This is a genomic window from Haloarcula montana, assembly GCF_035666295.1.
Classification (GTDB): domain Archaea; phylum Halobacteriota; class Halobacteria; order Halobacteriales; family Haloarculaceae; genus Haloarcula; species Haloarcula montana.
On record NZ_CP142029.1, the window covers coordinates 280254 to 336614 of the forward strand.

At 58.2% G+C, this 56361-nt stretch carries 61 protein-coding genes (1 of these 61 cut by a window edge); 24 read left to right on the forward strand and 37 right to left on the reverse strand.

Annotated elements, in window-relative coordinates; all coding sequences use genetic code 11:
• The 7 genes from VJ109_RS18860 to VJ109_RS18885 all read left to right on the forward strand — a co-directional run.
• On the forward strand, positions 1–1114 hold the 3' portion of the coding sequence (locus VJ109_RS18860; RefSeq protein WP_324760918.1) for an inorganic phosphate transporter. The gene continues 131 nt to the left of window position 1, outside the view; the window shows 1114 of its 1245 coding nt (coding positions 132–1245); its start codon lies beyond the left edge, outside the window; its stop codon occupies positions 1112–1114.
• Between the two features lie 195 nt (positions 1115–1309).
• Entirely contained in the window at positions 1310–1960 is a 651-nt protein-coding gene (locus tag VJ109_RS18865) for a helix-turn-helix domain-containing protein (protein ID WP_324760919.1), read from the forward strand.
• Positions 1961–2078: 118 nt separating this feature from the next.
• The gene (locus VJ109_RS19580; protein ID WP_434737310.1) at positions 2079–2330 is read left to right on the forward strand and encodes a HalOD1 output domain-containing protein; all 252 of its coding nucleotides are present in this window, start codon (positions 2079–2081) and stop codon (positions 2328–2330) included.
• Positions 2331–2339: 9 nt separating this feature from the next.
• A complete protein-coding gene (locus VJ109_RS18870; protein ID WP_324760920.1) occupies positions 2340–2486 on the forward strand; it encodes a hypothetical protein in 147 nt (48 codons plus the stop codon).
• Positions 2486–3268: a response regulator gene (locus VJ109_RS18875; protein WP_324760921.1), complete on the forward strand. Its 783-nt coding sequence runs from the start codon at positions 2486–2488 to the stop codon at positions 3266–3268. The genes VJ109_RS18870 and VJ109_RS18875 overlap by 1 nt, the downstream gene beginning before the upstream one ends.
• A 775-nt stretch (positions 3269–4043) precedes the next feature.
• Positions 4044–4286 (forward strand): UPF0058 family protein, encoded by a 243-nt coding sequence (locus VJ109_RS18880; RefSeq protein ID WP_324760922.1) that lies wholly within the window; start codon positions 4044–4046, stop codon positions 4284–4286.
• A 359-nt stretch (positions 4287–4645) separates the two neighbouring features.
• Positions 4646–4921: an ArsR family transcriptional regulator gene (locus VJ109_RS18885; protein ID WP_324760923.1), complete on the forward strand. Its 276-nt coding sequence runs from the start codon at positions 4646–4648 to the stop codon at positions 4919–4921.
• Between the two features lie 199 nt (positions 4922–5120).
• On the opposite strand, the gene VJ109_RS18890 is transcribed toward VJ109_RS18885, so the two are convergent.
• The 3 genes from VJ109_RS18890 to VJ109_RS18900 form a co-directional block, all read right to left on the reverse strand.
• Entirely contained in the window at positions 5121–5918 is a 798-nt protein-coding gene (locus VJ109_RS18890; RefSeq protein ID WP_324760924.1) for a glycoside hydrolase family 16 protein, read from the reverse strand.
• Positions 5919–6072: 154 nt separating this feature from the next.
• Positions 6073–7299 (reverse strand): glycosyltransferase family 2 protein, encoded by a 1227-nt coding sequence (locus tag VJ109_RS18895; protein ID WP_324760925.1) that lies wholly within the window; start codon positions 7297–7299, stop codon positions 6073–6075.
• Between the two features lie 213 nt (positions 7300–7512).
• Positions 7513–7725 (reverse strand): hypothetical protein, encoded by a 213-nt coding sequence (locus VJ109_RS18900; RefSeq protein ID WP_324760926.1) that lies wholly within the window; start codon positions 7723–7725, stop codon positions 7513–7515.
• 312 nt (positions 7726–8037) lie between these two features.
• Between VJ109_RS18900 and VJ109_RS18905 the strand changes: the two genes are divergently transcribed.
• Together VJ109_RS18905 and VJ109_RS18910 are read left to right on the forward strand one after the other, a co-directional pair.
• On the forward strand, positions 8038–8394 hold the full coding sequence (locus VJ109_RS18905; RefSeq protein WP_324760927.1) for a toxin-antitoxin system TumE family protein: 357 nt from the start codon (positions 8038–8040) through the stop codon (positions 8392–8394).
• Positions 8387–8788: an HVO_A0114 family putative DNA-binding protein gene (locus VJ109_RS18910; protein WP_324760928.1), complete on the forward strand. Its 402-nt coding sequence runs from the start codon at positions 8387–8389 to the stop codon at positions 8786–8788. The genes VJ109_RS18905 and VJ109_RS18910 overlap by 8 nt, the downstream gene beginning before the upstream one ends.
• A 207-nt stretch (positions 8789–8995) precedes the next feature.
• On the opposite strand, the gene VJ109_RS18915 is transcribed toward VJ109_RS18910, so the two are convergent.
• From VJ109_RS18915 to VJ109_RS18925, 3 genes are read right to left on the reverse strand one after another with little or no spacing between them, the layout of a single operon-like run.
• Complete coding sequence (locus VJ109_RS18915) at positions 8996–10219, reverse strand: phage integrase SAM-like domain-containing protein (protein ID WP_324761250.1); 1224 nt, start codon at positions 10217–10219, stop codon at positions 8996–8998.
• Positions 10219–10824, reverse strand: a complete 606-nt coding sequence (locus VJ109_RS18920) for a hypothetical protein (RefSeq protein WP_324760929.1) — start codon at positions 10822–10824, stop codon at positions 10219–10221. The genes VJ109_RS18915 and VJ109_RS18920 overlap by 1 nt, the downstream gene beginning before the upstream one ends.
• Positions 10825–11136 carry a DUF8065 family protein gene (locus VJ109_RS18925; RefSeq protein WP_324760930.1) on the reverse strand — a complete coding sequence of 104 codons (312 nt, stop codon included), beginning with the start codon at positions 11134–11136 and terminating at the stop codon, positions 10825–10827.
• Positions 11137–11915: 779 nt separating this feature from the next.
• On the opposite strand from VJ109_RS18925, the gene VJ109_RS18930 reads away from it, so the two are divergent.
• Both VJ109_RS18930 and VJ109_RS18935 read left to right on the forward strand, forming a co-directional pair.
• A complete protein-coding gene (locus tag VJ109_RS18930) occupies positions 11916–12722 on the forward strand; it encodes a DUF7847 domain-containing protein (protein WP_324760931.1) in 807 nt (268 codons plus the stop codon).
• A gap of 189 nt (positions 12723–12911) precedes the next feature.
• Positions 12912–14300 (forward strand): DUF6498-containing protein, encoded by a 1389-nt coding sequence (locus VJ109_RS18935; protein ID WP_324760932.1) that lies wholly within the window; start codon positions 12912–12914, stop codon positions 14298–14300.
• A gap of 391 nt (positions 14301–14691) precedes the next feature.
• Here VJ109_RS18935 and VJ109_RS18940 read toward each other — a convergent pair whose 3' ends face one another.
• The 4 genes from VJ109_RS18940 to VJ109_RS18955 form a co-directional block, all read right to left on the reverse strand.
• Entirely contained in the window at positions 14692–15135 is a 444-nt protein-coding gene (locus VJ109_RS18940; RefSeq protein ID WP_324760933.1) for a DUF5518 domain-containing protein, read from the reverse strand.
• A 208-nt stretch (positions 15136–15343) separates the two neighbouring features.
• A complete protein-coding gene (locus VJ109_RS18945; protein WP_324760934.1) occupies positions 15344–15709 on the reverse strand; it encodes a hypothetical protein in 366 nt (121 codons plus the stop codon).
• 391 nt (positions 15710–16100) lie between these two features.
• Positions 16101–16448 carry an Ig-like domain-containing protein gene (locus VJ109_RS18950; protein ID WP_324760935.1) on the reverse strand — a complete coding sequence of 116 codons (348 nt, stop codon included), beginning with the start codon at positions 16446–16448 and terminating at the stop codon, positions 16101–16103.
• Positions 16449–16582: 134 nt separating this feature from the next.
• The gene (locus VJ109_RS18955; protein ID WP_324760936.1) at positions 16583–17158 is read right to left on the reverse strand and encodes a hypothetical protein; all 576 of its coding nucleotides are present in this window, start codon (positions 17156–17158) and stop codon (positions 16583–16585) included.
• Positions 17159–17672: 514 nt separating this feature from the next.
• Between VJ109_RS18955 and VJ109_RS18960 the strand changes: the two genes are divergently transcribed.
• Positions 17673–17879 carry a hypothetical protein gene (locus tag VJ109_RS18960; RefSeq protein ID WP_324760937.1) on the forward strand — a complete coding sequence of 69 codons (207 nt, stop codon included), beginning with the start codon at positions 17673–17675 and terminating at the stop codon, positions 17877–17879.
• 418 nt (positions 17880–18297) lie between these two features.
• On the opposite strand, the gene VJ109_RS18965 is transcribed toward VJ109_RS18960, so the two are convergent.
• From VJ109_RS18965 to VJ109_RS18980, 4 genes are all read right to left on the reverse strand, one after another.
• On the reverse strand, positions 18298–19107 hold the full coding sequence (locus tag VJ109_RS18965) for a hypothetical protein (RefSeq protein WP_324760938.1): 810 nt from the start codon (positions 19105–19107) through the stop codon (positions 18298–18300).
• Between the two features lie 86 nt (positions 19108–19193).
• The gene (locus tag VJ109_RS18970) at positions 19194–19367 is read right to left on the reverse strand and encodes a hypothetical protein (RefSeq protein ID WP_324760939.1); all 174 of its coding nucleotides are present in this window, start codon (positions 19365–19367) and stop codon (positions 19194–19196) included.
• Between the two features lie 637 nt (positions 19368–20004).
• Entirely contained in the window at positions 20005–20646 is a 642-nt protein-coding gene (locus VJ109_RS18975) for a hypothetical protein (RefSeq protein WP_324760940.1), read from the reverse strand.
• A 2-nt stretch (positions 20647–20648) separates the two neighbouring features.
• Complete coding sequence (locus tag VJ109_RS18980; protein WP_324760941.1) at positions 20649–21860, reverse strand: outer membrane protein assembly factor BamB family protein; 1212 nt, start codon at positions 21858–21860, stop codon at positions 20649–20651.
• A 187-nt stretch (positions 21861–22047) separates the two neighbouring features.
• Here VJ109_RS18980 and VJ109_RS18985 point away from each other — a divergent pair, with 187 nt between their 5' ends.
• The gene (locus VJ109_RS18985; protein WP_324760942.1) at positions 22048–22386 is read left to right on the forward strand and encodes a DUF8153 family protein; all 339 of its coding nucleotides are present in this window, start codon (positions 22048–22050) and stop codon (positions 22384–22386) included.
• Positions 22387–22460: 74 nt separating this feature from the next.
• On the opposite strand, the gene VJ109_RS18990 is transcribed toward VJ109_RS18985, so the two are convergent.
• The 3 genes from VJ109_RS18990 to VJ109_RS19000 all read right to left on the reverse strand — a co-directional run bounded on the left by VJ109_RS18990 (position 22461) and on the right by VJ109_RS19000 (position 24031).
• Positions 22461–22664, reverse strand: coding sequence for a hypothetical protein (locus VJ109_RS18990; protein ID WP_276224459.1), 204 nt, complete (start codon positions 22662–22664; stop codon positions 22461–22463).
• Positions 22665–22836: 172 nt separating this feature from the next.
• Positions 22837–23052: a hypothetical protein gene (locus tag VJ109_RS18995; RefSeq protein ID WP_324760943.1), complete on the reverse strand. Its 216-nt coding sequence runs from the start codon at positions 23050–23052 to the stop codon at positions 22837–22839.
• A gap of 223 nt (positions 23053–23275) precedes the next feature.
• On the reverse strand, positions 23276–24031 hold the full coding sequence (locus VJ109_RS19000; RefSeq protein ID WP_324760944.1) for a CPBP family intramembrane glutamic endopeptidase: 756 nt from the start codon (positions 24029–24031) through the stop codon (positions 23276–23278).
• A 347-nt stretch (positions 24032–24378) separates the two neighbouring features.
• Here VJ109_RS19000 and VJ109_RS19005 point away from each other — a divergent pair, with 347 nt between their 5' ends.
• The gene (locus tag VJ109_RS19005; protein ID WP_324760945.1) at positions 24379–25065 is read left to right on the forward strand and encodes a hypothetical protein; all 687 of its coding nucleotides are present in this window, start codon (positions 24379–24381) and stop codon (positions 25063–25065) included.
• An 89-nt stretch (positions 25066–25154) separates the two neighbouring features.
• Here VJ109_RS19005 and VJ109_RS19010 read toward each other — a convergent pair whose 3' ends face one another.
• Positions 25155–26069 (reverse strand): glycosyltransferase family 2 protein, encoded by a 915-nt coding sequence (locus VJ109_RS19010; RefSeq protein WP_324760946.1) that lies wholly within the window; start codon positions 26067–26069, stop codon positions 25155–25157.
• A gap of 559 nt (positions 26070–26628) precedes the next feature.
• Between VJ109_RS19010 and VJ109_RS19015 the strand changes: the two genes are divergently transcribed.
• From VJ109_RS19015 to VJ109_RS19035, 5 genes are all read left to right on the forward strand, one after another.
• Positions 26629–26970, forward strand: coding sequence for an ArsR/SmtB family transcription factor (locus tag VJ109_RS19015; RefSeq protein ID WP_276224126.1), 342 nt, complete (start codon positions 26629–26631; stop codon positions 26968–26970).
• A 1-nt stretch (position 26971) separates the two neighbouring features.
• Entirely contained in the window at positions 26972–27286 is a 315-nt protein-coding gene (locus VJ109_RS19020) for a DUF7521 family protein (RefSeq protein WP_324760947.1), read from the forward strand.
• Positions 27287–27573: 287 nt separating this feature from the next.
• A complete protein-coding gene (locus tag VJ109_RS19025; RefSeq protein ID WP_324760949.1) occupies positions 27574–28584 on the forward strand; it encodes a CPBP family intramembrane glutamic endopeptidase in 1011 nt (336 codons plus the stop codon).
• A 390-nt stretch (positions 28585–28974) separates the two neighbouring features.
• On the forward strand, positions 28975–29118 hold the full coding sequence (locus tag VJ109_RS19030; RefSeq protein ID WP_324760950.1) for a hypothetical protein: 144 nt from the start codon (positions 28975–28977) through the stop codon (positions 29116–29118).
• A complete protein-coding gene (locus VJ109_RS19035; protein WP_324760951.1) occupies positions 29119–29595 on the forward strand; it encodes a hypothetical protein in 477 nt (158 codons plus the stop codon). It abuts the gene before it with no gap.
• A gap of 158 nt (positions 29596–29753) precedes the next feature.
• On the opposite strand, the gene VJ109_RS19680 is transcribed toward VJ109_RS19035, so the two are convergent.
• The 17 genes from VJ109_RS19680 to VJ109_RS19115 form a co-directional block, all read right to left on the reverse strand.
• Positions 29754–30047 (reverse strand): DUF5789 family protein, encoded by a 294-nt coding sequence (locus tag VJ109_RS19680; protein ID WP_491745819.1) that lies wholly within the window; start codon positions 30045–30047, stop codon positions 29754–29756.
• A gap of 1264 nt (positions 30048–31311) precedes the next feature.
• Positions 31312–32676, reverse strand: a complete 1365-nt coding sequence (locus tag VJ109_RS19040) for an FAD-dependent oxidoreductase (protein ID WP_324760952.1) — start codon at positions 32674–32676, stop codon at positions 31312–31314.
• A 121-nt stretch (positions 32677–32797) separates the two neighbouring features.
• Positions 32798–33109: a MarR family transcriptional regulator gene (locus tag VJ109_RS19045; protein ID WP_324760953.1), complete on the reverse strand. Its 312-nt coding sequence runs from the start codon at positions 33107–33109 to the stop codon at positions 32798–32800.
• A 135-nt stretch (positions 33110–33244) separates the two neighbouring features.
• Positions 33245–33625 carry a DUF7970 domain-containing protein gene (locus tag VJ109_RS19050; RefSeq protein ID WP_324760954.1) on the reverse strand — a complete coding sequence of 127 codons (381 nt, stop codon included), beginning with the start codon at positions 33623–33625 and terminating at the stop codon, positions 33245–33247.
• Entirely contained in the window at positions 33622–34491 is an 870-nt protein-coding gene (locus VJ109_RS19055) for a ParA family protein (RefSeq protein WP_324760955.1), read from the reverse strand. Before VJ109_RS19055 ends, VJ109_RS19050 begins: the two co-directional genes overlap by 4 nt.
• Before the next feature lie 543 nt (positions 34492–35034).
• The gene (locus VJ109_RS19060) at positions 35035–36258 is read right to left on the reverse strand and encodes an aminotransferase class V-fold PLP-dependent enzyme (protein ID WP_324760956.1); all 1224 of its coding nucleotides are present in this window, start codon (positions 36256–36258) and stop codon (positions 35035–35037) included.
• Between the two features lie 29 nt (positions 36259–36287).
• Positions 36288–37160, reverse strand: a complete 873-nt coding sequence (locus VJ109_RS19065; RefSeq protein ID WP_324760957.1) for a metallophosphoesterase family protein — start codon at positions 37158–37160, stop codon at positions 36288–36290.
• Positions 37161–37162: 2 nt separating this feature from the next.
• Positions 37163–37813 carry a hypothetical protein gene (locus VJ109_RS19070; protein WP_324760958.1) on the reverse strand — a complete coding sequence of 217 codons (651 nt, stop codon included), beginning with the start codon at positions 37811–37813 and terminating at the stop codon, positions 37163–37165.
• A gap of 102 nt (positions 37814–37915) precedes the next feature.
• Positions 37916–39130 (reverse strand): aminotransferase class V-fold PLP-dependent enzyme, encoded by a 1215-nt coding sequence (locus VJ109_RS19075; protein WP_324760959.1) that lies wholly within the window; start codon positions 39128–39130, stop codon positions 37916–37918.
• A gap of 114 nt (positions 39131–39244) precedes the next feature.
• Positions 39245–40102 (reverse strand): SDR family NAD(P)-dependent oxidoreductase, encoded by an 858-nt coding sequence (locus VJ109_RS19080; RefSeq protein ID WP_324760960.1) that lies wholly within the window; start codon positions 40100–40102, stop codon positions 39245–39247.
• Positions 40103–40203: 101 nt separating this feature from the next.
• A complete protein-coding gene (locus VJ109_RS19085) occupies positions 40204–40677 on the reverse strand; it encodes a carboxypeptidase-like regulatory domain-containing protein (RefSeq protein ID WP_324760961.1) in 474 nt (157 codons plus the stop codon).
• A gap of 3 nt (positions 40678–40680) precedes the next feature.
• Positions 40681–41583 (reverse strand): carbohydrate ABC transporter permease, encoded by a 903-nt coding sequence (locus tag VJ109_RS19090; protein WP_324760962.1) that lies wholly within the window; start codon positions 41581–41583, stop codon positions 40681–40683.
• Positions 41580–42497, reverse strand: coding sequence for a carbohydrate ABC transporter permease (locus tag VJ109_RS19095; RefSeq protein WP_324760963.1), 918 nt, complete (start codon positions 42495–42497; stop codon positions 41580–41582). The genes VJ109_RS19090 and VJ109_RS19095 overlap by 4 nt, the downstream gene beginning before the upstream one ends.
• Positions 42498–42548: 51 nt before the next feature.
• Positions 42549–44006 carry an extracellular solute-binding protein gene (locus tag VJ109_RS19100; protein WP_324760964.1) on the reverse strand — a complete coding sequence of 486 codons (1458 nt, stop codon included), beginning with the start codon at positions 44004–44006 and terminating at the stop codon, positions 42549–42551.
• Between the two features lie 174 nt (positions 44007–44180).
• Positions 44181–45776, reverse strand: coding sequence for a DUF3604 domain-containing protein (locus VJ109_RS19105; RefSeq protein ID WP_324760965.1), 1596 nt, complete (start codon positions 45774–45776; stop codon positions 44181–44183).
• A 105-nt stretch (positions 45777–45881) separates the two neighbouring features.
• Positions 45882–47030 carry an ABC transporter ATP-binding protein gene (locus VJ109_RS19110; RefSeq protein ID WP_324760966.1) on the reverse strand — a complete coding sequence of 383 codons (1149 nt, stop codon included), beginning with the start codon at positions 47028–47030 and terminating at the stop codon, positions 45882–45884.
• A gap of 129 nt (positions 47031–47159) precedes the next feature.
• A complete protein-coding gene (locus VJ109_RS19115; RefSeq protein WP_324760967.1) occupies positions 47160–48323 on the reverse strand; it encodes a Gfo/Idh/MocA family protein in 1164 nt (387 codons plus the stop codon).
• Between the two features lie 250 nt (positions 48324–48573).
• Between VJ109_RS19115 and VJ109_RS19120 the strand changes: the two genes are divergently transcribed.
• Positions 48574–49833 carry an MFS transporter gene (locus VJ109_RS19120; RefSeq protein WP_324760968.1) on the forward strand — a complete coding sequence of 420 codons (1260 nt, stop codon included), beginning with the start codon at positions 48574–48576 and terminating at the stop codon, positions 49831–49833.
• 141 nt (positions 49834–49974) lie between these two features.
• Here the strand turns inward: VJ109_RS19120 and VJ109_RS19125 are convergent, their stop codons facing one another.
• Both VJ109_RS19125 and VJ109_RS19130 read right to left on the reverse strand, forming a co-directional pair.
• A complete protein-coding gene (locus tag VJ109_RS19125) occupies positions 49975–50127 on the reverse strand; it encodes a hypothetical protein (protein WP_324760969.1) in 153 nt (50 codons plus the stop codon).
• A gap of 110 nt (positions 50128–50237) precedes the next feature.
• Positions 50238–51092, reverse strand: a complete 855-nt coding sequence (locus VJ109_RS19130) for a sugar phosphate isomerase family (protein WP_324760970.1) — start codon at positions 51090–51092, stop codon at positions 50238–50240.
• Between the two features lie 143 nt (positions 51093–51235).
• On the opposite strand from VJ109_RS19130, the gene VJ109_RS19135 reads away from it, so the two are divergent.
• The 4 genes from VJ109_RS19135 to VJ109_RS19150 all read left to right on the forward strand — a co-directional run bounded on the left by VJ109_RS19135 (position 51236) and on the right by VJ109_RS19150 (position 55230).
• Entirely contained in the window at positions 51236–52096 is an 861-nt protein-coding gene (locus tag VJ109_RS19135) for a 6-phosphogluconolactonase (protein WP_324760971.1), read from the forward strand.
• A gap of 101 nt (positions 52097–52197) precedes the next feature.
• Complete coding sequence (gene glpR, locus VJ109_RS19140; RefSeq protein ID WP_324760972.1) at positions 52198–52962, forward strand: HTH-type transcriptional regulator GlpR; 765 nt, start codon at positions 52198–52200, stop codon at positions 52960–52962.
• A gap of 113 nt (positions 52963–53075) precedes the next feature.
• The gene (locus tag VJ109_RS19145) at positions 53076–54194 is read left to right on the forward strand and encodes a hypothetical protein (protein ID WP_324760973.1); all 1119 of its coding nucleotides are present in this window, start codon (positions 53076–53078) and stop codon (positions 54192–54194) included.
• 229 nt (positions 54195–54423) lie between these two features.
• Positions 54424–55230 (forward strand): class I fructose-bisphosphate aldolase, encoded by an 807-nt coding sequence (locus VJ109_RS19150; protein WP_324760974.1) that lies wholly within the window; start codon positions 54424–54426, stop codon positions 55228–55230.
• The last annotated feature ends 1131 nt before the right edge of the window (positions 55231–56361 follow it).

Genomic DNA, 56361 nt, shown 5'->3' on the forward strand with positions numbered 1-56361 from the left:
CGCTTTGTTCGTTGGCTTTGGCTTTCTCGGGGCGTGGACCGTGGGCCGAGAAGTCATCGCGACGATGAGCAGCAGTATCGTGCCGGCAGCCCAGTTTACGCCCATCGCCAGTGTCACCGTGCTGTTTTTTACCGGCGCGTCGCTACTGATATCCAATCTCTATGGTGTCCCGGCCTCAACTTCGATGACCGCTGTGGGTGCCATCGTCGGATTGGGCCTCGCATCCGGCACTCTCAATCAAGCGCTGATGTTCGTTATCGTCTCAGCTTGGATCGTCGCCCCACTGATTTGTTTGTTCATCGGGGCCGTAGTCGGGCGCTATATCTACCCCTATCTTGATAGATATAGCGCATTTACGACATTCAATCTGCTATTCATCCAACTCGACCGGTCGAGGACGATTCCGCGACCATATGTCAATCCGAACGCATCACTGCAGGACACCATCGGCTCACTCTCGGTCGTCGTCATCGGCTGTTACATGGCGTTCTCGGCCGGGGCATCGAACGCAGCGAACGCCGTCGCCCCCCTCGTCGGATCGGGCGGCTCCCTCACCGTCAATCAGGGCGTCCTGCTCGCGGTCGGGGCCTTCGGATTGGGTAGTTTCACCATCGCCCGTCGCACGTTAGAAACAGTTGGGGACGATATCACCGAGCTTCCGATTCTCGCGTCGCTGATCGTCTCCGTGGTCGGTGGAACGGTTATAACGATTCTCTCATCGTTCGGGATTCCAGCGAGTCTCGCCGTCAGTACGACATCGACCATTATCGGGCTCGGCTGGGGCCGAGCGAGTCGGGCCGCGACGCTGGCGGAGTTAGCGACCCCATCCCCAGACCGCCCAGATATCGATGTCTCGACTGGTGCATTAGTCACCTCACGCGCCGAGGATGCTCCTGCCGGGCCGACTATCGGCGATATTGCTCGCGGAGAGAAACCGGCCGAGAAACCAGACGAGATTCCGGACATCCCAGATGTCGGTGCTGAGGGGCCGGCGGATATCGACCAGCGGAGTCTCTTCGACCCAGCGGCGGCCAAGCGTATCGTAGCGATGTGGGTGTTGACACCGTCGCTGGCGATCGTCGCCTCCTACCCCGTGTTCGCGTTCTTGTTATGACCAAAGTACTCAGTACAGAGGTTGAAATCAGCATACAGAGTTAATTTAATCCACTCTTTGGAGTGTGAATTAGCCGGTAGAGAGAACATGCATATTGCTTGATTCTGGCTTCTCATCCCGAGTATAGTGGAGATTGGACATCGGCAACAGTGATGTAGGCGATACACCTTTTCAATAACCGTTCGTATTGTCTCTATGGCAATTGAAGCGACGTTCACTGCGACTGACGGTGAATTTCCATTGGCTGCCGTCTTCTCAGAGTTCCCTACCGCCGAAATAGAATTAGACCGCGTTGTTCCGACGAATGAATTCATCATCCCGTATTTTTGGGTTCGGGATGTCGAGATCGAGACCATCTCGATGGAGGATGTCACGCACCCGGGTATCCACGACATTCAGGTAGTCGATAACGTGAATGGGGCAGCGTTTATTCGCATCGACTGGGACTTAGCCTACGAGAGTGTCTTAACCGCAATTATCGAAACCAATGTAAATCTCATCTCCGCTCTCGGGAGAGAAAACCAATGGTCGTTCGAATTTCGGGCTGAATCACAACAGGCTCTGGCTGACTTCCAGTCGTACTGTCGAGACCACGATATTCCGCTTGAACTGACGCAACTTCACGCCCTCTCACCGTTAGAGTCGGGCCAGGAGTACGACCTGACCGACGCACAGCGCGAAGCAATGACGGTCGCGTACACGCTGGGCTATTATAATTCTCCCCGAGAGGCGACTCGACAGGACGTAGCGAACGAACTCGGTATTTCACCGCAGGCTGTCGGGTCTCGGCTGCAGAGAGGAACTCGACGATTAATCTCAAGTACAATCAATCGTCTCGATGAATAGTTTAAAAAGGCATTTCTAACGAAAAGGCCAGTGGCATCCCGACGGCTCTCATATTCAATGTATGGAACACACACTGAGAGGTGGCGATAAAGAGGGAGAATTTGAGGAGGAGGAAATAATGTACAGAATTTGCCATATTTTTTCTGAAAAGACTGATACAGATATCTGTGAATTACCTCCAGTGTACGAAACTGTCAATCCAGACGCTCTTACTGCATTCCTCCGATGCTCGGACAGCTTCGACACTCGTCCAAAGCGGTCGGTCGAGTTCTCGTACTGTGGCTATCGCGTCATGGTTGATTCGACCAGACAGGTCACACTCCACCCGGAATCTGGATCCACAGATTCAATACCGGGTATCCGAGGTTGAGACAGATCCATGTCTCCAACAGATACCAAAAAATTGTACACCGAGGACAAAATCCTGCTGAAATTAAAGAGCGCCATGGCAGAGGCGTCAGGTCCAGTTACATCTGATATTCAGGCTGCAATCGAAGAAAGAAAGAAGGAACTACGTAATAACTGATGCCACCTTCGACCACTCAACAAACCGAAGAAGAGACATTTCGCGTCCTTCACGTCGATGATAAACCCGATCTTTTGGAGATGGTCAGTATCTTTCTCGAGCGTGAAGATGATCGATTCGAGATCGTGCAGGCGACCAGTGCTAGCAACGGTTTGGATCAACTGTCCGAGCAAGCGTTTGACTGTGTTATCTCCGATTACGATATGCCCGGCTGCAATGGGATCAAATTCCTTCAAAAGGTTCGAGCGGAATTTCCCGATCTCCCATTCATCTTATTCACCGGGAAAGGCACCGAAGAGATCGCCAGTGACGCCATTTCGGCAGGCGTCACCGATTACCTCCAGAAGCAAGGGTCTACAGATTGTTATACCGTCTTGGCTAATTCTGTGTCGAACGCCATCGAGCATTACCGCTCCTCCCAAATGGTCCGGCAACGTGAGGAACAGCTTCGAGCCGTCATTGAGCGCGTAACGGATGCGATCGTCGAGGTGGATTCAAATTGGCGGTTCATCCTCGTCAACCAACAGGCTGAGGAACTCTACGAAATGGATGAGGAGTACCTCCTTGGCCGGAACTTCTGGGAGGTCTTCAACGAAGCGCTCGACACTCGATTCGAAGCGGAGTATCGACAGGTCATGGAAACACGAGAACCCACCTCGTTCGTCGAACACTTCTCCCAGCTCGACGGTCGGTTCGACATCAAAGCGTATCCAACGGACAACGGTGGCATCGCGTTCTATTTCACCGAAGTCCCGAAGCAACTATGTGACCGTGATGAGTGATTTCCCAGTCTCTACTAATCAGGCAATCGTCTAAGTCTGGGAACAGAAGCGGACACTGTTTCAGGTCTGACGGATTGCGTTGAATCGGGCGTGTACGGATTGGTTACCCGCATAAGCCTAAGAATACTGCAGTAACCTAGTAAATTAATATATGACCGGCGATGCCGTGTCTTTGCGTATGCAGCGACCATCAGACTCCGCCACCAACACCGTCCTGTCCTCGTTCGATGTTACTCCGGAAATTCGTCCCCCATACAATGACTGAGCGTTGTGAACCTTCCCCGCTGCCTGAACTGGCTGTCGCCATGCTCGATGAACACGCTCCGGTCTCTACGTATGTCCTCTACCCGACAGACACGACCGACAAAGATTTGGAAACGACGTGGATCCGGTTCGAAGAGAGTGATAGCATCCCGCTGTGGGAAAACCTCTGAGAATCTCGACACTCAGTGAATTCGTGTTCGACTTTCTTGTGGCGTCGCAAAACTGGCTGACTTGCTCATCGTGTGTCCTGACCAAGTGTAATCCGTGGTTTTGTCACTGGCGCTATTACTATTGATTAACTGGAGTATAGTGTGGTTTGATACCTATTCCCGTGTATAGTTGACACGGGAGATAATCACAACGGTCGGTTGTTCGAATACATACTTAACCCCACCCCAACCACCCTACACCCATCGTCTCCCAATTCGTCCCTATTTCACTCACATCTCACTGATGAATCAGAAACGGGGCGCGATTTGAATGTGAACGTCCGAACACCCTACTCAAAATCATGCGCAAACAAGATCACATACACACGCACGCTCTGCTTGCGGAGGTCACACGATATTTGATCGAGAATGAAACCATGTCTGACGAGATGCTTTCTGCATACGACGCACTTGAGACGCGTCCATCAAGCATTCACAAATCGAAACAGGACCACCGTGAAGCGGTTATGGTCCTTAGTAGGACCATCGAGCCATGCCTCAAAGAGACAGACACTGATAGCCCTGACCAATCGCTGAATCGATAACGGGAGTCACGTAGTACTGGTGACTGCCCTTTGCTGTGGTACCTACTTCACCTGTCTCTACCGATCATCCTTTCACCGAGTGCTGAACGATCAGTGACCGATACACGCATTGTATCTTGCACAGCTAGCAGAACATCTATTTGGACTGGTAGAAACACCGATAGTCAATAAGCACCATATACCTGAGTATCCCACCGGAGAAACGTTGGTAGTCACCGACCGAACTCCGACAGCGCTGACCGCGGTGGCGGAGACAGGCGGGATCCCAAGAAACCAATGACTCTTCGAGACAGTTTCTACCACCGATTGCGCGTCTCACCTCAACTGACCACACTCGATCACCGCAGCGGGTTAGTGCGATGAAATCCGACTGGGACGTCGTGGGCTACGTCGTCAGTTCGAAATATCGGATCGTCGTGCTGGAACGGCTCATTGAGTCGCCAGCCCCGCCCTCAACCATCGCCGAAGACGCAAGCTGCTCGGTCTCGCACATCTCGCGTGCACTACAGGAACTCCGGAACCGCGGCCTCACCCACCTACTGGTCCCGGAGTCCCGAAAGAAGGGGCGTATCTACGGGGTCACCGACAAAGGCAACCAAGTCTGGGAGACCATCGTATCCGAAAAACTCGCCTGATAAGACAAACCATATCGGCTGAGAAAACGACAGCACTCCAATCGCGGTCGACTACAGTGAGTATTCATCCTACTTCGAATGGGTCGTGATTATCGCCATATTGTCTTCCAGATTTACGTGTGAATCCTCAGAATTCTCCTGAGACTCTATTGATAGACTCCATCAATCGTCGCGATTTCCCCATCTGGAGTGAACTTGCTTATTCTCGTTCCCACACACGTATCCAATCGATTCGTAATTGCTCAGTCCAGGCGACATCGAGATCAGCCTTACCGATTCGATTGACGTGATTCGAGAAGATCAGCCCGAACGGACGTGCCTCAGGGTCGGTCAGCGTCTCAATCATCGCCGGTGGCGTAGCCTGCTCTGTGATTCGCTCGCCGTTGAAATACCATTCAATACGGTCGGTAAACCACGCACAGCCGTAGGTGTTGAATCCACTGGTCAGATCCGTGCCAGTGTCGAGTGAAAATGGCGCGTGTTCGTGCGTCTCTCTGTCACCTGGCTCGCCAGAGCTGCTCCAATGGACATCTGTATGGAGACGCTGGCGCTCGTCCGTCGGCTCATCACCGCGTTGGAACAGTTCGACAATATCGATTTCCGGCGGCCAGCGCGTGTTCGCTGGATGCATCCAGAACGCAGGTAACACTCCGACACGACCTGGAAGTTTGAGGCGTGCCTCGACGTACTGCCCCGGCGATGGGTCGATTGGTATCCCCTCCGGAGGATGATGGTCTTGCGAGCCAACACTGGAGTTGATAACCCCCTGGAAACAGCCCTCAGGGCCAGTGCCTTCAGACTCTACTTCGAGCACACAGGTCTCATCCTCGATGAACACGTGATCGGCACTGACCGCCGCGTCGTCGTCCGGAATCCAGTCTTCGGGATCGATGAACCCAATTCCCCAACGGTCGGTGTCGAACGTCGTCCAGTCTTCCTCAACGACGAGCGTCCAGTCGCCGGTTGGACTACCTTCGGGTTGTTCGGTTTCCGACATAGTTTCAGTTCCATCAAAACCCGTACACCCCGCTCCGCTGGCTGCCCCGAGTGTAACAAGCATGTGCCGACGCGTGAACGGTCCGGGTGCCACTCTGTCTTATGTTACTGCTTGTGTCGATATGAAACTGTGGCGGAAAGTCGGTATCGATCCATCACTCGTCGACGCCGCCGTCCGAAATGAGTCTCTCTTCGCCATCGTGAGACTCGAGGGTGCCGTCATCGAGATACGGGTTTCGTCTTTCAATAGTCACCGGGTCGACCTTCGCCTCGGTCGGTGCAACTTTTTCCGTTACGGCGAACGTCTCAACCGGAGATACCCACCCCCACAGCGCACCGGCGGTGTTCAGCACGACCAGAAGGGGCGTGAGGAAAATAGCAAGCAGGGGGATCCGTTCGTGGCGGACGTAAACCATTGCGCCGATAGCCGTTATGACGAACAGCATCGCGAACTCGACGAGCGAGCCCAACTGATAGAACTGCGCCTGTGGGACGTACTGCGGAAAGAGGAACAGCAGGAGAGATATCACCGGAATGAGCGGGGAGAACGCCCACGCGACCATCCGGAAGCTGAGAAAGACGCGATACCGGCGTGGCAATAGATCCGAAGAATGTTGCGTGCCGGCAAACCAGCGACGACGCTGTCGCAGCATCCCCCGAATCGATGGCGGCGCCTGATTCCTGAACTTGAGGTTGAGAACCCGGAAATCGAGTTCCGTCTCTTTTGCGGCTCGCCAGATAAAATTCGTGTCCTCGGTGATGGTTTTCGAGTCCCACGTGATTTTGTCTTCCAGCGATGTTCGGATAGCGATACCGCCACCCCACGCGTAGAGCGGGTATTTGAACCGTCCAAACGCCCGCTGTTCGTACTGATATCCGATACGGAACGCTTCCGATAGGTACGCCAGCCACGACCCAGTGTAAAGTGGCATCTCGGTAATCTGGATGACATCCGCATCAGGTAGTCCCGTGAACTGTTGAACGATGGTGTCCTCATCCAAATAGAGAATAAACTCCCGCGAGCAGGGAACGTGCCGGCGAGCCCACTCGAGTGCCCGCCCTTTGTGTGTCGCCTCACAATCGAACTCGTTGGGGACAACGTGGACCGCTGCGCCGTCAATCTGGATATCCTTCTCGGCGATAACGTGAATGTCTTCAACCGAGTCCGGGACCGAATTGACTGTTGCCTGTACGACTGCCTCAGCACCAATTGTCAAAATCCGGACCTGGACATTGTCATTCCCATACACCAACTCTTTCGAGGAGACGAGTTGATTTCGAGCGAGAATCACGACTTCGTAGAGCCAAAACAGGACTGAGGCCGAATAGAGAAGGAAAACGCTCCAAACGATGAATAGTATCCCGACTGTAAGTATAGACACTCTGGTATTAATTGGTAAGTAGCAGTCATAAACTCGTCGGAGGAGTAGTAGCTCTATACGAACGGTCCTGTGGCTCCGTATCTGCGTATTCGCCCCCGCTCGTGGCTCAACAAATTAGATGTCGCCGTTCCCTCCGAGAAGAACAACTGGTCGTGATTATCCCTACATGCCTAACCGAGCTATCCAACGGTCAGTACAGTGGGAGCGAGTGCGTCAGGTTGTGTTGTTCGGGTCGAGCGCGTAGTAGACGACAGTCATTGAGACGCCCATCGCGATCGGGCCGAAACTTCCATCCCCCGGCAGCAAGCTTCTGACAGCGAATACGGCCACCGCGGAGACGAGGCCGACGAGCAGAGCGTACGAGAGGCGCGAGAGACCTCGTACTCGGTTGTCCAGTCTACGGTACAGATGTTGGAGGGTATCCATACGCTCGAATACCGTCAGCGGAGGGATACCTCTTCTTGTTAAACACGCAAACTAACTGAGCAGCTGGCTCGTCCCAGAAGTGCTGAAATCCGGTCTGTGAGAACTGTCTATTGACTCCGTCTCTGTGTATTCGATTTTCCCCGTGTGACTCCCTTATTCACGGTGGCAGCTCGCTCCAGAAAACTGCTCGTGCCTCTCGCCATATGGCGAATCAAGTCATAGCCGAATTACTCGGTACAGCGTTTTCTCTATGGAGTTGTTTGAGGAACCAACACTTCTTTACCGTTGGCTTCAAAACCAACATAGTACCGGATGGAACCAACGGCCGACGACCTCGATGGATACGACAACGCCACAGTGTACGAGGATGGGACAGTCGTTCGCGTGTCGATTCGGCGGACAGACGACGATGCCTATCCATCGGGGTGGCGGTACACGCTTCACTATGGAGCCCTGTCCGCCGGTCCTGAGACGCTTGACGACGGAACGATCCGTCGCTACGATAACTCACACGAGGACACGAAAAGCCACGAATTACACGTCGCTCCCGACCCGGAACCGAAGTTTGTCGAGTTCCCTGGCATCAAGGAACTCTACGAACGGTTCTGGGACGAGATTCCGAAGCCACGATTCGGTCCATCCAACGACAACGGTGATATCCATGACTGAACAGAACGTACTCGTGGTCACGGTCGACGACGAGACCAATCCATACGAAGAGGGCCTCGAAGCGATTCAGACACTCAAGGAGGGAGAACACCTCGACCGGCCGGCCACTGTTCGGTTCCCGAACGAAAGCCAGCTGACCGACGTGTTTAACGAACGGACGTACACACTCTTGCGCGTTATCAGAGACGAAGAACCCGACAGCATTCGCGAGACAGCACGGCTGGTTGGCCGTGACAAGAAGAACGTCCACGAAGAACTGACGACACTCGAAGCGCTGGGCGTTATCCGTTTCGAGACGGTCGGGCGGGCAAAGAAGCCAGTGTTCCCCTACGACGATCTCGTCGTCTCGCCGCTTGCTCACGACCCCGGAGACGGGGCCACTGCCGCTCCCTGACACCTTTGTTCTCCAGGGTGTCTCAGACACATTTATTTACGCCGACAAATGGGCACTGTCGGGTTTGAGTCAGAAGGTGATGAAACCATCTCGTTCGCAGTATGAACAGAGTGTGGCAAGAGACTCTGGTCATGATTATCCCAGCATGCAGGTAGATTCAACCGTCTCACCGCCATTAGTCAGCAACCAACAGTGGTCTCGGTATCTTCAGATGGAATCGATCTGGTTGATTGCTTCGGTCGCGAGCGCACCTAATTCATCGGCCTCAATGTGCGAGTAGCGCTTACGAATCATCTTCTCTGAGCTATCGAGATACCGAGCAGCAACCGTGTACCCGAACCCGCGGACAAGGATTTCGCCCATTCCTCGTCGGCCGCCATGAGGAGCGAGATAATCGTGTTTCGGATGCTCAATGTCGACCTCCGCTGCGTCTGAGAGCCGTTGAAGAATCGACCGCGCCCCATCGGTCGTGATCGACGGTGGGTGGATATCCTCGTCGAGAGCCAACAAGAAGTCCCGAGCGTACTCGTCACGTTGCTCCTCGATTGTATCTGGCCCGTCTTGGACGAGCGTTGCGAGCGTCCGCTGGTCTAACGTGGGAAATACTGGCCATTGCACCGTCGGTGGATCCATCAGCGTTCGATAGTTCCGGAGGGGCGCGATCACCGGATCGGGGAGACTTGCAATATCCCACTGCTGTTTCTTCCGGTAGACATCCATGCTCCCGTCATCTAGCGAAATCTCTCCCCACTGGACACCACGCCGCCGTGGATCGTTCGGGTCACGCAGGATTTCCCCGACTCGAACAGCTGTATATGCGATCACAAAGGCTAGAGCACGGTCACGAGCCGCCTTCAGAATCGTGTATCGCGCTCGCTGCCTGTCGAGGGGATCGACATCCTCCGGAAGCGCCCTGTACGTCTCGATTGCATCGCGGACTCGCTCCTCAACGTGCCGGGTAAGAGTATGGCGCTGCTCAGATGTCCATATCTGCTGGTCACCTGGTTTACGACCGTCGTCCTCTGGGAGTGGTGCCATCGCGCTTGCCCGCCGGGCGTAGTGCCCCTCAAGATATCCCTCGTTCGCGCACCAGCCACACCATGCGGAGATATAGTGGTAATACGTGTGTATGGTGTTTTGCTTGATCGCGCGCTCACTGCCGAGATGCCGGGCGTACGCCCGGAACACTCGTTCATCGAGATCTTCGAAGGTCGGGTCACGGTCGACATCATCGGGGACGATTCCCGTCCATTCGTTCCGACCGCAGTCGCCGGCAGCCCACCGGCCGAACCGTTTGAGTTCGCGGGCTGCATTACGACGGTAGTTTCCACCGTCACCACCACGCCCTTTCCCCTTGTCTTGGAGGTAGCGTTCGAAGGAGTCCGCGAGCGATATCGAACCAGCACGTGTCGCTGCGGGAGCCAGTTCGATCACGGGAGCAGATTGTCGTCAAGAATGTCGCTGCAATCAATCGGAATCCCCTCCCATGCGGCTTTCACAGCCTTGTATCCGGTCCACCCTTCGCGTTCCAACAGCTCACCACACGCTTCACAGAACTCGCGACGAGAAATGAGGTCGGTATCGTAGAGAATGTAGAACAGAAACGGCGGTGTCACGACACGGACATCTTCGTCTTGATCGTCGACAGCGCGGCGGATCGAGCGCCGGCCCGCCGCGTCCATCAAAATAACATAGTCGATGGTCTCTGGGTTCTGTACTACTTCCTGTCTGAGCGATTCCTCGCCAGCGTCCGTGCCGTGGGGCCGGGGCACGCTCGTCACCTGCGTGAGCGGTGTGTCGTCATCCGCAAGCGCCGCAAGTGCAGCACGGCTTCCGTGATGGAGTTGGTACGGGCGACTTCCTTCAGGCGCGGTCTCGCGCGTCTCCTCGGCGTGGCGCTCTAGCTCCTGTTTACAGACGTTTGTCGTTGTGAGGCCAACGTTGTCGGTTATGTGAGTCCACAGCGAGCTATTCGCAACAGCAATCAGCGTATCCGTATCGACGAGGATCGGATACCGTGTGTCACCACCAGCCATTCAGACGAGATAGTCGCTAGTGTCGCCCTCAGTAGCTTCGCGGAAGGCCTCAGTGTCCTCTTGGAGCAAATCGAACTCCTCACCAAGGAGTACTCGAGCAGCGTCCTCTGAGATATCGCCCGCCGTGTAGCGCTCGTAGATCGCGATTTTGTCGTCGTCGGTCATCGCTCGCCGAAGCATCTCGGTAAGCCCCTCACGTCCGAGTTCACTGATATTGATGCCACCAAGATGGACGGCATCGAGTTCGTTTGCCGCCTCCTTGAGCGGGCCAGCACGGAATTTAATGGTATCGTCGAGAGATTCTTGGCTCATAGTAATGAGTACGGGGGCCGCCCGCATAAGTTGTTCCCCCGTGTGGGAACACATGGGTACGGACTCCCTCGTCTTCTCGGCGGAATATCGCTGATCGAAGCGTGTTTTCGCTCCTCGCAGGAACGGCCATCATAACGATTCCTGCGATCTGTGTCTCGTAACTGATCCGGGTCTGGCACGGGTTCCTCGCCGACGGATCGTATCAGGACCGGCCGCCAGCGGAGGTGCTCAAACAGGGCCTTCGATCGGTTGCAAGGTCCATTATCATCGTGCTGCAAGTGATTGCCCCAACTACCGCTCTGGTGGTGATCGCTGCGTTCGCCCCGCCTGAGTTGCTGGCAGAACCGGTCCCCCTGTTGACGTACATTGTTCCGGTCGATACCGTTAGGGTGTGGTTACAAAACGGCGCTATCGGATCGGTCCTCCAACATCAGGACTGACAACCGTGCCATGGATCCCAGTGGGAATCGACATGTATCGCAAAGCTATCTAATATTCCAGTCACGGAACCGGACACGATGCAGGCCTACGTCGTCGGATCGTTCGCGTCACTCATCTGTATAACTCAAAGTGGATACCGTTCTGATTGGCATCGCCGAGCAACTAACGAACAGTCTTATGACCGACGATAGCCATACACATTTCATCGAAAACCTGTGCAGTACGCACGGCCGGCCGGCATGTCCCTCCCACTGGAGGGACATACAATTTGTGGGGAGTTTCAGCCCAGGAAACGCGGCAGGGCTACCTATATTTGTCTCGCAGCATCTACGGATATAATGTCCCTGAATATCGGAAAAGCCCTCCAGGATGGGTTCGACCGGACAACAACGCGGAACGGACTGCTGTTGATCGGTGTATTTGTCGCGTTCGGTGCGCTGAACACGGTGATCTCACAATCGGTGTCACTCGGCGTACAACAGTGGTTCCAGGGGGTTTCGACACAAGCGGTACAGCAATCGTCGTTCGGCGGTTTCGGTTCGGCACAAACAGTGCTTTCGGTTCCGCTTCCACTGCCCGTCGTCTTGCTGCTCGCGCTGGGAGCCGCACTCCTTGCGGAGGCGCTTCGAATCGTCGGGATCAGGGCGTTCGCAGCCGAACAGACACGGTCACCGGCGGATCCGACACTCCGGAACAGACTCCCACTGGCGATGCTGAACGGTGCAGTCGGTGGGACGATCGCGACCGTCCTCACGTATCTCGGTACAGCGCTGCTGATCCTCCCAGGAGTGTTCGTCGCACTCTCGTTTTTCTTCGTCAGACAGGAAATCGCGTTGCAAAACAAGAATTTCGTTGCGGCACTCCGGGACAGTTGGGAACTGTCACGCGGTGAGCGGCTCGAACTGTTCGGACTCGGGGCGCTCGTTTTCGTCGTCAGTGTGCTCGCAAGTAGTCCGGCGACTGTGTTGTTCTTCTTGAGCCCGCTCCCAGCGCTCGCGCTGGGGATGATCACCACTGCCATCACGACAGTGTTTGGAATCGCTGTGGCGACATGCGCGTACCAGCAACTTCGGGAGGACGACCCAGCTCCGCGGACCGGCTCGACGGTAGCGGATTCAACCCAGGACGACACGGTGGGGGTCTAATCGGTTGGCCACACATATCTCACTCTCCAGTTGTGGTTGGTCTATGAGGAGGTCCACTGGCCGACCACAGGGGTCCGATCTGATAACGGTCGACGGCCCGAAGGGTGGTCAGAGCTGGCCTCCAAACCTGTGATTAGGTGGTACTCCGGACCGAAATTCTGATTTATTGTGATTTCCCGACGAGAAACGATGGGTAGCCAATCGCCAGCGAAACCGTCGGTCACCGCGACCGCCGTTACCGTCGTCGCGAATCTCTTCCCACTCTGGGGTGTCTGGGTCGGCGACTTGGCGGTCGGTTCGCTGTTGGTCATCTACTGGGTCGAAGGAGGAGTGACGGTGCTCTTTGCGACAGTGAAGGCACTGCTCGCCCGACAGGGCTCCCCCGATGTCGCCGGGATCGAACCGCTCTCCGAACTGCGCGAAAAACGTGGTGGGGTATCGCTTCGAGCAGGCTGGCCACCCGTGTATCCGCGAAACCTCCCGTTCGCACTTTCGGTTCTGGGACTGTGGACGGCTGCGGTCGTCCCGGCCTCTGCCGCCTACTGGGTCGTGGTCGCGCCACAAGTTCGCCTGACACCTGTGCTGGCGCTTGGTATCTCGGGGCTGTTGATTGCGCAAGGTCGAGAGTTCCTCTTCGATTACCTACGCAAGCGCGAGTATACCGACACGTCCGCTAGGGAGATACTACTCGAACCGACACAGATCGGCCTCCTGTTAGCGATACTGGGATTTATCGGGATGATCGACGAGCAACTGGGTGGTCCGCTTGTACTCAGTGTCCTCGTGCTCGTCAAGACGGGGGCCACAGTCCGTCAGTTGTTCATCGAGCACCCAGCTCTGCCGGTCCCCGATCAACTCGCGGGGCGGTTCACCGAGACGGACCTCGCCGAGACGGCACCCGAAATCGACCCGCCGGATGGGGAGCCACAGAGTAGCGTCGCCGTCGCACCGTCACCTGTCCTCCTGGCGGCGCTCCCGACCGTCGCATTGGGATTCCTTCATCGGGGCGTCTTGGGAGTGTTCGCTTTACTGGGCTTTGCAGTCCTGGTTGCCGGGCCAGTTTGGCTCGTTCCGTGTGTTGCTGTGGTCCTCATCGTCGTCGGGGCTAGGATCGGCAGCTACTACCTGCGATACGGCACTATCGAGTACCGCCGTCACGAGGAGTATCTCGTCGCACACGACACGCTCTTGGATGCCCCACAGTGGGTCGTGCCGGTCGACGGAGCGAGGTTCTCGGTCAGAAACGCTGCCACCGACCGGCTGCTTGGTACCGGAACGTTGGAGATAGAGCGTCTCGATCCCGACGATACGTCGGTACAGTTCGGACCGGTGGCGGATCTCGACGCCGCGGTCAAGACGCTCGATCTGCCGGTCGTCGAAACGGACCGTCCCGAGCGGGATCCTGCCGTAATTGCCGCGGCGCTGTTGCTCGCACTCTCCTTGTTGGTCGTCCCTGCCGGCCTCCTGTTCAGCCCGGCGGTGAGCGACGCGGAACTAGCTGGGCTGGCAGTGGCCATCGGTCCGATGTTCCTGCTCCCGGTCGTCGCACTGGTCTGGGTAGCGCTCCGGTGGATCTGATCGGACGTACCGACAGTGCAATGCGGGATCGGGCCATCCGGTGCTACCCGAGGCCGATCACGAGTGGCGCACACGGATGAGTTCCGGGAGGAGGACGCCAACGAATACAATTATCGCAATACCTGCTCACCCCGGGAGATCCGTGACGTTCGTTACCACGATGAGGAATAGGATAGCGACCAACCCGACCAGATGACGAGCTAGATCTCACTGGAAATTATATCTCGTTGTAATAACTGGCGGTGGTGCGGAATAGTTCTTAAGCCCTAACTCGGCGGATATCGGTTACCACGCTGATATAAATTGCCTACGGTATCTCAAGGTCTATGCGATATCGTGCATATCGGCGACGAGGGGACAGGGGCGAATAGCTGCTCGATTCTGTCAGCGGTTACGGACTGACAGTAACCGGCTGTCGCGGGTGACCGCTCTTTGCTGCCAGCCACCCGCCCAGCCGCCCCGAGAGCGCGCCGATGACCGCGGCGAAGCCGACCATGAGCGGGACGAACACCGCCAGCATCACGACTGACAACACTGTGAACCAGGTGGGCTGGGCTAGCCCCAAGACGGAGGTGATGACGTTGGGGACCGACCACAACACGGGCAGGCTGCCGATGGCCCCAGTCCGGAACCCAACGGAGGTACTTTCGAGGCCGTGGCGTTTCGCCAGATAACCGGCAGCGAGGGCGGCGAGAGCTACACCGGAGACATCCCAGACCCCACTGGGGTCCTGCCAGTTCAGTGCAAGCGTGAGCGGGAACGACGCGACACCGGCTAGGAAGGCGTACCGCCATGTGGGAGACGACTGTAGCCGCTGGATAGTGGAGGGCGACATATGCTGAATTAATAACAGGAGCGGTATAAATCTGTGGTACGATACGATGTCGGCCAGACTGTGAAAAAAGCAGCTCGAGGTCCCTGCTACACTGTGAGCAAGGGTGAAGCGTGTTACCCGAGAGTAGATTATATCTATAATATAACGTTCAAATAGCAGTTTCTCACGCGGACTAAACCCGTAGTTCAAGTAACCCCATGGTACACGACTACTGGGGGACAGTTGCCGTAGGATCTTTGACCACGAACGTCTGCAGTAATCGTTTCCATGACACCGACAAGACGAGTACCCAGAGGCCAGTCCAGGCGTTCACCATGACTGGAGCACCGAGAACACCCTGTCCCGACAGTATCCCCTGTTTGAGTAGCGGATTCGCCATATCCAGAACAACTATTGAAAAGAGTTGCTTCGGGAGAAAGAACATACTGGCGAAGACAAGCCATCGTTGCTTGCCGGTCAGGATTCGGAAGGCGCGATATAGCGGTGGAGCGATAAGAATTCCCACGATCGTCACACCTGTTGCGAGGAGAACTGTCGGGTCCGTTGAAGTGAACACGCCTCGAAGGATGACCATCTCATCACCGCCACCATCCGCGACAGTCGACAGTCGTCCCCAGGGCATCGTGGCGAAGACGAGGCAGAACCCAAGCGATTTTTTACCTGATTACTGTCTGATTTAAGAAGAAAATATCCAATCCATAACAAGCCGTAGCTCCACACAAGTCCCGCGATTGGTGCCAGAACGATCTCCGGTGTTTTATAACAAGCAGTCTGCCAGGTATTGAAATTCCGTGGCCCCCAAGCCCCACAGATCAGCCGACCGACAGCTGTGTGTGCGATTTCATGGAGTTCGTTGTGAACGAACAGAAGGGCCACGAACGCGATTCCCCAGCGGGTATCGACATTCAAGGAGAGTTCTGTTGCGGAGTGGTGGCTCGCTGAATCACTCGTTGTCATCCAAAACGCTACCAGTACCCGTCACTGATACTTATGATACCGTTTCCGATTTCAATCAACCCGCACTCGTTCGCGTGTTCGCCGATGACACACACTGCACGGTCACTCGCCCCACGTTCTGTCTCGGCCTCAATTTGGTATTCTCCACGCTCAAGCGAAGTTCGAATACTCACCGTCTCAAGCGGACCGACCGCCAGCGTACGTTCGATAACACCGTCGCCATCGGAATCAGTGAACCCCACTGTAATCTTGCGTCGCTCTGTGTGGTCGTAGTTGCGGGCAACGAGGGTTTCGGCTTCTCCTCGGTCGCTCTCGACTGCATGGTGGGTCGTTGTGTCGCCGTCCGATCTATGCATTTGCATATGTATCACTCTAGATTCTATGATTGTATATGCCGCTCCAGTGTTTCCAAAGGTGAAACACTGGCACCGCCGTTGGTGCTGTCCACGTTATAGATACGCAGAACGGGACAGTAGAGAACGATAGTGAGTCACGACCCACGTATGTCCGACAGATTGACACGCCGGAAAAAGAGTTCACCACCAGTCGTAACGACCAGAACACCGAAACACAGCGGCAGAAGTCCGACGACCCACACAAGGAGGGTGAACAACCCACCAGACTCACCACCCACCAAGAGAATAAACTCGCCGAATGCCCATGTCACACCAAACAACCAGACAAGCGGCGTCCACGTTTCATGCGTGACCAGCAGATACACCGGAAGCACGAACTGTCCCGCGATTACGAGTGCGAACCCGACCAGCACGGGGGCAACGATGAGCGCATCTCCAACTGGATCAAACGCGAACCGCCAGAAGATTAGCCGAACTCCGGCCCACAGACTGAGCATCACCGTCGCATACGTCGCTCCACCGCCAACCAGCAGTTGGCGTCTCGTTACGAACCGCCGACCGATAACCGACAAGATGACAGTCCCAACCGCGGCCATCACTGCGACGACAGTCGTCAGCGTCGGATCAAACGCGTGACGTGGCGTGAGCTGTCCCACAATAGACCCGTTCAACGTGCATATCTCCGACCACGATGTCGGGGTTATCAACATCGTCTGAGATTGACACAGCGGTAATTAAAAACGCTCGTCCGAATCCGACCAGTAGATTCGTTCAAACCACCCTGACAGAAAAAATCACTGTCGATTTATTACGGATTTTATTGAGTCGGAATATGTTATACACAGAGTTTCAGAGAACAGTCCTCATACTGTATCGCTTTCACCGAATCAGACATTACAAACGGCTCGCAACTCAAAATTACGTATCATTACGATTTATTACCCGGCGGCAGTGCACCAACAGTATGAGGTTCCCCTCCCCCTCATACAGAGAGTATGTGGAATTCCTAGCGACCGTACTTGCGACCATCGGTGTTCTTCAATATCTCGGAGTTTTTGGCTCACCCGGCAATATTACCTTGAGTTACTTTGTCGGCTTGGCCTTCACCCTGCCAGTGTTTACGTACTTTCTGACAGTCGTTTGTGAGAATATTTCTTGGATTTCACAGTGGGATAAAATGGTCCAAGACGGGGAATAGAAGAGTTCAAGTCGCACTACAGAACCATGATTGATGAAATTCTGGGATTCATTTTCGATGTATTGCTAGAACTCGTTCCTGCTGTTGTCTGGAAGTTCTTATTTCTTCTAATCGGGATCATCATGACAGTAATTGGTGTAACAGTTCTTGAAGAATCAACACAAACAGGTGGAGCACTGATTGTTGTCGGGACGTTATCAATGATCGGTTCACTGGTCTCGCTATATCGATAGGGGGACGATATGCTGTATTGAATAGTGCCCTGGGAGCCGTCGTGAAGCGACACTAATTTTGAAACTACCGGTATCACCCTCTAACAAGGATCTCAGCACCCGCTGTTGCTCGCACTCTCGCTATTGATCGTCCCAGCCGGGCTCGTGTTCAGTCCGGCGGTGAGCGGCGCGGAGTTGATCGGGCTTGCGGTGGCAATCAGCCCGATGTTCCTGCTACCGGTCGTCGTATCGTGTGGGTATCGCTCCGGTGGATCTGATCAGTCGGGCCGACAGGGGAATACAGTGTCTCGAGCCATCTCGGTACTGGTAGTAGAGGTTAGACGGGAACGCGGTCGTCGCGAAGATGCCGGCAGCCGGAGTTCCGTGTCGGGTTCATCTTCAGGAGGCAAACCGGCGACAGCCATCGGAAAATCACAGGTCAATATAGCTCCACGTTTATCGTCTCTCCCGCTTCGGTAGTGAACCGGTGTGCGTCTTCCCCAGTGACGGATGTCTCATATGAGTCAGGGAAGGAGAGTTCGGCCTCTTCGAGTTGCTTCTCGACCGCTCGCCACTCGATCTGAATCGGGGCGTCACATGTCTCGCCGGCACCAATAGTTGCCGACGCATCTGAGCCGACTACGGAACCCACTGTGATAGGGATCCTCTGTTCTACCGGTCCGTTCTCCACTACGCAGCGAAAACTCGGAAGTTCGAACGCGTGTCTGAACAACGCGCTCTCGTTCGTGACTTCGACGGTACCGATCCGATCGGTCCCTGGATCGATCGTCTCGGCGATCGTCAACTTGTACCGGACCACCTCACCCTCGTTCCGGTCGACGGCTGCAAGTGTAACGGCCACACCACCGAGGATTACTCCGGTCGCACCCGCCAGTTCGATCTCCCCGTTGATAACACCCGAACTCAGCAGCCAGCCCAGACACACGAACAGCACCGCCGAGATTGCGGAGATCACGAACCGGCCGCTCCGCCGCCATTTGTACCACTTCACCAGATAGAACGACGCGACGGCATACCCGGCGCCACCGATCACGAACCCCACAAGTGAGGTGGCACCGTCCCCGAACACGCCGACGGCCAACAAAGACAGCGAACCCGCGTACAGCAGCGCGAGTTTGGACGTAACCGAGAGCGAGAGCAGAATATCGCGGGCGAAGTAGACGACCGCGAGGATACCGAAGACCGCACCGAACCCGTACGCGATCACACTCGGGCTGACTGGACTCATGATCTGCCTCGGCTCAGAGCGTGTGGCGCCGGTTCCCGTCTTTCGACTGGCATGAGAGGCATTTTCGGGTAGAGGGAGAGTCGTGCTCACGCAGCGCGTTTCAGTATCTGTGGTGCAACGATAACCTCGAGCGCAGCCATGCCAAGTGCTGCCCACCGGATGATCCCGTCGAGGAACGCGAACGCGATGACTGTGATGATGACGGCGTTGATAGCTGGGAGTCCGTACTGGACGAGCGGGCTCTGGAGGATGGAGGGCATACAGCATTAGCGAACGGATGACGGATATTAGTAATTTATATTCGGAGGGACGACCCCAGCAGGGCTACCGGTTTGACCACCTCCAGGGGTCGTGTATATATACTGTCGACGATCGGAGGGAACTGACTGCGTTGGTGGATGCGGACGCTGACGATGACCCATCCCTACAGCTACATAGTTATCGGACTCACGGGCGTGAGTCTGACCGTCGTGCTCGGCCGTCCGGGGCGCTACACGGTCGGTATTGCTACCCTCGAGTTCGATGGATTCTGGTTCGTACTCGTCTGTTCACCATGCTGCTTGCACATTCTGTCACTGACGGGTACGATCCAGCCGAATATGACGCGGGGCAGTAACGCGACGAACGAGCAATCTAATTTCGAACCAACAGGCTAGAGCAGGATCCGAGGCGTTGTTGGCTTCACTCATCCCTGCTCAAATATCGGTCTCGAATTTTCTTGAAGGAGTAGATCACGACATTGATCGCCAGCACGAGCAGGACAGTGAGTACCATTCCGACCGGATCAGTCGCGCCATACTGTAGCGGAGCAACCGTTTGGAGGATAACAGCGTTGGCAATCATCTGCGGGGACCACACGGTAGTTCCTGTGAGGAGAGCAAATCGGTTACGATAGCGCTACGACTCCGCTCGATGGTCATTGATCGGCGACGTAGTCACGACCCATAGGTTGTATCCGACGAGAGCCGCCATCGCGGCTGTCGGAACGGCAAGCAGGAGTCCGCCGGCGGGGTCGAAGTCGACGCCGGACAGCGAAACGCCCACGTAGAGGGCCGTCAACGACGGGCCGCCGGCGAGGGCGGCGCCGAGTCGTACCTGTCCGCTCCGGAGATAGCCCCCGCCCCAGGCGACGAGGCCTGGGACGATGATCAGCAGGGAGAGCACGGCCAGCAGCCCACCGTAGACACCGCCGACGATGTCGTTCGGGCCGGCCGACGTGACCAGGGCGGTCCCGAACAGCCAGACAAGGGCTGCAAGAAGCGTCACCTGGGCAGTCCAGCGTTGCCAGTCCGGCATCGTAGGACCGTCGCGCCGATACAGTGCGTACAGCCCGGCGAGGACGAGCACGTTCGCGCTGACGGTCAACGCCGGGACGACGACGCGCTGTGCCCAGACCGCGCTGAACGGCGCCGGGTCGAACACGTACGAATCCCCCGGCCGAGGGGTAGGCCAGACCCCGAGCGGGAGCATCGCGCCGAGCAGACACAGCGCGCCGACGACGGCCAGCGGTCCCCCACTCCGTGTCGAGGGACGCCACATGGTCAGTCACCTCCGAGCGCTGCGACGACACCGTCGGTCGAGACCGTTACCAGACCGCCATCGAGGACCGCCGGGGGCTGGAGTCCGTCCCGCAGCGGATACCGCCAGGTCGCGTCGCCGTAGTCGGCCGTGAACGCGACCAGCCCGGCCGACTGGAGCGTTAACAGGCCGTCGTCGGCGGCAGCGGTCACAGCGCCGCTACCGACCTGCGAGCACCACCGTGGCGTCGGCTTCCCGTCGGCCACCCGGTCGAACGCGAACGTCGCGTCGCCGGCCTCGCCCGGTGACTCGACCGCGTAGATAGTCTCGGGCGTGACGACCGGCGGGGTCAGAAACCGACCGCGATCGATCCGCCACTGTTCGGAGCCGTCCGACAGCGCCCGACCGACGAGACCGTCCCCCGTGCCGAGGTACACCGTCCCGTCCGCGACGACGGGGTGCTCGTGAGTCCCCGTCGGCGCGGTCCACCGGCGCTGGCCGGTTGCGACGTCGAGGGCGACTGTCCGATCCTTACCGCCGACGACCATGCCATCGGCCACCACAGGGTCTCTTGCGTCGACTGAGGCCGTCCATCGGGGACTGCCGTCACGAGTGTCCAACATCGTCAGCCCGTCGGCTGTCGGACAGACCACACCCTCACCCGTCCGCGCCGGCGTCCCCGCACCTGTTACCTTATCCGTACGCCACAAAACACTCCCGTCCCCGATGTCGAGGGCGACGACACCGTCGGCCGTTGGACAGATCGCCGTCCCGTCCGTGGCGATCGGAGACGCCAACTTCTCGCCGTAGCCGAGGGCTGACTCGACGGTCGCCGGCACGAGATCACGGCGCCATCGCTCTGTGCCGTCACGGAGCGACAGGCCGAACATCCCTCTCTGGGTGGCTACCAAGACCGTCTCGTCGGCGACGATCGGCGGAGTCGTCAGTGGGGCGGCCTCGTCTCCCGAACTGACTGGGAGGGTCGATCGCCATTGAATCGACGGCATCGGTGATGGCGACTCGACTGTGGTGTACCCAGTGTTCGCCGCGTCGAACCGCGGCGACGGCCACGCGCCATCGGGAAGTGTCTCGAAGGCCGACCCGTCGGCCGTCCCGACGGTGTGTGACGGCTCCGGTGTGTCGGTGTCAGGACAGGACGAGGAGCACCCGGCGATCCCGGCGACCACTCCGGATACGACTGTCCCAAGGAACGTGCGTCGCAACGTGGAGGGCATCAATTACGATGTCTGGCCGATTTACAAAAAGAACCAGTGGAGTCTCTCAGTCAGAGAGATACCCCGCTGTGTGCAACAGGGGATCCATTGGGCGCCTCATAACCGGGCGAAGAGTTGGTGGGAAGTGTATACACTAATCTTACGGGAACTCACACCATATTTGTTTCCTGGAATCGTCATTTAGTGTATGCGCCCCGCCCTCCGATACGTCAGTTCACTGGGTGTTGGAGCGATAGTGACAGTGCTTGCCGCGGAGTTTGCCACAACAGATCACCTGCTTTTGTTTTCGCTCTTCCCACTCTACGTGAGCGTCACGTCGATGATACTGGCTCACAAACAGCAGTGGGTTTCGCTTTCCCGTGATACTCCCGGTTGGTCGGCTCGGAAGCGAGGTGCCATTATCGGGGGCATGGGTGCGTTTACCGGCTCCCTGCTGCTTCAAGCCTCGGTTCCTTCGGGCGTTGCTGGGTTCGGATTGCTGCTCCTCGGTATGGCTGGAGTGGTTGCCGACGTCGACGAACTGTGAGCAGTCCACGTGAGCAGCTAAGTGATACTGAGAGGAGCTAGTATCGGACTGAACACCACCGGCGGCTTCAGCAGCTACGCTGAAAGGTCTGCATACAGCCGGGTCATCCCACACTCCGGACAGAGATATGCATGGAGCGGGGTTTGATGTCCGATACCGAGTCGGTCGAGTACGCCGCCATCTCTGTCAGTGTCGACATAGAGGTCTCCGATTCCTTCGGCAGTGACGGCTGTCTTCTCCATCTGGAGATCACACTCCGGACAATGGCGTTCGGCCATGAGTTTCAGATACGGTTTTGTTGCCGGCGAATAAATGATTCGGGTCACTATTTCACGGTCGGAGAGAGATCCGACGATCGAGAAACATGCCCCTGTCTCGGCGAATGAAACAGTTCAGCGTCGACGGCAGACGTGAAGCCGCGTGACATACGAGCTCCCGGTTGAGACGGCATTATCGCCGTTCTGAGACAGCGACAGCCGTCTCGACGTCGACAGTGATCCACGCAGTCGTCGTGTTCTCCGCAGAGCGAGTCGAGACGAAGGTTACCTGATCAGTCTCAGGGTCAAGAAGCGCATCGACTTGTGGCGGTGCCGTGTCCACACCACGTTGCCGTGGATAGTCATCACCCCAGGAACTGGAACTGTCTTGGTCATCGGTGTCAGTCATACTCGAAGAAGTGAGTGGCGGCGTAATCAAACGGAGAGCAGTGTTTCCAGTGCTGAGACGGTCGTTATTCGTGAGTTCCCACTGCTGCACTTGTCGTACATATTCTGAGTTCCAGAAACAGGCCCGGCGTCTGTCGTCGTCCTGTCGCCATGCGAAAGAGGGGGCCGTCGGCCCCCGGGGATCCCTGAGTTATGTAATGCTGTATTCGATCCCCGGTGACTGGTCACACGAACGGGATCAACGCCCCGAACGGGACTGTCCAAGACATCGCGTGGTTGACCGCGGTCACAGCGAGGTTCTCCGTTCGCTCGTAGACGACCGCCCAGACGGCGCCAGCGGCACTGATGGAGAGGATCGAGTACACGAAGTGTTCGGGCGGCGAGAGCGCAAATACGATTGTGTGCATTAGTCCGAACGCGACGGCACTGACAAGAACGATACCGCCGGTCCCCAAATGGGGCCGGAGCCGTCCCTGGACGATCCCGCGATAGAGCAGTTCCTCGACTGGCGCCGCGAACACGTACAGACCGGGTATCACTACCACCCAGAGGATCGGCCGGTCTATGAGTAGGGCTTTCGTCCCCTCAGCGCCATGTGACGCGGAAGGGGTCGAGATCCCGATAGCCGGAAGCACGAGTGTCAGCCCGGCACTGACGGCAAAGAGTACGAACGGCAGCACCGCTATCCAGCCGAGGTCCTCGAGAGTCGGCCACCGTAGTTTTACGTACCGCGACCGGTCACCAGCGACCAGCAAGAAGACGACGGCAACCACGGCGAACCCGACCTGTGTGCCGGATCTGGCGACGACCGCGTATGCATCCGTCCCTGCGATACCGAGAGTTGACGCGAGCAGGGAGATTACGAGGATACCGCCGAAGGCCGCGACGCCGCCTGTGACGGCCAGTCCGAACGTCGAGAGGACCGCCCACACCGCCGTCCGATCGGGAACTGCGGACGCCTGCCTGGAGATGACGCTCATCGGTCCACCTCGTGGTGGTTACCCCCGATACAGCGTGGTCGTGGCCCGCTGTGGATTCGGTCGGTCCAGTACGGCTCTTGTCGACCGTGGGCCGCGACACACGGTGGCGAAGCCCCCGATGTGTGGCCCGGATCAGTCCATCGCATCTGGTCGGTCGATCGGACGACGCCGTATTGAACCCCAGCAACCGTTTACGACGCTTCACTCCCTGATACGCACGTATACCGGCGATCCGTGAATTGGTGTACGGGCGTACACCCGGACCGGAGACAGGATCGAAACGGCCGACAGGGGGGATTCGGACCGGTTCTGCTAGCTTTTATTTCGTGTCGGTCTATGCTGTTGGCATGTCCGACGAACCGGCATCGCTGTTGACCAAGAACCAGCGCGAACGCGTGGCTGACGGCTTCGAGTCGGTCCAGGGGGCGAAACGCCGCCGGGACCGACAGCGGGTCCGCCGGCGGGTAGCCGCAGGGGTCGAGGATTTCGGCTACCTGCTAGACTACCCCGACGACCAACTGGCGGCAGCGTTCGATGATCGCGACGACGAGGCCGTTGAGCGAGCTCTCGCCGAGATGCGAATCGTGAGCGAACGGATACGACTGGTACACGGTCTCGACCAGGAAGACGTGGTCGCACAGGCCAGGGAGCGTCTCCGTGAGACCGACGCCGACGAGCGGACCTTCGAGACGATCGAGCTGTGGACCCGCGAGGAGGTCGAGACGAGGGTCACGGCCGAACTAGAGGCCGAATACGAGCCGTCAGCCTGGAAACGCCGTTCTGAACTGGCCCTGAAGCTTGGGGCCGTCTTGACGTTGCCTGGGGTCCTGCTCGTTCCGGTTCCATTCGGAGCGGTACCCCGACCGGTCGATGGTGCCTTCGCCTTCGTCGCACTCGTCTTCGGCGGCCCCGCGCTCGCATTCGGCCTGAGTATCCTCTTGGCTCGCAGTGTCAAGTACGACCTCGTGCCTGCAATGCGCAGACTCGCCGACGACCCCGCGGGAACGGTCCGGACTCTCTGGAACCGCCTCTAATGACATCTACTGTAAACCCGCGGGTACTCTCCTCGATTCGCTATAAGACGGCGTGGATACCTTCGCATATCAGATTGCCTCGAGTAAGCCTATTCGGTCAGCACCTCAACATCGAACTTCGAGTGCCAGCGGTACCGTCGCCCTCCCCAGACAAACGTGTCTCGCGCGATAGCGTACAGTCCGAGCGGCATGGCTATCGCAAGCGCCGGGACCGTCAGGAGAAGCGAAAGCCGACGAACCCCGAACATAGCACAGATACCGACTGTCAGTCCAGTCAGTGCCAGCGCGAGCGGTGGGAAGACGATACACCCGACGAGGGCAGCCACGAGCATCCCGAACGACAGTTTCGCCGCCGTAGGGTCGTGAGTTGTGAAGATCTGATTGAACCGGACGTGACGTTCAAGTGTCTGACGGAGACTGCCGCCGATCGGTACCGTCCTAACGCGTCGTACCGACGTAACATCGGTGTACTCCCCGAGGAGGCCGTCATCGCTGACGGTCTGGCGGAGCTCCGAGCGGAACCCGGCTTCGTCGATATCACTTCTGTCGAAGATAACGGCTCCACCCCAAGCGTGGTCACCCACGTACGTCCCGAGCGTGCCACCGAGCGCGTATATCGGCTCCAGTAGAACCGCAAGCGGATCCTGGCCGGCGAACTCCGGTAACTCCGTTGTTGGGCCGTGTTCGGCGTAATCCTGCTGGAGGCGGTCGAGCCAGTCTGGCGGATGATGAAAGTCGTCGTCGGTCCAGACGATGCGGTCGTGTCTGGCCGCCTCCATCCCAGCATCGATGGCGTTTGCTTTCCCGGAGCAGCCAGTTGGGTCACCGGCAGTGACCAACCGGACGTTCTCGGGGAACTGTTCCCGGTCTGCGATTGGGTCGTCCTCGTCATCGTGGACGACGAGCAGTTCGTCGTCTGGACCCAGTTGTGCGGCGACTTCGTCGCAGGCTTCGGTCCAAGACACCGTCGGGAGGAGTACGCTTGTCGGTATGCGTGTAGACATTGATGACTCACTATGATAGCTTTCCACGGCGAGACCGGACTCCGCCACTTAGCAGACTGATGACGACACTGCCAGCAACCGCGAACGTGACAACTGTTAGCGTGAGTGCGGCGGACAGGCCGACTTCCTGCCAGAGGACGAATGCATCTGGTGAAGCCGTCAGTACGCCCACGTGGACGACACCCCTGTGATACCCTACCGGTTCAATAGCACCCGTCAGGGCCAGAAACGTTACCACTGTCCATGGCAGTGCCCCCACCACGCCGGCTACGGCACTCACCACGATCCTGCGACGCTGGCGCTGGAGTCCGTGCCCTGCGAGCCAGCCACCGGCGACAGGACCGATTCCGGTTGGGACGGCCAGGCATACGGCGATGCTCCCAAGCAGTGTCTGTGCGATGGTCCGCAATACAGTCTGTGTCTGGGTCTTCGACATCCGTACCTGGATATTGAGCGTCCGTATGAATGGCTGTTTCTCGTGGCTTCATTAGCTGAAGCCAGACAGAACGCCTAGAACGGCACAACCTATATTGACGAACCAAGAGATGACCCAGATACCGTGTCCGAGGTGCAGGACCCTGAAGCACTCGCAGACCTGCTCGGTGACGAGTGTGCGCGCACGATTCTCATCGAGGCGAAAAAAGAGCCTTGCTCAGCGGCAGAGCTCAGCGACTGCGCCGGGGTATCGGAGCCGACGGTCTACCGCCGACTCGAACGACTCCGCGAGTATGATCTTGTCACCGAGGATATCCAGCCAGTCACCGATGGGAAGAATTACAAACTCTATCGGACAGAACTCGACGGCATCGAACTTGATCTCAGCGAAGACGGCTTCGAGATTACGATTTCACGTCGGGAACGGATGGCCGACCGTTTCACACAGTTCGTAGAGGGTACCTGACATGCTTGATATACCACTCCAGATCGACCTCGAAACGCTACGCACGATTCGACAGGTGAGCGAGGTGGTTCCGATGATCCTCGGATTGGCCATTAGTTACCTCGCCTACACAGCATACCGTCAAAACCAGAGCCGTCCGATGTTGTACATCGCGGTCGGATTCATGCTAGTGTTGTTCGTTCAGGCTCCGCTAGCCCTGATACTGGTGTACCTCTTAGAGCTTCCAACTCCGGTTCTCAACAGCATTGTGCAGATTCCGGAGTTCATCGGTCTGGGACTGATCCTCTACGGGCTTTGGATGCCGCGTCGGGACTGACACCGGCGGCTCGTACCCGTGTCTGTGACAGCCATTTGAACGACAGTCTGTCACTCCAGACAACTCCTCGTGTGTCGCCTGTTTGGAGGGCGAGCAGACCATGTGGCTGTTACGATTCTGTCACTGGCGCCACGTTCGTACCGGCAGCATTGTATGAATATTCCACACCCCCCGGGTGCCGAAACTCTCGGGAGGAGTACCTCCAGTGGTATTACCTCCCAGTTAGCTTCAGCGAGTGAAGCCAGGAATACCGCCCTTTTGATATCCGTCCATACGTGTAGCTGTCGATGAGCGAAACAGAGACCGACACCAACCTCGAACGAACCGAATCCCGGTCGGTCGATGACGACCGGCGAACTAATTACGGTGGAATCACCGGACGCGTCGTCTCCGTGCTGTGGAATCGAACCGAGAATCGCCCCCGTGCACTCTGGCGAATCCTCGGAGTGGAAGTCGCCGCGCTCGTGGGGATTTTCGTGCTCCCGGCGCTGGCGCTCGCGGGCACCGAACTCCCACCGTCTGTCAACGGAGCCGCGACCAACCTGATCAGTGCGCTCGTTGGACTCCTCCTCGCAGTTGTGTTCGCGAAGTACGTTGACCGGCGACCGCTGACCGACTACGGACTGGCGTTCGGCCCGTCATTCCTGAAGGACTTTGGCGCTGGCAGCGTCGTGGCTCTGGCGGGGATGGGTGTGGCACTCCCCGCGAGTCTGCTCGCCGGGTGGGCGACCGTCTCCGAGCTGTTTTCGGGTGGCGTTGGCGCGAACGTGTTGCCGTTCGTCGCCGCGTTTGGAGCGTATACCATCCAGTGGGCGTTTGTGGCCTTCTGGGAAGAGCTGGTCTATCGGGGCCTCATTCTGACGAGTGCCGTCGAGGGACTCCGGAGTCGATGGCTGTCCGACCGTGGTGCGGTCGTGGCAGGAGTGGTGGCGTCCTCGCTGATATTCAGTCTCGGGCACTTCCCGGGGACGCTGGAAAAGTTCGGCTTCCGGGTGATGTTGGGGCTCCTCCTCGGCGCCGCGTACGTGTGGACCGACTCGCTGGCGCTGCCAATCGGCATCCACTTCCTGATCAACTTTGCGATAAACAACATCTACGGGCTGGCAAACTTCGGTGAGGCTGCGGAGGTTCTGCCGATGCTGATCCGGCCGACGTTCACCGGCCCGGCACAGTTCGTCGGGGTGTACGGGGCAGTCAACGGCGCAGCGGTGCTCTGTGTCGCTGCGCTCACTGTCGGATACGTTGCCCTCCGGAACGGCGATCTTAGGTCGCGGCTGTCGTCACCGTACACGCAGTGAGAGTGACCGAACCAACTCTCTTCGTTCTGCTGCATTGAATCTCTGTATCTCATACGTTATGCGTGCTTTTCGATGATGAGAAACTGGATACGAAGCTGCAGCGAGGGAGAAACCCACACCGGGATTGGAACAGCACCACGTTGGATACACAGCGGTTGTGGCGAGATCAGACTAAGGAAGTCACTAATTGAAATTCTACCGTGACGTTCCTGAGGTGGTCGTGATTATCGGCGGATGCTTGAGTGATCTATTTAATTTTCAACACGCGCTCATGGTTCACAATTGAATTGCCCGCTTTTGTGAATCAAATATATTATAAATATAATGTTTAACCCCGGCCCCGTGGGGGAGGGAGACAGATTTACACTGCTGGAATGGGTAACTCCAAATATGAGCGACGAAGGCGCGGGATACTTTGCCGCAGCCAAACGAACCGAACATTCCCGCGAAGAGCTGAAAGAGCAGGTCGAAGACCTCCGGGAAGAGTGGGACCTCTCTGATGAGGAGATGGAGCAACTGCTAGCAGAAGCGTAGATGGATGTTTTTGATTCGAGTGTCTGGCTATGGGGACTATTGACGGACTCTTCTGAACCCAACGGTTTGATACAAGAGGTACTCGACGGGACCAGAGAAGTAGCGGTCAGCGCGTACATTCACGATGAAGTGACCACTACGCTCCGATCCGCTCCCGACATCACTGGACAAACAGAAGCTGGTGTCTCCGACGCTCAGATGACGTTCAACAACACGGTAGCAGACTTAGATAACGTCAGCTTCCCGGACCAAGACGAAATCGGTGCCACCTATGCCGACGAAGTCCGATCCCGTCCCGAAATGCGTCTACTCGGCACTATCCTCGGTATCCAGACCAAAGATGCGCCTGTACTCGTCTTCGCTTTCGATGTCGACGAGGAAAGCACACTGTTTGTCGCCGATTCTGGCTTCGATCCAAATCCTGCTGACCACAACATCACGAACGTCAAAATCGAGTCTGTTGACGCTGGTCAGTAGAACTGACGAATAACGAAATTACCCGCAGGGTTTGAACTGTGGACTGTACGCTGTTGATCCGTGTATGTCAGCAGGGATACGATGTGACCCTAGAATGTTGGTCGTGCTTCTCGCAGCATCCTCGACCAAGCTATCTAACGATGAATACAATTGATTCATCAAAACGAGACTTGGGAATCGCCAGCGTCGCCTGGGGTCGGATTTCCACCTCGGTCATCGTAGTATTTGCGTCCAATAAATGAATTACCGAGATTGCCGATAATTGTCATATAGAGGTCATCAGAGGAAGCGTATCTATCTACTGCGACGGGATTCAATATCTCTTGTACTGTGATAGAGTCACCACTGGGAGACGTAATCTCGACTGCACCAACTTGGTTGATAACGGCCGCATGCGTCGCCGGGAATGCGAGCGAATCATCAACAACCGATTTCATATTTGAATATTCCATGTCGTTTGGTGAGGACCGCTGGTACGGCCACCTTGTCAGTATGTATGTGAGGAAGACACATGAAATCCGGGCGTTTTTACAATCACCTGATATTTGATTATGTGGGAGACAGGTACAGTATTTCAAGCAATAGTCGCTACACCCGCCACGTTCTGTTCTAAAGGCCGAGAAATGCCCTATTCGCGATCAGTACCACTCGGGGACCAACTGAGCCAGCGCTCCCGATGAGCGTCAAAAAGCGCTCCTGCATACACAGCATACCCGTTCGGGTAGGCAAGGAAAAGTCGATTAGCAGTTCCGTATGATCCACCAGACTACTATGCCAGTTTTACAGTGCCTATCTAATTCTCTCAGATGCTCAAAACTCGCTGCGGTGTGAAAATGTGATTGAATTAAGCAGTTTCTCTCACATCCCATACGCACGATGAGCAATACCCGACAGGAAAACATGAGTGGAATTCTAAACGAGACGAGTATGACGATTCATAAACAGGAGATGGGAGCAGAGGACTTCCAAACGCTATGTGGACAAACGTACCACCTTGAACAGGGGCAACTCCAGCGAATCCAAGTCACGCGTGCCTCTGAGCAGCTCGGCGCCGAGAAGTGCGGTCGGTGTTTCGAGGATGGCCGCGGCTACTGATACGAGTATCCCGGCACAGAAAGAGATACACGGCGCATGAAAGGCCGTGGTGCCGTCGTGATTGGTCCCCGCTGACGCTTCGGCCCTCCAAGACGAAGCGTCACGTGAGACTTACACAGCCTCCCAGTTTAGTTTGTTGCAAATTCACACAATCTGCCTGTTCTTAGGAGCCCAATAGTGTTTCTGAGAAAGAAACGCGCGATGAGGTTTGGATAGTCGCTGGCCGATATGTACAGGTAGCCACCGGTCGGTGGCGGTCCCCGAAAAGTATCCGACACATCCCCCATCACAATCCCCATCCACCGTTTCCGGCTGGAGGTGGCCGGCTATCTGGGTCAGTGCCCGCTGATAGGCCGTCTGTGGTCGCCACCAATTCTCCGTTTCCCTTTGGGTCCCAGCCTGCGAGCGCTCGGTGAGCGGTTGTCAAAAAATGGTAGGAATAGTAGTTTATGAGAGGTTCATTCTAGTCGTGATTATCGACGGAATCACGTAGTCGGATCGGTAGTACCAACCAATAGTGGGTACACAGGTCACGCCGTCTCGTCAACCCACCGGTTCCGAAACAGGTGCGCCCCACGGGCCCCGCGATTCGGGGTGGGGGGTGGGACATCTTTCCGCGGCTCAGAGCACCTCCTCGGCGGCGCGACGGCCGGAGCTGTAGGCCCCCTGGACGGTGGCTGGATACGCCCGAGAGGTGGCCTCGCCGGCGAAAAAGAGGCGGTCGCCCACGGGGGCGGCCAGCCGGTCGCGGTCCCGCGGCGCCGCGCCAGGCGGAAGGAAGGAGTAGGCTCCTCTGGCGTGCGGGTCCGCTGCCCAGCGGGTGACCAGCGCGTCCGTGGGCTCGGGCACGTCGTCGAAGACACGACGGAGTGCCCGGACCATCGACGCCGCCGTCGCATCGTCGTCCAGCGTCTCAAGCGACCGGGCGGCGCTACCGGCATTGAACCCCACGAGCACTGGTTCGTCGAGCGCGGGCGTCAAGTTGTAGAACTCGGTCCAGTGGCCTCGCCGGACCGGGACGCGGTTGAGGGTGGTCCGGTCGGGCCAGAATTGCCGCGGAAACCGGAGCACACACTTGTTCAGCAGACCCATCCCGAGGCGGTCGATGGCCAAGCGCTTCCGTCGAGGGAGCCGCGGCGCGAACGTCACAGCATCGGACTGCAGCACCCCAAGCGGGAGCGTGACGACCGCGCGGTCCCCGACGAACGACCCCTGGTCAGTCACGACCATCACGTCGGAGCCGCGCTCTATGCGGGACACCTCGTGGCCCAGGCGCACGTCAAGGTCGGTGGCCAGCGACCCGACGACCCCCTCGTAGCCGTCTACAACTAGTTCGTCCCCGCCCCGAAGCGACTCCCCCTCGTCCCAGTAGCGGGCCGACAGGGCTGTCACGTCTGCGCCGAACTCGTGCGCCAGTTCGATGGTGAGGACGAACGCCAGGTGTCGGCGCTCGGCGGCCGAAAGGCCGGTCAGGTCCACCTCGCGGGCAATACCGGACCAGAGCGAGTGGTTCGTCCCCCTATCCTGCGCACGGCGGGTCGCCGTCTGGACCGCCTGGAGGGAGTCGTAGATCCGGTCGACCGTACGGTCGGAGAGCGGTGCCCCGTCGACCCCGTAGAACACGCTATCGTAGTAGTCGGTCGGCTGGCGGGCCAGGCCCGCTTCGTCGAGCAGCGGGACGAGCGGGTTGCCTGCGACACCGTGGAGCCAGGATGCCCCCAGGTCGACCGGCAGGCCCCAGGAACGGTTCGTCCGGATCCGCCCACCGAGTCGGTCGCGAGCCTCGAAGACCGTTACCGAGCACCCGTCGTCTGACAGGCGGCGCGCTGCCGCCAGTCCGGCGATGCCGCCGCCCACGACGAGCACGTTCCCGGTAGCGCCGCGCAGATTACAGAGAGTCGACCCGGCGTCGCTGGAGCCGGCCAACCCCGTCAGGGCCGCCGCGCCACCGACCAGAGCTGCACGCCGAGTCGCACCCGAGTCCATGTCCGTTTGGTCGGCCCCACGCCGCTTAGCCGTTGGGTCCGTCATCCGCTGCTGTCACCGGTAGATACCGTCGGTGAGCAGTAGGGCCACTGAACAGCTGGTTCGGTCGACTTTCCTGAAATCAGATCTGTGAGAACTGTCCAGTAACTCCATCTTTGTATATTCTATTTGTGTTCGTATATGTCGCTCTATATCCAGTAGCACCGATCTCCAGAAAAAACTGGTCGTGCTTCTCACTATAGTCGCGATCCTTCAGTCGGGAGAGCGCAGTACTAACTGCGCCCTCGTCGACGCCGATCTGGGAGGCGATTTCGCGAGCTTTGAACGCGCGATCGTCGTTGGTGGCGAGAAACCCGAGGACTTGATCAGGCACGGAGAGTTCTTCAAGCTCGTCCTCGCTCGTATTCTCGAAGGTATCTCGGTCGATGGACATCGTTGAATGGAGATACGGTATCATATGTAACGAGAGTTAGGAGTGAAAGCTACGAAAGCACCGAAGGAAACGATTCGTCCATAGCCACGAAGCAGTTTGAGGACCGTATGCATTGAGACGGCCAGTCTCAACTTCTCACTCTGCGTCGTACCCCCACTCCCGTAGGGTGGCGGCGATGTCATCTAGATGCTGTAAACCAACGATGTAGGCAGCTTCCCGGAGGTCCGCTTTGCTGACCGACTCGTCGATGAGAGGGTCACTGCGGGCTGCTTGCTCACTGTCAAGCGTCGTATCTTGAAGGTGGAGTTGGACTGTCTTGGCACGGCCATCCGTGATACCATTTCGGCTGTAGATCCAGGGAAGCCCTGATTGCACAGTCGCGGGGTCAGAGCCGCCGCTCACCGCGGGATCGGAGGTATTCCTCGGCTCGTGCCCAGACATGTCGGACTCCGTAGTCCGATCGGTATCGTCGTCTAGAGGGCCATCGTCGCTGGCTCCACTCTTGAACCCAGTCATGCTGGTTCCTCCAGTGTATCCGGTTCAGGCGGTGACGGTGCCTCGATCCCACCCGCTGTTTCGAGGAATCGAGCTATCCGGTCGAATTGTGCCAACGTCTCGACCTCGTAGTCCCGTCGACGTGACCGGAACTCGCGCACGTACCGGAATGCCGAACATTGCTGTTTCCAACAGCCCTCCATGAGAGAGGTCCGATCACCGATAACCTCCGGAGTCGGGCACCTGATGTCCTTGAGCATCTCACGTTGATCCGCTGTGTTCTTGACCCCATTTGGGATCGTGCCGGGAACGCCGACATCAATACTCAGTTGATCGGCGAAATTCGTCGCAAGATCGGCGAGTCCCTCGACCGAGGCCTGACCTTTCCAGCTTGGTTCGACCGGAATCACCAGGTTTCGTGTCGCATAGATCGAGTTGTAGAGGTGATCAGACTCGGTGACTGGAGGGTCACAGATCAGGACATCGTACTGTTCCCCGACATCGGCATCCCGGAGGACGCGTTGTAGTTGGGCGTAGATGTTGTAGGCGTCCCCGAGATCTTCAGCCTTGTCCTGTTCACGGCTGAGATGGCCCGATAGATCAGCGAGCATGTTATGTTCTGGAACGATGTCGACCCCCTCGACAGTCCGGACCAGGTCACCGAACGGACCACGCGGACTATTCACCAGATGTCGAACTAGGTTGTCGGCACTGGAATCAGCCCGGTTATCGTCGATGTCTATCAGTCGCGAAAGATCACCGTCTTGCGGGTCCAACGGAACGACCAGCGGTTTCACTCCTGCCCGGGCGTGAGCGACAGCGAGATTTGCTGTTAGTGAGGTCTTACCAACCCCGCCGGCTTCTGAATACACTGTGTAACTCAGCATACGATAACAAGCAACTCAGACATACAAGACAGTTCGTCAGATAACATGTGTTAGACTCATATCTAAGAATCTTGTCTGAGAATCGTAGACGGGAAGATATAAAACGACCGGTGTATATGAGACTTAGCACCCATTTTCTCCTAAGTAAGCATCCGAAAGGTGGTTCTACCCGACGCATTCAAGCGGCACCGATCCACTCGGTAGCATCTCAGCTGATACGGGCTGGTTTCGGGACTACGGATCGCACGAAACGTGACAGATCCGTCGCCTCGTCAACCACGATCAGTCCCAGACCGGTCAGAAAGTAGCTCGTTGAGTGACCCGACTGATTAGACGGATAATCGGCCTCTACTGTCTCTCTAGTGTTGTGAAACCGGTAGGAAGTGATCATCCGATAGTATGTCTAAACTCTGTCCCAAATTGTACAACTCCAGGACATCCGACCGGTTTTAATATACAAAGCCTCAGTTACGTATTTTTGTTTGGGTTGTATGTGTTTGATATCACCGATTTACCGACTTCTGGATAGAATTCAGAGATACTCTATGACTGTTCTGAACAGACGATGGCGCGAATACGGTCGACGATAACAGCGATCTGGTCGTCACGTAGACAGCGAGGATCGAGCGTTATCCAGCCGTCTTCCACGTGTCGTTCGCCGACGATAATCCTCGGGCGATCGTTCCTGAGCTGTCGAACGAGGTCGGCCGCTCCCGACGGACTGCTGGCTTCGATACGGATATCGACAGTCGGAACGGATCTGTAATCGGAACGGTCGTCACCGGAGAGATCGGCGTGGATTTCGCCGAGATCGGAGAGTTCGTCCGCGAGTCGGTTCGCGCGGCGTCGCCACGACTCGACGACCTCGTCTTCGTCCTCGTCAAGAAACAGTTCGAGTGCCCGAACGAGACCGGCGATCTCCTCTTTCCCTACTTTCATCGCTCGTCCCAGCCCATAGTTCGGGGTGCCGCTCGGGAGCACCGTCGTGTCGATCAGTTCCTCGGGCGGATCCCAGAACTCCGCGGGCGTGTCAACGGGGAGATGCTGGAGTGCTATCGACCGAATGAGCCACTGGTCACCGGCGACGATTCCGGTCGGCTGCGGACCGCGAACGGCTTTACCGCCGCTGAACACGACCGCCGCCGCTCCACAGTCGACGTATTTCGTCAGGTTGGACTGTGGCGGGAGTTCCGCCGCCGCATCGACGATCACCGGGATGTCGTGCTGGTCCGTGACTTCGACGACGGCCTCGAGAGAGAGCTCGTTCCGCGGCCGCTCGATATACGCGAACGCGGCAGTCTCTTCGGAGATTGCGTCCGCTATTTCCCACGGTTTCACTTGTTCGGCTCCGTCGTGGTTGTCGATCAGTCCGACCGGTCGCAAGGTCGCACCCGGGAGACGGAAAGCGCGGTCGTATTCGATGTGGTGGGCGGTCGGAACGAGGACTTCGTCGGGTACACCAGTCGTATCGGGGAGCCGATCCATCGTTGCGAAGTCGTCACGAGCCAGACAGGCTGCTGTCGCGAGAGCCAGTCCCGACGCTGCACCGTTGGTAACGTAGCCGGCGTCGGCATCGCAGGCCTGGGAGATCAGTTCGGACGCACGTGCTTGAAGTTCCGAGAGTTCGGCGAAATCGTCAGCGGCGTTCGCCATCGCCTCGCGGGCCTCCGGCCGGATCAGGCTCCCCCCGACTCGCGTGTGGTTCCCGACTGCGTTGATCACTCTCGGCACGTCGTACTTTTCGTAGATATCGTTGGGGTCTGTCATCGGTGGAGCTGTTCCATCGGAGCGATCACTCACCACTCCGCCCGGGTGAGCATCCCTTCCTCGTCTGCGCCAACGTCGTAGTAGTGGACCGACGCGGTTCGCTCGTTTGTGTTGACCCGCATCCAGCGAACGTCACCCCCGTAGTCCGGGTCGCGGTTGTGAACGAGGTGGCGGGCGAGCACGTACTGGACACCGTTCACTTCCTCCACGTTTCGGCCCGTGTCCCGCCAGTAGTGTCCACTGTTGACAAACACCGTGTTTCCGCGTTCGAGTACGCGCTGGACCGTCGGGTAATTTAGCGTGAGGGAGTAGGCAGCGTTTGGGCCGGTGTCCCACGAGTCGATCCCCTCGTGTTTCGCAACCGGTGCGTGTAGGAAGACGAACGTCGGAATCTCGGCGTCGTCGTCCATGAGCCGCTCCAGCATCGAGATCTGCGGAGCGGAGACGAAGTTCTGCTGGTCCCGAAGCGAGTGGTAGCCCAGATGTGGGTTCGTATCGAGGATCACATACCGGGCCTCGTCCTCGGTGAACCACCCCCACTGCGGGAACTCGTCCGCCGGGAAATACTCCCGATACACGTCGAGGGGGCGGTCGTTGTTCCCGCGAGCGACGAAGTAGTCGCTCTCCAGTCGCTCGTCGAAGATCGTTTTCGCCCTCTCGAAATCCCGGTGGTAGAAGTAGTTGTCCGGATCACCGTGCCATCCGCCCCAGTCCGTCCGGTCGAAGTTGTACTGGTTGGCCGCACCAAGTAAGTGACGCAGATCCCCACCTAACACGGTCCAGTCCACCGACAGGTCGTTGAGTTTGTCGATCGCCGCTTCGACGGTTGGCACGCCGTCGTACCCGTCACGGTCTCCTTCGACGATGTGTGGATCATAGAGCAGTCCGATCGTGCGCGTCACGCTCACTCACTCCAGAGTTGGACGGCGGTTCCCTGGTCGACGTAGCCGGTCTCGCCCACTGCCTTCGCCTCGAGTTCGTATCCGGCGACGATGTCGTGTCCGTGTCTGTACCCGCCCGTATCGGGTGCGAACTCGACCATCGGCGAGACGAAGTAGTCGCCGTCCACGTCGGACAGTTCGACCGCCGTCTCGTACGGTTCGCCGGAGTACTCGACGTGGTCAGTCGTCAGGTGGAACGTCAACGTCGTGTCCGCGGAGCTAGTTCGTGCCCGCCCACAGACGTTCAGATAGAGGATGCTACACTCGATCGGAGCCACGTACGGTAGCGTGAGGAAATTCTTCTGAAGGGTGGCGTACTCCGACTCCGTTACCTCCCAGTCGCTGTCACCGATTCCGGTCTGGGACGGTGTCGGTCCGAGGGGCCACGACGCGATAAGTTCCGGTCCGCCAACCCGCGGCTGGTAATCTCTGGAGACCAGCGCCGAGTCGCTTTTCCCGACCGGTGACCGGCGAGCGAGCATCCGGTTGGGGTCCCGGCACGACTCGACACTTCGGTCTGGCCCCCGTAGCTCCCGCTCACCGCCCTCGTCCTGTGCACCTTCACGCCCGTCCGAATCCTGATCGTTCCACTGATTACTGGGATCATTTACCATGGTAACTCGTTTCACCCGTCTCGATCAAATATGTTTCGACCCCCACTATCGCACCCCGACCGAGGAGCGGACCTCGGCGCCAGTTCGACGCTCTCGAGAATCTTACCCGCCGACGGCTTCGAGGACGCGCCGGACGACGATGTCGGCTTCCCCGTCGGTCACCGCCATCGGGCTGACGGTGAACTCGGCGCTATCGAGGGAGTCGGAGCCGAGGAAGATCCGGGGGTCAGACTGCCGGAGTTCCAGCAGTAGCTCCGCGACGGTGAGCCCGGCCGCCTGTTCGTCCAGCGAGACGAACACGGTCGATGTCGCGTTCTCGGTATCGGTGTTCTCGACCCGTGTCGCGAGATGAGACGACCGATCGAGTTCGGTGGCGATTCGCCCGGCCCGTTCGTCCCACTCCGCGTGTAACGCCGTGTGGTCTTCCTCGAGGAACTCCCGAAGCGCGTAGATCAGGCCGACGAGTTCCTCCTTCCCGACTTTGAAGCCGCGACCGACGCCCTGACGCGGGACCCCCGGTAGTTTGGACTTGTCGATCAGTTCTGCCGGCGGGTCCCACACCGGGAACGCCGTGTGCATGTCCAGATGCTGGAGCGCGATCGACTCGATCAACTCCGCCCGCCCAGCGACGATCCCTGTCGTCTGTGGCCCGCGGATCGCCTTCCCGCCACTGAAGACGACGATGTCGGCGCCGTCCTCGACGAACCGTGACAGATTCGTCGACGGTGGCAACTCCGCCGCCGCGTCCACGATCACCGGAACGCCGTTTTCGTGTGCCACTGCACAGACATCCGCCAGTGGGGGCGCACTCGATGGGGTCTGGAGGTACGCGACGGCGGCCGTTGACTCCGAGATCGCTGCGTCGATCTCCCAGAGTCGGACGTTCTCGCTCCCGGTCCCGGCGTGGCGATCGTTGCCGCCGACGTCGACCAGTTCGGCGCCGCCGACCGCTAACGCGCGGTCGTAACCGTTCCGATGTGAGCGTGGGACGACGATCTCGTTCGGCACGTCGTCGGCGTGGGGGAGCGACGCCATCTTCGAGTAGTCGGTCCCCGCCAGACAGGCAGCCGCAGCGAGTGTCATCCCGGCGCTCGCGCCGCTTGTCACGTATCCGGCCTCCGAACCGGTGACATCGGAGATGAGTGCCGATGCCTTGGCTTGCAGGTCCGAGACTCTGACGAACGCGTTTGCGGCCTCGCGCATGGCGTCGGCTGCTCGAGGGCGCATGAGACTACCGCTGACCCGCGTCTTGTTTCCGGTCGCATTGATGACGACCGGGACGTCGAGGTCCTCGTAGACTGCAGGTTTCTCGGTCATGATATGGGTCCATTGTCGGGCCAGATACTGAAATAGCCACCGGCGTCGCAACAGATAGCGATAGCGAGTTACTCGGACTCCCGACGACAGACAGAAGCGGTGTAATACCGGTATTCAATCGCTCTGGATGTGGTCCTCCTGATCGACGGCCTTGCCCATCCTGCTCACCAACCGACCGCCGTCACAGGGGATCACTGAGGCGGTGATGAAACTGCTCTCCGGTGACGCCAGAAAGGCGAGGAGGGCTGCGACGTCCCGGGCACGTCCCCAGCGGCCGACGAGCGTCGCGGCCCGGTCGTCGACCTCCGCGGGGACCTGGTTGTTTGCCTCCTCGAGCGGGAGGTCCGGGTAGTCGTCCACGTTTCCGCCCTGATAGATCGGACCGACCATCGCGGTGTTGACGGTGATATCGGCGTCCTCGGTGTCCGACCACTCACTGGCCAGGCTCCGCGTGAGGCCGTCTATTCCTGCCTTCGAGGAGGCGTAGGCGACGGCCCCCGGAAGAGGTGACTGGCTCTGGATCGCACCGACGTTGATCACGCGTCCGTACCCGTCATCGCGCATGTGTTCGTACGCGTCCCGGGCGAGCTGGAAAGGGCCGGAAAGGTTCGTCGCGACGACAGCATCGAACGCCTCGCGGCTCATGGCTTCGGCCCAGTCGAAGCGCAAACTGGCCGCGTTGTTGACGACGATGTTGAGCCCGCCGAACTCCGCGACGGTGTCCGCGACCAGCGACTCGACATCGGATTCCGAGGTCAGATCGGTGGGAACGAACGTCGCGTTCCCGCCGAGTTCGTCGATCCTGTCGACGACTCGCTGTGCCGACGGCCGAGAACGCTGTGCGAGGACGACGTTTGCCCCCTCACGGGCGAACCGAACCGCCGTACTCGTACCGATCGTGCCGCCGCCGCCAGTCACGATCGCGGTGTAGCCGCTGAGACGCTCCGGTACTGGTCGGTCTTGTGAACCCATGTCGTATCGATTCGGACAGAGGGTCAAAGGTTTTCGGGACATCAACCGGTCGGTCAGGCGACGAAGGGGGGCCGAACGCTACAGCAGGGACACGGGCGCTGTTACTCCTGACCACTGAGTTCGATACGGACGTTCATGTTCTGGTCCGGGAAGTACGCGTGACGGAACACCGTGGGGGACTCGTACCCGTCCTCGGTCGTCACGCGGATCCGCAGTTCCATCCCGGCAGCGTCACCGCTCCCCGAGTAGTTCGGTATCGAGAACTGCCCCTCGGGGTCCGTCGTCGTTTCGTTCGTATTGACGATATTTTCGATTCCGACGACCTCCGTCTGGACGGTCGCGTTTTCGACCGGCGTCCCGTCCTCGGCCACGACGGTACCGGTGAGCCGATTGTCGGCGTTCTGTGTCATGTATGCGTTCGCACTGACTGTCGCCAAGAGGAGGACAGCAGCCAGAATCACGAATCGGTTCAGCAAGAGCCGGCGGATGGAGACCGCCTCTCGTACGAGCAGGGCAATCTGGCGAAACGGTTCCACGAAGTAGGCGAGCAGCCATTCGAGTGGGTTTCGGGCCATAGATTACTCCTTGACACTCCCCATGACGGCGCTTTCGATGAACTGTTTCTGCAAGAGGAGAAAGAGCAGTATCATCGGGACGACTGCCAGGAGCGTGAACGCGTACATGAGACCGTACCGCCCCTGGTTGTTCCCCTGGAACGACGCGAGCGCCTGGGTGAGCGTCATCAGGTCCTGCTGGTTGAGGATGAGAAGCGGCCAGATGTACGTGTTCCAGGCGAACACGAACGCGAGGATGACGTTCGCCGCGAGGGCCGCTTTGGACAGCGGCCAGTAGATGCCGAAGATGATGTACAGCTCGGACGCCCCGTCGAGTCGAGCGGATTCGATCATCGATTCCGGGACGGCGTTGAAGCTCGTATAGAGGATGAAGATGTTGATGATGACGACGGAGAGCGGTAAGACGACACCGAATCGGCTGTTCAGGAGCCCGAGTTCCTGTGACACGAGGAACGCCGGGATGATGACCGTCTGCGCGGGGATCATCATATTTGCCACGAGGAACCCTTGGACCAACCGTCGCCCGCGGAAATCCAGGGTCAGTCCGTAGGCTGCCAACGAATTGAAAAGGAGGTTGGCCACGACGACGATGACGGCGATGAACGCGGTGTTGAACAGGAACTGGAAGAAGTCGACCTCGAAGAAGACCTTCGAGAAGTTCGCGAGCGACGGGTTTTCGATGCCCAGTTGCGGAACGCCGCCGTAGAGGTTCGCCGACGGCCACATGAACGAGATCTTGACCAGCCAGTAGAACGGGAACGCGAACACGATCCCCATCAGTGCTGCGAGACAGAAGTAGCCCAGTTTCGTGACCAGCTCGTCCGAATCCGACGCCCGCCAGAACGACACCCGATCCAACAGGAGTCGCGCGTCCGCCCTCGTGACGACACCGTTGTCCCGGCTCATTGGTAGGACTCCTGTTGGACGAAGCGGCCGACGGCAATCAGCGAGACCATCAACACGAACAGCACGACTGTCAAGACGGCTGCATACCCGAAGTTACCGCTCGTGAACGCCTGTTTGTACAGGTACGTGATGAGGATCTCCGTCTCGTTTGCGGGACCGCCACCGGTCAGTACCCGGATCAGGTCGAACAGCTTGAACGAGAGGATCATCCCGACGAGAATGCAGACGCCGATCGTCGGTTTCAGTAACGGCAAGGTGATGTACCGAAACCGCTGCCAGCGGGCGGCCCCGTCGATACGGGCAACCTCGTAGACCTGCTGAGGGATCGTCTGTAGTCCGGCGAGCATGATGACGAGATACAACCCGACGCTCTTCCAGACGTGGACGATGAAGACCGAGACTTTTGCCCACGTCCCGTCGCCGAGCCACGAGATGTTCTGGTTGATGATGCCAAGCTGTAACAGCACGTAGTTCGCGACTCCCCCGTTCGTCTTGAAGATGTAGTTCCAGATGACTGCGATGCCGACCATCATGAGGATGTACGGCAGAAAGAACAGCGACCGAAACGCGTTGCTCCCCATGAACTGTTGGTTGAGCAAGAGCGCGATTCCGAGTGCGACGACGATACCGACCGGAATCGTCAGGAGGAAGATGAAGTTATTGACCAACGCCGTGACGAACACGTCGTCGGTTAGCAACCGCTGATAGTTCTCGAGGCCGACGAACGACGTTTCGCCGGTGAACTCCATCTCCTGAAACGAGAGGACGAACGTCCATAGAAGCGGAACCGTCCGGTAGAGGAGGAGGACCGTAATCGTCGGGAGCAACACGAACCACGCGATGACGGATCGCTTGTTCTGCTCCGAGAGGAGTCCTGCTCCGTCAGTAAGCCTGCGAGTGAACTGCGTTAGCATATGTACAACAGTTGCGGTGGGCCGTAATGAAATTTCGGGTGAGTGCCAATTCTAGTCTTCGATGGCCTGGTTGATCGCTTCTTCCGCGTCCTGTGCGGCCTGCTCCGGTGACTTCTCCCCGAGCGCACAGGCGGACACCATGTCCTTGTCGATGATCACCTCGATGTCGGCCGATGCGGGGATGGTCGGAGGTGCCCAAGCGTTTCCTTTGTTCTGACTCCAGATGTCGTACTGCTGTGCGAGGATCGGGTTGTTGTTCCGGAACTCGTCGCTGTTGGCAAGTTCCTCGTGTGCTTCGAGGTTCGCGACAGGTCGGGTCGGACCGGCAGTCGCGTTCTCCATCTGCCACTCCTTGTTCAAGACGACGTCGTTGATGAAGTGGAACGTGGCCCTGACCTGCTCGGACGAATGGTACTCGTTGCTCGTGATACCCCACCCGTGTGCGGCGTATACGCCCGAGTTACGTGGCCCTGGACCGACGCCCAGCGTGTCCTCATTGATCCAGTCGCCGTTTGACTGGATCGTTCGGAGATTGTTGAAGTGGGCGAAGTTCATCGCCGTGTTGCCCGCTGCGAAGGTCTGGTTCGGTTCGGTCCAGCGTCCGGTAAACGATGTCTCGGCGATGTAGCCGTTCTGCGTTAGTTCCTGAATCCGCGAGAGGATCTCGACAGTCCTGTCGGTGTTCAGGGCCGCAGCAGTGTTGTCATCGTTCAGGAGATCGATGCCTTCAGTCTGGAACAGCGGCCAGAAGTGGAAGCCGAAGGTGAGCATCATGAGACCCGTCTCGGCACTCGAGTTGTCCACGACCTCCTCTGCGACGTCGAAGTAATCGGATGTCGTGTAGGGGTTCTCCATCGTCGGCGGATCGATACCGGCCTCCTCGAAGAACGATTTTCGGTATCCTGTCCACGTCGTTGAGTGGTAGAACGGGAGCCGATACAGGGTCCCGTCGACGGAACTGAAGTTCAGTATCTGTTCACCGAATTTCTCCTCGATCGCACTCATCCCGCCGTCGACTTCCTCCTCGATGATCGAGTTGAGCGGGGCGAAAACACCCGCGCTCGCGTACCGTGAGAAGATTCCCGCCTGGGTGTCGACCGCATGCGGGGGGTTCCCGCCCTGGATCCGTGTCTGGAGATAGGAGGGGAAGTCGCTTCCCGGTTGATCGACCCAGTTCATCTCGACATTGGAGTACCTATCGATGGAAGTGAAATCGTCCATCCACCCGTTGATCGCGTCCTCGTGGTACCCGATGTTCCACGTCAGGAACGACAGTTCGAAATCGAGGTTCGACGGCGTATCGCCGCTCCCACCGTCACTACTGCCGCTCCCTCCGTCACTGCCGCCGCCGCTCCCACCGTCGCTCCCGCCATCACTACCGCCGTCGCCACCATCTCCTCCTCCGCATCCGGCCAGAGCCGGCATGGCTGCCCCTGCCGCGATCGCTCTGAGGTACTTGCGACGCTGGATGCTATCGGCTGTCTCACTGGGGTTGCTATCTTCTCCCATGGTATGCTGTGGCGTGCTTAATAGATAAAAATGTTTTGGTGATTCAGAACTTAGTATATAAGGTCCATGAATTAGTATGCGACTGTTTTCTTTCGAACGGCAGGGCGACAATTGGCCGCAATTTATCCACGGACCGCGTGGCAACCTCCGACTTTCACTGGCGATCGAACGCGATTACTCACTGACGACCCAGACGGGCGAGGACCACGCGTACTGGTCGTCCGTCTGCGAGGCTCGCACGTAGTAGTAGTCACGATCAGCTGATAGCCCGTCGAACTCGACAGTCGTTGCACAAGCACTGCGTGGATATGCCGGATGGACTTTCAGTTTCCGGGCGTTGTGGTAGACGAGGTCCGGATTGTCGATCTCCTCCCGGGTGAGGTTGAACTCCGATTCGAGCCGGTCGTAACACCTGTCGGTGAAAGCAACGACCCGCGTCTCCCCGAACAGTTCCGCAAGTGTCACGGAGATCTGGTCGTGACCCTCGACAGCCAATTCGAGGGTCGTTTCGCCGTCCCCGGTGATCGTGAAGACGAGCCCCTGGGTGGTCTCGTAGGTCGGACTGTCACGTTCGGTCGTCAGATCGAACGAACAGGCGTCGCCGTCGTGTTCGAACCGCTGCCCCCAGCCGTTGAACCGCGGCTGGACCTCCCCGAGCGTCCCGTCGGTGACCGTCGCCGTTCCGGCCCACTCGTTCTCCGTCCCGTGCCAATCGCCGTAGTTCGGTTTCGGTCCCCACCCCATCTCGATGAGGACGCGGAACGTAGTCTCTTCCTCCGGATCGGGATACTCCCAGCGTCCCCGGTGGGTGTAGGTTTCGACGACGCGACCGTCGCCGACGAGTTCGACCCGATCCAGTGCCTGAGCACAATCGATATCGACCGTTGCCGTCACCGATTCGTCGGATTCGACGACAGCACCCATCGGCTGCCCGTCGAGTTCGTACCACAGTCCGATCCGGTCGCCGGTCGTCCCGTAGGTCCGTCGGTTCTCGAGTGCCTCCCATACGCTCGCACGCGTGAGATCGCTGGCCCAGATTCCGGCCACACCGTTCCCCCACGAGCCAGGGAGGCCGCCACTGTCGTTGGAAGCGATGACCCCAACCTGGTGGCCGCGATCCAGTCCGTCTTGGAGCGTTCCTCCAGACGCACGCGGCCCCATACTCGGGTTGTTGTCCATCGCTACGGGCGTCCCCACTCCCTCGCTCGAACCGTGCGCGGAGTACACTTCCATCACCGGCGAGAGTTCCGGATCGAACAGGTCCCAATCCTTGGCACGCTCGCCCTGCTTGTACGCGGTGTGATGTGGCAGTGCCATCGCCGGCATGTCCAGATCGTGGAGGTTTTCGTAGAGATCCGCGAGGTTCCAGGTGTCGTCGAGCGGGGCGCCCTCCTCGAAGTGGACGACGTTGTGATCGCCCCACCGGCGTCGGTTACCGTTCCACTCGTAGGCGGGAAACGTCACGAATTCGCCGGGATCGTTATGCGCAGCAGTGGCGGTCTGTATCCGCTCCCACCAGTCGTGGAATTCCGGTCGGTTCTGGACGGTTTCCTCCCGAACGCCCCAGTGGGATCGGTCCTCCGTACGGTACTCGAACCCGATGTCACCGGTCGCAAACCACGTAAACGGGTAACAGAGGACCGGGTAGATGTCGATGTTGTAGCTCGTGTCTTCGAGCGCCTCGTCAAGTCGGTTCAGATTCGATTTCGGTTCAGAGGCATGTTTGTGAAAATCTCCCCAGTACACATCGTAGTCGGACGGGCCTGCCATAATCTATCTCCATTCTTTGCCTGTTTAAAAATTTTTTCCCCAGTAGGGAGACAGAAAGGGCGAGGAACGCAGTATCACGAGTCCCTCGCCGAAGCACGACCGAACTCACTGAAACACTTCGTTTGTCGACTCCGGATCCGCTGGCAGAATCTGGTGTTTGATCGTTTCACCGTTCCGGTTGTCGAACAGATAGGCGGTCTCCTCCGGTATCTGGAGTGTAACAGTCTCCCCGACGGATATCTGCCTGTGGCCCTCTACGCTAGCAGTGTATCGGCCATTGTCGAGTTCGTAGTAGAATAGCTGTTCCTTGCCCAGTGGTTCGACAACTTCGATCTCGACATCGATCGTGTTCGGTCCCGGATCGTCGCGCAACTCGATGTCCTCCGGTCTGACGCCGAGCACGAGGTCGTCCGTCTGTCGCTCCTCGATGTGTTCGAACGTCTCGGAGAACGTCAGTTCGAAGTTCGGATGGGTCAGGGTGAGAGACGCTTCGTCCCACCGCGCCTCAACCGGGATGAAGTTCATCGAGGGGCTCCCGATGAATCCGGCCACGAATTGGTTTGCGGGTTTGTAGTACGTGTCCATCGGCGCACCGATCTGCTGTACCTTGCCCTGATTCATGACCACGATCCGGTCCCCCATCGTCATCGCCTCGGTCTGATCGTGTGTCACGTAGATCGTCGTCACGCCGAGGTTCTGCTGTAGTTCCTGGATCTCCGTCCGCATCGTCGCTCGGAGTTTCGCGTCGAGATTCGACAGCGGTTCGTCCATCAGGAAGACCTCCGGGTTACGCACGATGGCACGGCCGAGTGCGACCCGCTGTTTCTGTCCCCCCGACAGTTCGTTCGGCATCTTCTCTAGCAGCTCCTCGATACCCATGATCGACGCTGCCTCTTCGACTTGCGTGTCGATCTCCGATTCCGAGAACCCCCCCTGCATCTTGAGCCCGAACGACATGTTCTTGCGAGCAGTCAAGTGAGGGTAGAGCGCGTAGTTCTGGAATACCATCGCCACGTCACGGTTCTTCGGTTTCACGCCGGTGAGCGACTCGTCGTTCAACGAGATGTCACCGCTGGTGATCGATTCGAGGCCAGCAACCAGACGCAAGAGCGTCGACTTTCCGCTCCCGGACGGACCGACCAGAACGACAAACTCGCCGTCGCGGATACTCAGATCGACATCTTGGACCGCTTTGATTTCCCCATCCGGACCGGAAAATATCTTCGAAACAGCGTCTAAGTCGACGGAACCCATACTCCCCCAGTTTCCACTACATTGTATTATACCTTGTGGTGGCCTACCATGTGTTTCCCCGGCACGGACTCGTTGTCTAGAACCATTTCGAGACCCACACGAATCCGGGGACAGCGAGCCGACCGCTCGCTACTGAAGGTCGTAGTTCGCGTCGATCTCGACGACCGTACCGTCTCGGTCTATCGACCGTTCGGCCGCGAAGGAAACTGCGGCTGCTTTCTTGGCCGCTACCGCCGTCGCCGGGGGTTCAGCGTCCCCGGCGAGACAGCGGAGGAACCGCCGCATCTGGAAGATATCGCCGCCGTGAGAGCCCTCTGCACTGACGGTGAGCGTGTTCGTTTCCCCTCTCCGCTGGACCTCGATCACGTCCGGCTTGTCGGGAGCCAGCACCACTCCGTCGGTACCACGATATTCCGAAGTCTTCCGTGTGTGGACATCGTAGACGTCCACGTGACCGACACCGTTGTACAGACACAGTTCCAGAGAGCCGACCGTCCCGTCGTCGTAGTGGACGTTCACGGTCGCTTGGTCCACGATATCGGTGTTCTCCGTGAAGACGTGTTGTCCGCCGAACGCCGAGACACGCACCGGATCAGCTTCGGCGTACCAATTGAACAGATCGAAGTCGTGTGAGTTCTTCTCTAAGAGCGCCCCACCGCTTCGCTCCTGACTGAAACGGAATCCACCAGACGACGACTGGAAGGGGTCCCGAACCTCGACGTGGTTCATCATCCCCACATCGCCGATGGTTCCCTCGGTCAGGAGTTCCTTGATCTTCCGGTAATACGGTGCGACACGCCGCTGAAACCCGACATAGAAGAGTGCGTCCGAGTCCCGGTCAGCCGCGATCATCTCGTCGTGGTCCTCCAGCGTCGTCGCGAGCGGCTTCTCACACAGGAGGTCGACGTCGTTTTCGAGAAGCGGAACCACCGCCTCGATATGCTGGTCGTTCGGCGAGGCGACGACGGCGGTATCGAACTGACCCGCCTCGAGAAACGCGTCCAGACTCCCGTACAACTCCGGGTCGTCCCCGTGATCGCGACACAGTTCGTATGCTGTCTCGCGGGACTCGCTTCCGGGATTCATGATCGCGGTCACCGACGGGTTCAGATCGCTGACATCGTCTACCCACTCGGGAGTCGACTCGGCGTACGCATCGTAGAAGCCGTGGGGCCAGTCGTCGTCGCGCTCACACAGGAAGTAATCCTGCTCCCGGATCGTGTACAGATGCGACATCAGCGTCCGTGCTCGTTTACCCGCTGCCACGAACCCTATCTCTGGTTCGACGGTCATACTCCTCGTTTTCGAGGCACTCCTATTTATGAACTTCCATTAATATATCTGATACGATATGTCTTCGCCGGACGGCGTCGACATCCGATACCCACTCCCTCGTCCCCTCCGTGAGATGGATCTCGTCGAGAGCGGGACGGGAGGTCGAGAGCCACAGTGGTCCCTCGACAGGAATAAGTGGATAGACACGACATCTGACAACGTTCACTGGAATAGCTGTCAGGAGTGGAGAGTAGACGAGGGACGAACCATGGACGACACTCCATCGCTACGGCGGTCGACACATCAGGGGTCGATCATCGGTGTCTCCGCCCTCCTCTGGTCGATTCCGACGAACCTTGCGACCACGACGCTGGCTGTGTTCGTCGGCCAGCAGGGGACAGCGTTCCAGGTCAGTCTGGTGACGATGTCGCACTTTTTCGCGCTCCTGCTGTTCGCCCCCGCATGGGGCGTGATCGCAGATATAACCGGGAAGCATCGGGAGATCCTCGTCGGTGCGGGTATCGTGGGCTCGGCCATGCTGTTCGTGCTCGGGTTCACCGACGGGGTCTGGTCACCGATACTGTTACGAGGGCTGTATGCCGTCTTTTTCGCCGCGTTTCCCCCCTTGATGCTCACTGTCGTCAGCGAGCGTGACGAAACACAGGGCCGCGGTCGAGCGCTCGGGATCTTCAATAGCTGGCGCTCGGTCGGGTTCGCACTGGGACAGTTCTTCGCTGGGCTCTCGTTGACCCTGTTGGCGTACCTCGAGATCTACGTTATCCTCGGGGTGGTGAACCTCGCCGCCACGGCGGTAACGTGGTTCGTCAGCAATCCGGTCCCCGCCCGTGACGGCAAACTCCGTCTCGATCTGTTGTGGTCGAAGTTCGTCACCCGACTGTATCCTGCACGGGGGGACCGCTCGCATCTGACGACACACGGCCTCCACTGGATGTACGTCGCCGTGTGTCTGCAGGGACTCACGTTCTTCGGGCTGTTGAGTCTCCTTCCCGTCTACTTGACCGGTGAAGTCGGGATCTCCGAGACACTGATGGGTGCGTTCCTGGGCTTCAATCCGCTCAGCCGTATCGTGTTGATGATCGTCTTCGGAGCGGCCGTCGAGCGGATCGGGCGAAAACCGGTCCTCGGGATGGGGCTGGCCGGAACCGGTCTCTTCGCGCTGGTACTCACCACTGCGACGGTTCCCGACTCGCCCCTCACCCGCAAACTCGTGGTCGGGATCGGGTTCGCCGTTATCGCCGTGTCGTTTTCCGCGACCATCATCGGCAGTCAGACGTTCATCGGCGACGTCGCCGCTCTCGACCGCGAATCCGAACTCATGGGCTTCCGATCGACTGCCTCGGGTGTGGGCGGGGTACTGGGACCCTTACTCGTCGGCGGTCTGGTCACGCTACTCAACTACGATCTGGCGTTTATGATCGTCTCTAGCTTCTCGTTTGCAGGGGCCGTGCTGGTCGCGGTCGGTGTCTCCGAGACCGCCACGAACCTGCGTGTCGTGAGTCACGAGTAGCTGCCCGTCCTCGATCGTAAACGAGGGGAGCAACAGCCGGTTGGTCTGCGGTCCGCCGAGCGCTGCCAGGTGGGTAGGGAAGGCGACAACGACGAGAACTGCCGGAATAGAGATCACCGACGGCGTCCCGATCGGACCGCGTCACGGCTGGACCAGAACAGTACCGAGAACGAGCAACCCGATCACGGTCGCCTTCCATCCACGGTCCATGGCGGACCACCACAGGTAGAGACGACGGCCCAGCACCGCTATCGTGGTGAGTACACTACCGTCGGTATCGTCTGGTGTCGTCATCTGGTGCCGTATAGAAATAACGACACCACAGTGATAAATTCGACGGGTTCAGTGACCCGCTCGGTCCGACCGAATCAGTCGGCATCCGCTGTACTGCTCGAAAGCCGTACTCACTCCTCGTCTCCGATAGCCTGTGTAACATCCGGGAGCGGTTGCTGGGCGGCGATTTCGGTCAGCGTCACCTCGAAGTTGGGGTGGTTCTGTATCAACGACCCCGGACACTGTTCGGTCACCGGCCCGAGGAGAGCGCGGCGTAGCGTCCCGGCGTGCCAGTCTCGCATGAAGGTGAGGTGGATCTTGTCCGAGAGCAACATCTCGTACATCCCGAGCGTGACCGCCCGGTCGGGGATGAGTTGCCACGTGCCGAGGGTTCCGCCCATTGCCATCTGTGTCGTGCTTTCCCGGGTGATGGTGAGGTTTCGGGTCCGGGTGTCGGCCATCTCCTCGGGCGTCATCTCCTCGTTCGGTTCGGGCGGGTCGTTGAACGCGAAATGGCCCGTAATCCCGAACCCGCCGTAACAGACATCGACGCCGTCGATGGCCTCGATCTGCGCCGTCACCGCCTCCGGTTCCGTCGGGTCCGGGAAGACGACGCTGTCCATCGTCAGCCCGAGGTCGTCCGCGACATTGCCGACCAGATTGTCCCGGACGAAGGCGTGGAAGCTCAGCGGGTGGTCCTCGGAGATGATCTCGTCGTCATCGTCGAGGTATTCGTCCATCATGTAGACCGTTACGTTCCCCAGCGAGATCCGCTCTCTGTTGCAGATGCCGGCGAAGTACTCGTAGTCGAGGGGGCCGACGGGCAGGATGAGGGTCGTCTCTTCGCCCGCCTCGTTGTTGGACGCGACGAGGTCTGCGATCTCACGAGCGATACGTCTGTCGAGGGCCTCCTTGTCGGAGACGAGCGTGAACTCGATCTCGTCGTGTTCGAGGAGGTCCGTTCTGCTGATCTGATACGGTTCCATTCGTTGGTACCTCGTCTAGAAAGTACGAGGGTCCATCTTAACGATTGTGCCCCGACGACCGGATGGATGTGATCGGATCCAGAGTGAAAGTGTTCCTGTCGGAGGAACTTTTTTGACGTGCTTCGCCGTAGACATCGAGCGTGATGATACGAACGACAGAGAGAGACGAGGAGGTACGGGCGTTACTCGAACTCGGTCCGGAGGAACTCGAAACCGAAGCCGGCGACACCATCGAGATACGACCGGACCTGGACGACGTGATGGACGACTTCGCCCACGAAGTAGCAGACGAGATCAGGACCAACAACGAGAACGGTGATCCGACCAGTCTCATCCTCCCCGTCGGCCCTGTCGACCACTACCCGCAGCTCGCGGATCTAATCAACAAGCAGCAGATCAGTCTGGACAACTGTCACTTCTTCTTCATGGACGAGTACTGTGACGGCAGCGGCCGAGTGCTTCCGGCAGATCATCCGTTGAGTTTCCGGCGGGAGATGGACGAGATTTTCTTCGATCGGATCGACCCCGACCTGAATATCCCGGACGATCAGCTCGTCTTTCCGACACACGAGAACGTGACCGACCTCGCCGAGATGATCGAGTCCGTCGGCGGCATCGACACCTGTTACGGCGGCATCGGGATCCACGGTCACGTCGCGTTCAACGAGCCGGAATCCGGGGTCGCCGATACCGACCCGCGGCTGGTGTATCTCAACGACTATACGGTCACGATCAACGCGATCCGGGCGGGGGTCGGCGGCAACCTCGAAAACTACCCGCGGAAAGCGGTCACCGTCGGGATGAATCAGGTGCTCGGGGCCGATCGCGTCCGCCTCTACTGCCGGAACGACATCCCGACGTTGGACTGGGCGAACACCGTCCTCCGATTGGCCGTCCTCGGCGATACGGGACCGGACTATCCGGTCACCTACCTCACCGAACACGACGACTACACGGTTGTCACCGACGAGCGGACAGCTACGCGGCCTGAGCACGTCCTTTGAGCCGATCAGACGCGTCCCAAACAGTACGTTTCACGGTCTGACGGTCGAAATATCCGCCAGTCCGGACAATACTTTTCTCTCTCGCGAATGATGACGGTCCTATGATACCAGAAGAACGAAAGCGAAAGATCGCCCGAATCGTGAAGGAGCGGGAGGGCGCATCGGTTCACGAACTTGCCGACGAACTCTCCGTCTCGGAATCGACCATTCGACGGGACCTGAAAAAGATGGATCAGGAGGACCTCATTCAGCGGTCACACGGCGGTGCGTTGCCGATGAAGAAGTTGGCCGGTGAAGCGTCGTTCGATCAGCGGAGCGTGCAAAACCTCGAAGAAAAGAAAGCGATCGCCGACCGGGCGCTCAACGAGATCAAGGAGGGGCAAGTCGTGTTCTTCGACTCCGGAACGACTGTTCTCGAGGTGGCAAAGCGGACCCCCAAAGACGGGTCGATCATCTCCGTGACCAACTCGATCGAACTCGGGTTCGAACTGGGGAAAGAAGAGGGTAACCTGAAGATCACCGGCGGCAACCAGCGGAACAAGTCACGCTCCCTGGTCGGACCGGTCACCGAACGCTTTCTGTCGAACCACCGGTTCGATCTCCTGCTTCTGGGGACGAACTCGATCGATCTGCAAGCCGGACTATCGACACAGAACGAACAGGAAGCTCGGGTGAAACAGCTGATGGTCGATAAGTCCGAGCGGATCGTTCTCCTCGCTGACGGATCGAAACTCGAACAGCGCAGCTACGTGAAATTCGCTGATCTGGAGGAGATAGACATGTTAATCACGGACACCCGGCTGACCGACGAGCAACGGGACAGGTTCCGCGAGTGGAACGTCGACATCATTGACGGACTACTGTGAGAGGCCCTCGTCCGCGAACTCAATCCCTCACCTACCGATAGCCGTCGTGGCGTGTTAGTCCCTGGTTGGAACCAATGATTAATGATTCACGCCCGAGAACTCGTTCGTGTCATATGGGCATTGATTCAGAGACGAGACGGTATCTCGACGAATGTCGAGCCGATTTCCCGTCGACCTCCCCCGACAAGTGTGTCGTACACGGGTTCGATGGATACGTCGACAGAGTCCGGACGATGGTCGAGGCTCGATCGGGGCCGAGCGACTACGACGAGATGGACTCCCTGAAGACATTGGAGAACCGGATCGGCGAATCGGTCGACCGCAACAACTCCTGTAGTATCGAGTGGATGGAAACCGCGAAACGTGCAGGAGGACACACCTCCCACCTCGGTCGAGCCTTCGCCGAACTCGGCTTCGATTCGACGGTCATCGGCACGTACGGATCACCCCCGAAGCCGATCTTCGAACGGGAGTTGGATGGCTGCTCGCTGACCTCGGTCGGCGCACCGTCGTACAGTGACGCAGTGGAATTCAACGACGGCAAGTTCATGCTCAACGAGATCGGCTCAATGGAGACGTTAGACTGGGAGACCCTCTGTGCACATGTCGACAGAGCATGGCTCGCCGAGCGACTCGAATCGGCGTCGGTCCTCAGTATCGGCTACTGGTCGACGATGCCGTTTCTCCCGAGTATCTGGGACGGTCTCAGTCAGGAGGTATGGCCGACGCTCTCGGACCCACCGGAAACGGTGTTCATCGATACAGCGGATGTCCGACGAATGTCGACTGACCGTATCCAGAACGGTCTCGACGCCCTCCAGCGTCTGGATGACGTCGTCCGGGTCACCATAAGCACGAACCGACGGGAGACGGAAGTCTTAGCGTCGATAACGGGCGAAAACGGGGGCGATTTCGAAACGACAGCACGACGGGCGCGGGACACACTGGGCGTCTCACGATACTTCGCCCATACGGTAGACAGAGCGTTTGTAGTGACCGACGACCACGTGGCGAGAGCCCGAACACCGGTCGTCGCCGAACCCGAACTGACGGCCAGTGCCGGGGATCACTTCAACGCGGGCGCAATCCTCGGGGATGTACTCGAACTGTCCGATACAGCGTCGCTGATACTCGGAAACATCGTAGCGAACTGGTTTGTCCGTACTGGCTCCCCACCAAGTTATGAGGAACTACAGCACTTCCTCGGCAAGTTCGACACACACTTCGAGTAAAGAGTGTGACGAACCACCGGCTGCCCGCCTCCAACTGAGTCTCACAGAACGTCCGGAGACCGCGGACAGCCGGATCATGGTCAGTGTGACTGGAGCAGTATTCGACATCGAACGCCAATCGTGGAGATAGGTTTATATACCTCGAAACAGTCACTCTGTTACATGGTTGAGTCCAGGCCGAGCCATTCGATAGTAGCAATAGCTGGTACCAATCGGAGGGAGAGGGACGATGAGTAACGAAGGATTACTGCAGACAGAGTCAGGAAACGCCGTCGTCGTCGCGCTGGACCATGGGATCGCGAAAGGGAACATCGAGGGTTTCGAACGGCCCCGAGAGACGCTAAAGGACACTCTCCAGGGTGGTCCAGATGGGATCATCGCTCGTGCTCCGTTCGTCGAGCGGTACTATGACCTCCTGTCGGAAACTGATACCGACGTTATCCTCGCTCCCGATGTACTGACCTATTCGACACTGCCGGCACAGGACGACGGTGATGACATGTGGACAGGCGCGTTCAGTCCCGAGTTCGTGCGGGAGTTCGATCCCGCCGGTGTGAAGGTCGTCTTCAATTTCGGACGGAAAGATACTGATCTCCACCGGGAGAGTATCGAATACGTGGTAAAACTCTATGAGGAACTGCGACAGACGGACATCTCGCTCGTCGTCGAGACGGTCATGTGGGGTGATAACGTTCCAGATGGCTACGGGAACGACAAGAAAAACCTCGGAAACGCGGTTCGGATCGGCTGGGAGCTCGGAGCAGATATCCTCAAAGTCCCCTATACCGGTGACAAAGCCGCGTTTGCAGAGATCGTCGATCGAACACCGGTTCCGTGTATGATGCTCGGGGGACCAGCAACAACTCCGGAAGCGACCCTGCAGGATGTCGAAGACGGGATGGAAGCCGGCGCACGGGGCGTCATGATCGGTCGGTCGATCTGGCAGACATCTGATCCAGCCGAGATGGTACGGGCGATGAAACGTATCGTACACGAGAAACAATCTGCCGCTGAAGCCGGTTTTTCTCTGCCGTAGCGCTTGTCCGCTCTCGTAACTGAGACCGGCAACGGAGTATCGCTCTGGTACCGCCTACCCCGTATCGAACACGGCTACACGGGCCGGACGCATAGTGATCAAGGGAGGAATCCGGTTGTCCGTCACGGGGAACGGCGTCTGTGAGTTCGGGATAGCAACGCGGCTGGGTAGCCACGATCCACCAGCCAAGCGGCCACACCGGGGGGACGGTAACAGCCATGTGTAGCAACCGAATTAACACCTGATTTATATAAACATGCACGAACGTGTTCAAGAGGGAAATTACCCGTAAAAACACGCACAGCTCGGATTGGTCTGGTTGTTTTGTCCCAGAATTCGTAATTATATATCAACAATATCCAAAATTATCCAATACTCTACTGATTTGATAGTGGTCTGCTTGTATTTGGAGATTCAAGTTCAGCCCAGCTGTGGATGTCACCCCGGGGAGATCGAAACACCTGGACCACCCATCGAATCAGTAGTCGGCCTGTTCACGTATCGCATTAGGTGGGTCTGGCACCGGTTTCGGAATACTAAGCCGACACGCTCGCTGGGAGCATCGCCCAGAGCTGTTCCCACCAGACAGCTACGCCCTCACCTCGGTGCCGCCGGCGTTCGATCTAAACCGAGATGGTCAACTACCGGTCTGGAATAACAGATGTACACAAATTACGGACAACAGCGGCACTGGTGTCGCTCTCCCGCGCGGCCGCTGACTTAGCGAATAACGCATGTACGGATATTACACGAGTGAACACCGCTCGAGAACAGTCGAAAATCGATCGGTCGTTTTTCTCGATAGGTAACTCGGAGTCCGGGGGGATTGTCGATATCGACCTCCGCAGTATTTGCGAGCCGCCGGAGATGGGACCGTCCGCTGCTACCCAAATCCACGACGGCCGGATGTCCTCGTCAGCTAGCAAGATATTACGGACCTATCTCCAGGTTTGTCTGTCAATATATCCTATTTCTTACTCTATTTTTATATCCACCCTCAACAAGAACCTGTTTCCCCCCCCCGTTTATCGAAATTCACTCTTATTTTTCTATTATAACTCCAAATAGTCCCGCTCTCGGCATTCGTTTCGTTCTACACTCGAGGGAGTGTGTCAACCCGAACAGCATCGA

Excerpts from the sequence above, each read along its gene's own strand:
- VJ109_RS19115 (WP_324760967.1), bottom strand. The coding sequence starts at position 48,323 with ATGACCGTCGAACCAGAGATAGGGTTCGTGGCAGCGGGTAAACGAGCA.
- VJ109_RS19000 (WP_324760944.1), bottom strand. The coding sequence starts at position 24,031 with ATGAGCGTCATCTCCAGGCAGGCGTCCGCAGTTCCCGATCGGACGGCG.
- VJ109_RS19580 (WP_434737310.1), top strand. The coding sequence starts at position 2,079 with ATGTACAGAATTTGCCATATTTTTTCTGAAAAGACTGATACAGATATC.
- VJ109_RS18960 (WP_324760937.1), top strand. The coding sequence starts at position 17,673 with ATGATTGATGAAATTCTGGGATTCATTTTCGATGTATTGCTAGAACTC.
- VJ109_RS19125 (WP_324760969.1), bottom strand. The coding sequence starts at position 50,127 with ATGACGACACCAGACGATACCGACGGTAGTGTACTCACCACGATAGCG.
- VJ109_RS18990 (WP_276224459.1), bottom strand. The coding sequence starts at position 22,664 with ATGGCCGAACGCCATTGTCCGGAGTGTGATCTCCAGATGGAGAAGACA.
- VJ109_RS18925 (WP_324760930.1), bottom strand. The coding sequence starts at position 11,136 with ATGAGCCAAGAATCTCTCGACGATACCATTAAATTCCGTGCTGGCCCG.
- VJ109_RS19050 (WP_324760954.1), bottom strand. The coding sequence starts at position 33,625 with ATGACTGGGTTCAAGAGTGGAGCCAGCGACGATGGCCCTCTAGACGAC.
- VJ109_RS18970 (WP_324760939.1), bottom strand. The coding sequence starts at position 19,367 with ATGCCCTCCATCCTCCAGAGCCCGCTCGTCCAGTACGGACTCCCAGCT.
- VJ109_RS19035 (WP_324760951.1), top strand. The coding sequence starts at position 29,119 with ATGGATGTTTTTGATTCGAGTGTCTGGCTATGGGGACTATTGACGGAC.
- VJ109_RS18905 (WP_324760927.1), top strand. The coding sequence starts at position 8,038 with ATGGAACCAACGGCCGACGACCTCGATGGATACGACAACGCCACAGTG.
- VJ109_RS19020 (WP_324760947.1), top strand. The coding sequence starts at position 26,972 with ATGCTTGATATACCACTCCAGATCGACCTCGAAACGCTACGCACGATT.
- VJ109_RS19080 (WP_324760960.1), bottom strand. The coding sequence starts at position 40,102 with ATGGGTTCACAAGACCGACCAGTACCGGAGCGTCTCAGCGGCTACACC.
- VJ109_RS19070 (WP_324760958.1), bottom strand. The coding sequence starts at position 37,813 with ATGGTAAATGATCCCAGTAATCAGTGGAACGATCAGGATTCGGACGGG.
- VJ109_RS19095 (WP_324760963.1), bottom strand. The coding sequence starts at position 42,497 with ATGCTAACGCAGTTCACTCGCAGGCTTACTGACGGAGCAGGACTCCTC.
- VJ109_RS19055 (WP_324760955.1), bottom strand. The coding sequence starts at position 34,491 with ATGCTGAGTTACACAGTGTATTCAGAAGCCGGCGGGGTTGGTAAGACC.
- VJ109_RS18875 (WP_324760921.1), top strand. The coding sequence starts at position 2,486 with ATGCCACCTTCGACCACTCAACAAACCGAAGAAGAGACATTTCGCGTC.
- VJ109_RS18945 (WP_324760934.1), bottom strand. The coding sequence starts at position 15,709 with ATGGTCATCCTTCGAGGCGTGTTCACTTCAACGGACCCGACAGTTCTC.
- VJ109_RS19045 (WP_324760953.1), bottom strand. The coding sequence starts at position 33,109 with ATGTCCATCGACCGAGATACCTTCGAGAATACGAGCGAGGACGAGCTT.
- VJ109_RS19120 (WP_324760968.1), top strand. The coding sequence starts at position 48,574 with ATGGACGACACTCCATCGCTACGGCGGTCGACACATCAGGGGTCGATC.
- VJ109_RS18930 (WP_324760931.1), top strand. The coding sequence starts at position 11,916 with ATGTCCCTGAATATCGGAAAAGCCCTCCAGGATGGGTTCGACCGGACA.
- VJ109_RS19150 (WP_324760974.1), top strand. The coding sequence starts at position 54,424 with ATGAGTAACGAAGGATTACTGCAGACAGAGTCAGGAAACGCCGTCGTC.
- VJ109_RS19075 (WP_324760959.1), bottom strand. The coding sequence starts at position 39,130 with ATGACCGAGAAACCTGCAGTCTACGAGGACCTCGACGTCCCGGTCGTC.
- VJ109_RS18900 (WP_324760926.1), bottom strand. The coding sequence starts at position 7,725 with ATGGATACCCTCCAACATCTGTACCGTAGACTGGACAACCGAGTACGA.
- VJ109_RS18975 (WP_324760940.1), bottom strand. The coding sequence starts at position 20,646 with ATGTGGCGTCCCTCGACACGGAGTGGGGGACCGCTGGCCGTCGTCGGC.
- VJ109_RS18880 (WP_324760922.1), top strand. The coding sequence starts at position 4,044 with ATGCGCAAACAAGATCACATACACACGCACGCTCTGCTTGCGGAGGTC.
- VJ109_RS19105 (WP_324760965.1), bottom strand. The coding sequence starts at position 45,776 with ATGGCAGGCCCGTCCGACTACGATGTGTACTGGGGAGATTTTCACAAA.
- VJ109_RS18950 (WP_324760935.1), bottom strand. The coding sequence starts at position 16,448 with ATGCATAGATCGGACGGCGACACAACGACCCACCATGCAGTCGAGAGC.
- VJ109_RS19040 (WP_324760952.1), bottom strand. The coding sequence starts at position 32,676 with ATGGACTCGGGTGCGACTCGGCGTGCAGCTCTGGTCGGTGGCGCGGCG.
- VJ109_RS19030 (WP_324760950.1), top strand. The coding sequence starts at position 28,975 with ATGAGCGACGAAGGCGCGGGATACTTTGCCGCAGCCAAACGAACCGAA.
- VJ109_RS18935 (WP_324760932.1), top strand. The coding sequence starts at position 12,912 with ATGGGTAGCCAATCGCCAGCGAAACCGTCGGTCACCGCGACCGCCGTT.
- VJ109_RS18910 (WP_324760928.1), top strand. The coding sequence starts at position 8,387 with ATGACTGAACAGAACGTACTCGTGGTCACGGTCGACGACGAGACCAAT.
- VJ109_RS19130 (WP_324760970.1), bottom strand. The coding sequence starts at position 51,092 with ATGGAACCGTATCAGATCAGCAGAACGGACCTCCTCGAACACGACGAG.
- VJ109_RS19005 (WP_324760945.1), top strand. The coding sequence starts at position 24,379 with ATGTCCGACGAACCGGCATCGCTGTTGACCAAGAACCAGCGCGAACGC.
- VJ109_RS19010 (WP_324760946.1), bottom strand. The coding sequence starts at position 26,069 with ATGTCTACACGCATACCGACAAGCGTACTCCTCCCGACGGTGTCTTGG.
- VJ109_RS19085 (WP_324760961.1), bottom strand. The coding sequence starts at position 40,677 with ATGGCCCGAAACCCACTCGAATGGCTGCTCGCCTACTTCGTGGAACCG.
- VJ109_RS19135 (WP_324760971.1), top strand. The coding sequence starts at position 51,236 with ATGATACGAACGACAGAGAGAGACGAGGAGGTACGGGCGTTACTCGAA.
- VJ109_RS18955 (WP_324760936.1), bottom strand. The coding sequence starts at position 17,158 with ATGTTGATAACCCCGACATCGTGGTCGGAGATATGCACGTTGAACGGG.
- VJ109_RS19090 (WP_324760962.1), bottom strand. The coding sequence starts at position 41,583 with ATGAGCCGGGACAACGGTGTCGTCACGAGGGCGGACGCGCGACTCCTG.
- VJ109_RS18870 (WP_324760920.1), top strand. The coding sequence starts at position 2,340 with ATGTCTCCAACAGATACCAAAAAATTGTACACCGAGGACAAAATCCTG.
- VJ109_RS19145 (WP_324760973.1), top strand. The coding sequence starts at position 53,076 with ATGGGCATTGATTCAGAGACGAGACGGTATCTCGACGAATGTCGAGCC.
- VJ109_RS19680 (WP_491745819.1), bottom strand. The coding sequence starts at position 30,047 with ATGGAATATTCAAATATGAAATCGGTTGTTGATGATTCGCTCGCATTC.
- VJ109_RS19100 (WP_324760964.1), bottom strand. The coding sequence starts at position 44,006 with ATGGGAGAAGATAGCAACCCCAGTGAGACAGCCGATAGCATCCAGCGT.
- VJ109_RS19060 (WP_324760956.1), bottom strand. The coding sequence starts at position 36,258 with ATGACAGACCCCAACGATATCTACGAAAAGTACGACGTGCCGAGAGTG.
- VJ109_RS18965 (WP_324760938.1), bottom strand. The coding sequence starts at position 19,107 with ATGAGTCCAGTCAGCCCGAGTGTGATCGCGTACGGGTTCGGTGCGGTC.
- glpR (WP_324760972.1), top strand. The coding sequence starts at position 52,198 with ATGATACCAGAAGAACGAAAGCGAAAGATCGCCCGAATCGTGAAGGAG.
- VJ109_RS18920 (WP_324760929.1), bottom strand. The coding sequence starts at position 10,824 with ATGGCTGGTGGTGACACACGGTATCCGATCCTCGTCGATACGGATACG.
- VJ109_RS18940 (WP_324760933.1), bottom strand. The coding sequence starts at position 15,135 with ATGTCGCCCTCCACTATCCAGCGGCTACAGTCGTCTCCCACATGGCGG.
- VJ109_RS19110 (WP_324760966.1), bottom strand. The coding sequence starts at position 47,030 with ATGGGTTCCGTCGACTTAGACGCTGTTTCGAAGATATTTTCCGGTCCG.
- VJ109_RS18865 (WP_324760919.1), top strand. The coding sequence starts at position 1,310 with ATGGCAATTGAAGCGACGTTCACTGCGACTGACGGTGAATTTCCATTG.
- VJ109_RS18980 (WP_324760941.1), bottom strand. The coding sequence starts at position 21,860 with ATGCCCTCCACGTTGCGACGCACGTTCCTTGGGACAGTCGTATCCGGA.
- VJ109_RS18890 (WP_324760924.1), bottom strand. The coding sequence starts at position 5,918 with ATGTCGGAAACCGAACAACCCGAAGGTAGTCCAACCGGCGACTGGACG.
- VJ109_RS18885 (WP_324760923.1), top strand. The coding sequence starts at position 4,646 with ATGAAATCCGACTGGGACGTCGTGGGCTACGTCGTCAGTTCGAAATAT.
- VJ109_RS18995 (WP_324760943.1), bottom strand. The coding sequence starts at position 23,052 with ATGACTGACACCGATGACCAAGACAGTTCCAGTTCCTGGGGTGATGAC.
- VJ109_RS19025 (WP_324760949.1), top strand. The coding sequence starts at position 27,574 with ATGAGCGAAACAGAGACCGACACCAACCTCGAACGAACCGAATCCCGG.
- VJ109_RS18985 (WP_324760942.1), top strand. The coding sequence starts at position 22,048 with ATGCGCCCCGCCCTCCGATACGTCAGTTCACTGGGTGTTGGAGCGATA.